The sequence below is a fragment of the Pelagibacterium lacus genome, assembly GCF_003345525.1.
GTDB lineage: Bacteria > Pseudomonadota > Alphaproteobacteria > Rhizobiales > Devosiaceae > Pelagibacterium > Pelagibacterium lacus.
This window is the reverse complement of the sequence record NZ_QQNH01000011.1, coordinates 1-55233: the sequence shown is the minus strand read 5'-3', so window position 1 is coordinate 55233 and position 55233 is coordinate 1. Positions and strand designations below refer to the sequence as shown.

General features: G+C 65.5%; 60 protein-coding genes and 2 tRNA genes (1 of these 62 only partly in view). 29 read left to right on the top strand and 33 right to left on the bottom strand.

From position 1 onward, the window contains the following. The 3 genes in view from DVH29_RS09620 to DVH29_RS09610 are tightly spaced (at most 28 nt apart) and all read right to left on the bottom strand, a layout consistent with a single transcriptional unit that may run on beyond the window. Nucleotides 1-671 carry the 5' portion of a carbon-nitrogen hydrolase family protein gene (locus tag DVH29_RS09620; protein WP_114645967.1) on the bottom strand. Its footprint begins 175 nt before the window's first position, so 671 of the gene's 846 nt are visible here — the first part of the coding sequence; it begins with the start codon at nt 669-671; its stop codon lies off the left edge, out of view. A 2-nt stretch (nt 672-673) separates the two neighbouring features. Further along, on the bottom strand, nt 674-934 hold the full coding sequence (gene grxC / locus DVH29_RS09615; RefSeq protein WP_114645966.1) for a glutaredoxin 3: 261 nt from the start codon (nt 932-934) through the stop codon (nt 674-676). 28 nt (nt 935-962) lie between these two features. Further along, nucleotides 963-1757 (bottom strand): ComF family protein, encoded by a 795-nt coding sequence (locus DVH29_RS09610; RefSeq protein ID WP_114645965.1) that lies wholly within the window; start codon nt 1755-1757, stop codon nt 963-965. A 48-nt stretch (nt 1758-1805) separates the two neighbouring features. Here DVH29_RS09610 and DVH29_RS09605 point away from each other — a divergent pair, with 48 nt between their 5' ends. Then, the gene (locus DVH29_RS09605) at nt 1806-2663 is read left to right on the top strand and encodes a methyltransferase domain-containing protein (RefSeq protein WP_114645964.1); all 858 of its coding nucleotides are present in this window, start codon (nt 1806-1808) and stop codon (nt 2661-2663) included. Nucleotides 2664-2707: 44 nt separating this feature from the next. On the opposite strand, the gene secA is transcribed toward DVH29_RS09605, so the two are convergent. Next, nucleotides 2708-5374, bottom strand: coding sequence for a preprotein translocase subunit SecA (secA, locus tag DVH29_RS09600; protein ID WP_114645963.1), 2667 nt, complete (start codon nt 5372-5374; stop codon nt 2708-2710). 268 nt (nt 5375-5642) lie between these two features. Here secA and DVH29_RS09595 point away from each other — a divergent pair, with 268 nt between their 5' ends. The 4 genes from DVH29_RS09595 to DVH29_RS09580 all read left to right on the top strand — a co-directional run bounded on the left by DVH29_RS09595 (nt 5643) and on the right by DVH29_RS09580 (nt 9091). Then, the gene (locus DVH29_RS09595; RefSeq protein ID WP_158541624.1) at nt 5643-6554 is read left to right on the top strand and encodes a peptidylprolyl isomerase; all 912 of its coding nucleotides are present in this window, start codon (nt 5643-5645) and stop codon (nt 6552-6554) included. 150 nt (nt 6555-6704) lie between these two features. Next, the gene (gene argJ, locus DVH29_RS09590; protein ID WP_114645961.1) at nt 6705-7937 is read left to right on the top strand and encodes a bifunctional glutamate N-acetyltransferase/amino-acid acetyltransferase ArgJ; all 1233 of its coding nucleotides are present in this window, start codon (nt 6705-6707) and stop codon (nt 7935-7937) included. 3 nt (nt 7938-7940) lie between these two features. Beyond that, nucleotides 7941-8696 (top strand): GNAT family N-acetyltransferase, encoded by a 756-nt coding sequence (locus tag DVH29_RS09585; RefSeq protein ID WP_114645960.1) that lies wholly within the window; start codon nt 7941-7943, stop codon nt 8694-8696. Beyond that, entirely contained in the window at nt 8693-9091 is a 399-nt protein-coding gene (locus tag DVH29_RS09580; protein ID WP_114645959.1) for a (deoxy)nucleoside triphosphate pyrophosphohydrolase, read from the top strand. The genes DVH29_RS09585 and DVH29_RS09580 overlap by 4 nt, the downstream gene beginning before the upstream one ends. Before the next feature lie 7 nt (nt 9092-9098). Here the strand turns inward: DVH29_RS09580 and DVH29_RS09575 are convergent, their stop codons facing one another. The 4 genes from DVH29_RS09575 to DVH29_RS09560 form a co-directional block, all read right to left on the bottom strand. After that, on the bottom strand, nt 9099-10106 hold the full coding sequence (locus DVH29_RS09575) for a L,D-transpeptidase family protein (protein ID WP_114645958.1): 1008 nt from the start codon (nt 10104-10106) through the stop codon (nt 9099-9101). A 133-nt stretch (nt 10107-10239) separates the two neighbouring features. Further along, the gene (locus DVH29_RS09570) at nt 10240-11196 is read right to left on the bottom strand and encodes an acetyl-CoA carboxylase carboxyltransferase subunit alpha (RefSeq protein WP_114645957.1); all 957 of its coding nucleotides are present in this window, start codon (nt 11194-11196) and stop codon (nt 10240-10242) included. Nucleotides 11197-11375: 179 nt separating this feature from the next. Further along, nucleotides 11376-12275, bottom strand: a complete 900-nt coding sequence (locus tag DVH29_RS09565; RefSeq protein WP_114645956.1) for a site-specific tyrosine recombinase XerD — start codon at nt 12273-12275, stop codon at nt 11376-11378. Continuing rightward, complete coding sequence (locus DVH29_RS09560) at nt 12272-12475, bottom strand: histidine kinase (protein ID WP_439331620.1); 204 nt, start codon at nt 12473-12475, stop codon at nt 12272-12274. The genes DVH29_RS09565 and DVH29_RS09560 overlap by 4 nt, the downstream gene beginning before the upstream one ends. 76 nt (nt 12476-12551) lie before the next feature. Between DVH29_RS09560 and DVH29_RS09555 the strand changes: the two genes are divergently transcribed. The 3 genes from DVH29_RS09555 to DVH29_RS09545 are packed head-to-tail and all read left to right on the top strand — an operon-like array spanning nt 12552 to nt 15541. After that, entirely contained in the window at nt 12552-13145 is a 594-nt protein-coding gene (locus DVH29_RS09555; protein ID WP_114645954.1) for a shikimate kinase, read from the top strand. Then, nucleotides 13142-14260, top strand: a complete 1119-nt coding sequence (aroB, locus tag DVH29_RS09550) for a 3-dehydroquinate synthase (RefSeq protein WP_114645953.1) — start codon at nt 13142-13144, stop codon at nt 14258-14260. The genes DVH29_RS09555 and aroB overlap by 4 nt, the downstream gene beginning before the upstream one ends. After that, complete coding sequence (locus DVH29_RS09545) at nt 14261-15541, top strand: HlyC/CorC family transporter (RefSeq protein WP_114645952.1); 1281 nt, start codon at nt 14261-14263, stop codon at nt 15539-15541. Here the strand turns inward: DVH29_RS09545 and DVH29_RS09540 are convergent. Then, complete coding sequence (locus tag DVH29_RS09540; RefSeq protein ID WP_114645951.1) at nt 15525-15788, bottom strand: BolA family protein; 264 nt, start codon at nt 15786-15788, stop codon at nt 15525-15527. The two genes, DVH29_RS09545 and DVH29_RS09540, sit on opposite strands and share 17 nt — an antisense overlap. Before the next feature lie 120 nt (nt 15789-15908). Between DVH29_RS09540 and DVH29_RS09535 the strand changes: the two genes are divergently transcribed. The 5 genes from DVH29_RS09535 (at nt 15909) to DVH29_RS09515 (ending at nt 21651) form a co-directional block, all read left to right on the top strand. Then, nucleotides 15909-16565 (top strand): J domain-containing protein, encoded by a 657-nt coding sequence (locus DVH29_RS09535; protein WP_114645950.1) that lies wholly within the window; start codon nt 15909-15911, stop codon nt 16563-16565. 155 nt (nt 16566-16720) lie between these two features. After that, on the top strand, nt 16721-17701 hold the full coding sequence (gene cobS, locus DVH29_RS09530) for a cobaltochelatase subunit CobS (RefSeq protein ID WP_114645949.1): 981 nt from the start codon (nt 16721-16723) through the stop codon (nt 17699-17701). A gap of 13 nt (nt 17702-17714) precedes the next feature. Next, complete coding sequence (cobT, locus tag DVH29_RS09525) at nt 17715-19598, top strand: cobaltochelatase subunit CobT (protein WP_114645948.1); 1884 nt, start codon at nt 17715-17717, stop codon at nt 19596-19598. Between the two features lie 113 nt (nt 19599-19711). Beyond that, nucleotides 19712-20611, top strand: coding sequence for an esterase-like activity of phytase family protein (locus DVH29_RS09520; RefSeq protein WP_114645947.1), 900 nt, complete (start codon nt 19712-19714; stop codon nt 20609-20611). Beyond that, nucleotides 20608-21651 carry a M42 family metallopeptidase gene (locus DVH29_RS09515; protein WP_114645946.1) on the top strand — a complete coding sequence of 348 codons (1044 nt, stop codon included), beginning with the start codon at nt 20608-20610 and terminating at the stop codon, nt 21649-21651. The genes DVH29_RS09520 and DVH29_RS09515 overlap by 4 nt, the downstream gene beginning before the upstream one ends. Nucleotides 21652-21678: 27 nt before the next feature. Here the strand turns inward: DVH29_RS09515 and DVH29_RS09510 are convergent, their stop codons facing one another. Both DVH29_RS09510 and rpmB read right to left on the bottom strand, forming a co-directional pair. Beyond that, nucleotides 21679-22320, bottom strand: a complete 642-nt coding sequence (locus DVH29_RS09510) for a VUT family protein (RefSeq protein ID WP_199562562.1) — start codon at nt 22318-22320, stop codon at nt 21679-21681. 196 nt (nt 22321-22516) lie between these two features. Continuing rightward, nucleotides 22517-22801 (bottom strand): 50S ribosomal protein L28, encoded by a 285-nt coding sequence (gene rpmB, locus DVH29_RS09505; RefSeq protein ID WP_114645945.1) that lies wholly within the window; start codon nt 22799-22801, stop codon nt 22517-22519. A gap of 310 nt (nt 22802-23111) precedes the next feature. Here rpmB and DVH29_RS09500 point away from each other — a divergent pair, with 310 nt between their 5' ends. Continuing rightward, complete coding sequence (locus DVH29_RS09500; protein WP_158541623.1) at nt 23112-23900, top strand: DUF3108 domain-containing protein; 789 nt, start codon at nt 23112-23114, stop codon at nt 23898-23900. 9 nt (nt 23901-23909) lie between these two features. On the opposite strand, the gene DVH29_RS09495 is transcribed toward DVH29_RS09500, so the two are convergent. Beyond that, the gene (locus tag DVH29_RS09495) at nt 23910-25142 is read right to left on the bottom strand and encodes an MFS transporter (RefSeq protein WP_114645943.1); all 1233 of its coding nucleotides are present in this window, start codon (nt 25140-25142) and stop codon (nt 23910-23912) included. Next, complete coding sequence (locus DVH29_RS09490) at nt 25142-25732, bottom strand: ArsR/SmtB family transcription factor (protein WP_114645942.1); 591 nt, start codon at nt 25730-25732, stop codon at nt 25142-25144. Before DVH29_RS09490 ends, DVH29_RS09495 begins: the two co-directional genes overlap by 1 nt. A 502-nt stretch (nt 25733-26234) precedes the next feature. Between DVH29_RS09490 and DVH29_RS09485 the strand changes: the two genes are divergently transcribed. The 4 genes from DVH29_RS09485 (at nt 26235) to DVH29_RS09470 (ending at nt 30851) form a co-directional block, all read left to right on the top strand. Further along, nucleotides 26235-29147: a helicase-related protein gene (locus DVH29_RS09485; protein ID WP_114645941.1), complete on the top strand. Its 2913-nt coding sequence runs from the start codon at nt 26235-26237 to the stop codon at nt 29145-29147. Between the two features lie 3 nt (nt 29148-29150). Continuing rightward, nucleotides 29151-29447: an RNA-binding S4 domain-containing protein gene (locus tag DVH29_RS09480; RefSeq protein ID WP_114645940.1), complete on the top strand. Its 297-nt coding sequence runs from the start codon at nt 29151-29153 to the stop codon at nt 29445-29447. A 115-nt stretch (nt 29448-29562) separates the two neighbouring features. After that, complete coding sequence (gene fdxA, locus DVH29_RS09475) at nt 29563-29901, top strand: ferredoxin FdxA (RefSeq protein ID WP_114645939.1); 339 nt, start codon at nt 29563-29565, stop codon at nt 29899-29901. Between the two features lie 389 nt (nt 29902-30290). After that, nucleotides 30291-30851 carry a CarD family transcriptional regulator gene (locus DVH29_RS09470; RefSeq protein WP_114645938.1) on the top strand — a complete coding sequence of 187 codons (561 nt, stop codon included), beginning with the start codon at nt 30291-30293 and terminating at the stop codon, nt 30849-30851. Nucleotides 30852-30915: 64 nt separating this feature from the next. On the opposite strand, the gene DVH29_RS09465 is transcribed toward DVH29_RS09470, so the two are convergent. The 3 genes from DVH29_RS09465 to DVH29_RS09455 all read right to left on the bottom strand — a co-directional run bounded on the left by DVH29_RS09465 (nt 30916) and on the right by DVH29_RS09455 (nt 33886). After that, complete coding sequence (locus DVH29_RS09465; RefSeq protein ID WP_114645937.1) at nt 30916-32388, bottom strand: M48 family metalloprotease; 1473 nt, start codon at nt 32386-32388, stop codon at nt 30916-30918. Then, nucleotides 32385-33170 (bottom strand): thermonuclease family protein, encoded by a 786-nt coding sequence (locus tag DVH29_RS09460; RefSeq protein ID WP_245944943.1) that lies wholly within the window; start codon nt 33168-33170, stop codon nt 32385-32387. Before DVH29_RS09460 ends, DVH29_RS09465 begins: the two co-directional genes overlap by 4 nt. A gap of 164 nt (nt 33171-33334) precedes the next feature. Then, a complete protein-coding gene (locus DVH29_RS09455; protein ID WP_114645935.1) occupies nt 33335-33886 on the bottom strand; it encodes a gamma-glutamylcyclotransferase in 552 nt (183 codons plus the stop codon). A 117-nt stretch (nt 33887-34003) separates the two neighbouring features. Between DVH29_RS09455 and DVH29_RS09450 the strand changes: the two genes are divergently transcribed. Next, nucleotides 34004-34972: a DUF2125 domain-containing protein gene (locus tag DVH29_RS09450; protein ID WP_114645934.1), complete on the top strand. Its 969-nt coding sequence runs from the start codon at nt 34004-34006 to the stop codon at nt 34970-34972. Nucleotides 34973-34984: 12 nt separating this feature from the next. Here DVH29_RS09450 and DVH29_RS09445 read toward each other — a convergent pair whose 3' ends face one another. From DVH29_RS09445 to DVH29_RS09435, 3 genes are all read right to left on the bottom strand, one after another. After that, on the bottom strand, nt 34985-35911 hold the full coding sequence (locus DVH29_RS09445; protein ID WP_114645933.1) for a prephenate/arogenate dehydrogenase family protein: 927 nt from the start codon (nt 35909-35911) through the stop codon (nt 34985-34987). Continuing rightward, nucleotides 35908-37002: a pyridoxal phosphate-dependent aminotransferase gene (locus tag DVH29_RS09440; protein WP_114645932.1), complete on the bottom strand. Its 1095-nt coding sequence runs from the start codon at nt 37000-37002 to the stop codon at nt 35908-35910. Before DVH29_RS09440 ends, DVH29_RS09445 begins: the two co-directional genes overlap by 4 nt. Nucleotides 37003-37080: 78 nt before the next feature. Beyond that, nucleotides 37081-37815, bottom strand: a complete 735-nt coding sequence (locus DVH29_RS09435; RefSeq protein ID WP_158541622.1) for a methyltransferase domain-containing protein — start codon at nt 37813-37815, stop codon at nt 37081-37083. Between the two features lie 123 nt (nt 37816-37938). Between DVH29_RS09435 and gloB the strand changes: the two genes are divergently transcribed. After that, nucleotides 37939-38706: a hydroxyacylglutathione hydrolase gene (gloB, locus tag DVH29_RS09430; RefSeq protein ID WP_114645981.1), complete on the top strand. Its 768-nt coding sequence runs from the start codon at nt 37939-37941 to the stop codon at nt 38704-38706. Here gloB and DVH29_RS16385 read toward each other — a convergent pair. From DVH29_RS16385 to ftsE, 6 genes are all read right to left on the bottom strand, one after another. Next, entirely contained in the window at nt 38703-38858 is a 156-nt protein-coding gene (locus DVH29_RS16385; protein WP_158541621.1) for a hypothetical protein, read from the bottom strand. The two genes, gloB and DVH29_RS16385, sit on opposite strands and share 4 nt — an antisense overlap. A gap of 31 nt (nt 38859-38889) precedes the next feature. Next, nucleotides 38890-38966 (bottom strand) — tRNA-Arg (locus DVH29_RS09425). 116 nt (nt 38967-39082) lie between these two features. Next, nucleotides 39083-39343, bottom strand: a complete 261-nt coding sequence (locus DVH29_RS09420; RefSeq protein ID WP_147276051.1) for a hypothetical protein — start codon at nt 39341-39343, stop codon at nt 39083-39085. A 249-nt stretch (nt 39344-39592) separates the two neighbouring features. Beyond that, nucleotides 39593-40402, bottom strand: coding sequence for a lysophospholipid acyltransferase family protein (locus DVH29_RS09415; RefSeq protein ID WP_114645929.1), 810 nt, complete (start codon nt 40400-40402; stop codon nt 39593-39595). 30 nt (nt 40403-40432) lie between these two features. Further along, nucleotides 40433-41353, bottom strand: coding sequence for a cell division protein FtsX (locus tag DVH29_RS09410; protein ID WP_114645928.1), 921 nt, complete (start codon nt 41351-41353; stop codon nt 40433-40435). Next, nucleotides 41346-42005, bottom strand: a complete 660-nt coding sequence (gene ftsE / locus DVH29_RS09405) for a cell division ATP-binding protein FtsE (RefSeq protein ID WP_114645927.1) — start codon at nt 42003-42005, stop codon at nt 41346-41348. The genes DVH29_RS09410 and ftsE overlap by 8 nt, the downstream gene beginning before the upstream one ends. 149 nt (nt 42006-42154) lie before the next feature. Here ftsE and DVH29_RS09400 point away from each other — a divergent pair, with 149 nt between their 5' ends. Beyond that, complete coding sequence (locus tag DVH29_RS09400) at nt 42155-43009, top strand: zinc-ribbon domain-containing protein (protein WP_158541620.1); 855 nt, start codon at nt 42155-42157, stop codon at nt 43007-43009. A 60-nt stretch (nt 43010-43069) separates the two neighbouring features. After that, a complete protein-coding gene (locus DVH29_RS09395; protein ID WP_114645925.1) occupies nt 43070-43474 on the top strand; it encodes a response regulator in 405 nt (134 codons plus the stop codon). Nucleotides 43475-43477: 3 nt separating this feature from the next. Here the strand turns inward: DVH29_RS09395 and lysA are convergent, their stop codons facing one another. Together lysA and argH are read right to left on the bottom strand one after the other, a co-directional pair. After that, nucleotides 43478-44743: a diaminopimelate decarboxylase gene (gene lysA / locus DVH29_RS09390; RefSeq protein WP_114645980.1), complete on the bottom strand. Its 1266-nt coding sequence runs from the start codon at nt 44741-44743 to the stop codon at nt 43478-43480. A 33-nt stretch (nt 44744-44776) separates the two neighbouring features. Further along, nucleotides 44777-46159, bottom strand: coding sequence for an argininosuccinate lyase (gene argH / locus DVH29_RS09385; protein WP_199562561.1), 1383 nt, complete (start codon nt 46157-46159; stop codon nt 44777-44779). Nucleotides 46160-46324: 165 nt separating this feature from the next. On the opposite strand from argH, the gene DVH29_RS09380 reads away from it, so the two are divergent. Further along, nucleotides 46325-46861, top strand: coding sequence for a TlpA disulfide reductase family protein (locus tag DVH29_RS09380; protein WP_245944942.1), 537 nt, complete (start codon nt 46325-46327; stop codon nt 46859-46861). 16 nt (nt 46862-46877) lie between these two features. Here DVH29_RS09380 and DVH29_RS09375 read toward each other — a convergent pair whose 3' ends face one another. From DVH29_RS09375 to gluQRS, 5 genes are all read right to left on the bottom strand, one after another. Further along, the gene (locus DVH29_RS09375; protein ID WP_114645923.1) at nt 46878-48074 is read right to left on the bottom strand and encodes a GNAT family N-acetyltransferase; all 1197 of its coding nucleotides are present in this window, start codon (nt 48072-48074) and stop codon (nt 46878-46880) included. A gap of 135 nt (nt 48075-48209) precedes the next feature. Continuing rightward, complete coding sequence (locus tag DVH29_RS09370) at nt 48210-48392, bottom strand: putative motility protein (protein ID WP_114645922.1); 183 nt, start codon at nt 48390-48392, stop codon at nt 48210-48212. Nucleotides 48393-48535: 143 nt separating this feature from the next. Beyond that, nucleotides 48536-49126: a cob(I)yrinic acid a,c-diamide adenosyltransferase gene (locus DVH29_RS09365; RefSeq protein WP_114645921.1), complete on the bottom strand. Its 591-nt coding sequence runs from the start codon at nt 49124-49126 to the stop codon at nt 48536-48538. A 13-nt stretch (nt 49127-49139) separates the two neighbouring features. Beyond that, nucleotides 49140-49400, bottom strand: coding sequence for a twin transmembrane helix small protein (locus DVH29_RS09360; RefSeq protein WP_439331619.1), 261 nt, complete (start codon nt 49398-49400; stop codon nt 49140-49142). A gap of 16 nt (nt 49401-49416) precedes the next feature. Next, a complete protein-coding gene (gene gluQRS, locus DVH29_RS09355) occupies nt 49417-50298 on the bottom strand; it encodes a tRNA glutamyl-Q(34) synthetase GluQRS (RefSeq protein ID WP_114645919.1) in 882 nt (293 codons plus the stop codon). Between gluQRS and DVH29_RS09350 the strand changes: the two genes are divergently transcribed. From DVH29_RS09350 to DVH29_RS09340, 3 genes are all read left to right on the top strand, one after another. Next, the gene (locus tag DVH29_RS09350; protein ID WP_114645918.1) at nt 50297-50992 is read left to right on the top strand and encodes a DNA-3-methyladenine glycosylase family protein; all 696 of its coding nucleotides are present in this window, start codon (nt 50297-50299) and stop codon (nt 50990-50992) included. The two genes, gluQRS and DVH29_RS09350, sit on opposite strands and share 2 nt — an antisense overlap. Nucleotides 50993-51009: 17 nt before the next feature. Next, nucleotides 51010-51675, top strand: coding sequence for an alpha/beta hydrolase (locus tag DVH29_RS09345; protein WP_114645917.1), 666 nt, complete (start codon nt 51010-51012; stop codon nt 51673-51675). Between the two features lie 137 nt (nt 51676-51812). Then, the gene (locus DVH29_RS09340) at nt 51813-52370 is read left to right on the top strand and encodes an HNH endonuclease (RefSeq protein WP_114645916.1); all 558 of its coding nucleotides are present in this window, start codon (nt 51813-51815) and stop codon (nt 52368-52370) included. On the opposite strand, the gene DVH29_RS09335 is transcribed toward DVH29_RS09340, so the two are convergent. Beyond that, a complete protein-coding gene (locus DVH29_RS09335) occupies nt 52367-52879 on the bottom strand; it encodes a disulfide bond formation protein B (protein ID WP_114645915.1) in 513 nt (170 codons plus the stop codon). The genes DVH29_RS09340 and DVH29_RS09335 overlap by 4 nt on opposite strands. Nucleotides 52880-53091: 212 nt before the next feature. On the opposite strand from DVH29_RS09335, the gene DVH29_RS09330 reads away from it, so the two are divergent. The 3 genes from DVH29_RS09330 to DVH29_RS09320 all read left to right on the top strand — a co-directional run bounded on the left by DVH29_RS09330 (nt 53092) and on the right by DVH29_RS09320 (nt 55094). Further along, a tRNA-Leu gene (locus DVH29_RS09330) sits at nt 53092-53178 on the top strand. Between the two features lie 26 nt (nt 53179-53204). Continuing rightward, on the top strand, nt 53205-53813 hold the full coding sequence (locus DVH29_RS09325) for a DedA family protein (protein WP_114645914.1): 609 nt from the start codon (nt 53205-53207) through the stop codon (nt 53811-53813). 90 nt (nt 53814-53903) lie between these two features. Next, nucleotides 53904-55094, top strand: coding sequence for a D-alanyl-D-alanine carboxypeptidase family protein (locus DVH29_RS09320; protein ID WP_147276050.1), 1191 nt, complete (start codon nt 53904-53906; stop codon nt 55092-55094). Nucleotides 55095-55233: the final 139 nt, after the last annotated feature.

Below are 55233 nucleotides of genomic sequence, written 5' to 3'. Positions count from 1 at the left end.
AGCGAATGGCCATAGGTGGCCCGGCCATTGGCGTGCTGCCCGCCCTGCGCCGCGGCGAGGATGAAACAGCCCGTCTCGATGGCCCGGGCGCGCAGGAGCACGTGCCAATGGGCCCGGCCCGTGGGCACGGTAAAGGCGGCCGGCACGGCGATCACATCGGCCCCCGCCTGGGCCAGTGCCCGGTAGAGCGCGCCGAAACGCATGTCGTAGCAGATGGAAAAGCCGAGCCGGAACGCTCCCGCGTCGGCGACGACCGCCTGCCCGCCCCCCGCATAGGTGGCGCTTTCGCGATAGGCATCGATGCCCGGCAGGTCGGCGTCGAAAAGATGGATCTTGTCATAGGTCGCAACGATAGCGCCGGCCGGATCGAACAGCACCGAGCGGTTGGCGAAGCGCCCGTCATCGAGCGCGACGGCCAGCGAGCCAATATGGAGATAGAGCCGGTTGGCGCGCGCCATGCCGGCCAGCCGCTCAAGGGCGGGATTGCCGTCCCACCCCCCGGCCCGCTGGCGCAGCCCGTCCCGGCTCTCAGCGAAGACGACGCTCATTTCCGGCGTGAGCACATAGCCCGCCCCGGCCTGCCGCGCCTCGGCCACCCGCATCTCGATTTCGGCCAGATTGGCCTCGGGTTCGAGGCCCGAAGTCATCTGCACCAGAGCGACGGACACCATGGTCAGGCCGCTCCCTCGAGCAGGGGATCGAGCTTGCCCTGGCGTTCAAGGGCCGCCAGATCGTCATAGCCGCCCACATGGGTTTCGCCGACGAAGATCTGCGGCACCGTGCGCCGGCCATGGGCGCGCTGGGTCATCGCCGCGCGCAGGGCCGGATCGAGCACGATGATCTCCTCGAAGGCAACGCCCTTGTCGCCGAGCAGCGCCTTGGCGGCGTGGCAATAAGGGCATGTCGGGGTCGTATAGATCTCGACCTTGGTCATCTGCTGGCTCCTGTACCGTTTGAGACAGTTATATTGTCATATCCGCGTCGAAAACAACGCGAGCAAAGCTCAGAACATCGATCGCCCCCGCGCCTTTACGCCTCAGCAGGCGGGCAATGGCCGAGACGGTGGCGCCGGTGGTCAGCACATCGTCGACGAGGACGATGCGCCGCCCCGCCAAACGATGCAGGCCACCCGGATCGACGCCGAACGCGCCCTCGACATTGCGGGCGCGCTGGCCGGCATTGAGCCCGACCTGCTGGATCGTATTGCGATGCCGTATCACCAGATCGGTAACCAGAGGCAGATTTGCAAGCCCTGCCAGCGCCCTGGCCAGTTCGGCCGACTGGTTGTAGCGCCGCCAGCGCTGCCGGCGCCGATGCAGGGGAACCGGCACCAGCACCGCATCGTGGCCGAGAAGATCACGCCCGGCATTGGCCATGAGGCGGGCGCAGAAGCGCGCCACTTCCGGCCGGTCGGAATATTTCATCATCGACACCAGCCGCCGGGCGAGGTCGGTATAGGCGACCGCCGAACGGGCCCGGTCATAGGGCGGTGGATGGGCGATGGCCGCCACCGACACCGCGCCCGCCCCCATATCGGCGGCAAAGGGCAGGCCGAGCACCGGGCAGAGCGGGGCGGAAATCGGCACCAACTGGCCCCAGCAGCCCACGCACAATCCATCGGCCGAGGCCACCGCCTCGTGGCAGGCAAGACAGACCGGCGGGAACACCACGTCGAGCGCCAATAGGCCCAGCGACGCTACGCGGGCGCGCAGGCCGGCCGACACAGCCGTTTTGACAAGGACGGGCTCACTCTCCATAAGGCGGGATCATTGCACGGCGCCGCCAGGGGCGCCATATGGACCGCCATGACCCAGCCGCCCCTCGTCTTCGATCGCCAAAGGCTCGCCATCAATCTCGCCCGGCGCGACGGCAATGCCGATTTCGTCACCCGGCTGGTGGTTGACGACCTCGCCGACCGCCTGGCCCCGATCACCCGCCGCTTCGGGACGGCGCTTGTCATGGGCCCGGACCCGCGCCTATTGCCCTCCACCATCCACTCGGCGGAAGGCCCGGTGGCGTTGACGCCGATGTCGACCCTGCTCGATATCAAAGGCTATCCGCGCGTCGATCCCGAGCACCTCGTCCTGCCCCGCACCGATCATGACCTGATCGTCTCGCTGCTCGACCTGCAGACGGTCAATGACGTGCCCGGCTTCCTCGAGCGCCTGCAGCGCCACCTGGCGCCGGACGGGCTGATGATCGCCGCAGCCATCGGCGGGCGGACGCTCACCGAATTGCGCGACGCCTTCCTCGCGGCCGATGTGGAAATCCTCGGCGGGGTCGCCCCGCGCGTCGCCCCCATGATCGATGTGCGCGATGCCGGCAGCCTGCTGCAACGCGCCGGTTTCGCCCTGCCGGTGACCGACCTCGAGACCCATACGGTGCGCTACGCGTCCCCACTCGCCCTGTTCGACGAACTGCGCGCCCTCGGCGTCACCAATCCGCTGACCGAACGGGACGGGCGCATGCTGACCCCACGGCATCTGATGCGCGCCGCCGAGATCTACGCACAGCGCTATGGCGATCCGGACGGTCGGGTGCGCGCCACGCTGGAAATCCTCTGGCTATCGGGCTGGGCGCCCGACCCCATCCAGCAAAAACCGCTGCGGCCGGGTTCGGCGAAAAAGAGCCTGCGCGACGTGTTGGGAGACAAGTCAAGCTGAAACGGCCGGACCCGATTTCCCGGGTCCGGCCGTTCGCTAGAGCGTCAGAACGCCCCGTGGCAATGCTTGAACTTCTTGCCCGATCCGCAGGGGCACGGATCGTTGCGGCGGGTATTGGCCATCTGCTCGGGGGTCAGTTCGCCCTGCGGGGCATCGGCCACCTCGTTCTCGCCGGTCACCGGATCGGCGTGGGAGGCACGCAGCTGGCTGGGATCGGGGGCCTGGGGCGGGGCCGGACGCAGTTCGAAATGGCTCATCTGGGTGATGACCAGCTCGCGCAGATTGGTCAGCAATTGCGAGAACAGCTCGAAGGCTTCCTGCTTGTATTCATTGAGCGGATCGCGCTGGGCGAGGCCGCGCCAGCCGACCACCTTGGAGAGATGGTCGAGGGTGATCAGGTGCTCGCGCCACAGCCCGTCGATCGACTGCAACACGATGCTGCGCTCGATCTGGCGCATGGTCTCGGCCCCCACGCGCGCCGTCTTGGCAGCGGCATATTCATCGGCCATGGTGGTGAGGCGCGTGCGCAATTCCTCCACATCCATGCCTTCCTCGTCCACCCAGGCGGCGAGCGGCGGCTCGATGCCCAGATAGGTCTTGCAGGCGGCGCCGAGCTGCTCGATGTTCCACTGTTCGGGGAAGGAGCGGTCCGGGCAGGATTTGGCGATGATCGAATCCACCACGTCATGGCGCATGTCGGCGATGGTTTCCGCGACGTTTTCCGCATCCATCAGTTCGAGACGCTGCTCGAAGATCACCTTGCGCTGATCGTTCATCACGTCGTCGTATTTGAGAATGTTCTTGCGGATATCGAAATTGTGCGCCTCGACGCGGGTCTGGGCCCGCTCGATGGCCTTGGTCACCATGCCGTCGGAAATCGATTCGCCATCCTTGAGCCCCAGCGAGGTCAGGATCTTTTCCATGCGCTCGGGGAAGAAGCGCCGCATGAGGTCATCCTGTAGCGAGACGAAGAATTTCGAACGGCCGGGGTCGCCCTGGCGTCCGGAACGGCCGCGCAGCTGATTGTCGATGCGGCGCGATTCGTGGCGCTCGGTGCCGATCACCATCAGGCCGCCGGCGGCCAACGCTTCCTGCTTCTTTTCAGCGATATCGGCCTTGATCTCGGCGATCTTTTTGTCTTTCGCCTCGCCTTCGAGCTCTTCGGTCTCCTTGGTGACGCGCATGTCCAGATTGCCGCCGAGCTGGATGTCGGTGCCGCGCCCGGCCATGTTGGTGGCGATGGTCACCGCGCCGGGCACGCCGGCGCTGGCGATGATCTCGGCCTCCTGCTCGTGATGGCGGGCGTTGAGCACCGCCACGTCCTTGATGCCCTTCTTCTTGAGGAAGTCCGCGATCATCTCGGAGCGTTCGATCGAGGTCGTGCCGACCAGGACCGGCTGGCGTTTTTTGCGGCACGCGACGATCTCGTCGGTGATCGCCTCGAACTTTTCCTCCACCGAGCGGTAGATCTGGTCGTTCTCGTCGATACGGGCGATGGGCAGGTTGGTGGGCACGGTCACCACGTCGAGCCCGTAAATGTCGGCGAATTCCGACGCTTCGGTGTCGGCGGTGCCGGTCATCCCGGCCAGCTTCTCGTAGAGGCGGAAATAATTCTGGAAGGTGATCGAGGCCAGCGTCTGGTTTTCCGGCTGGATCTTGGCGTTCTCCTTGGCCTCGAGCGCCTGGTGCAGCCCTTCGGAGAAGCGCCGGCCCGGCATCATGCGGCCGGTGAACTCGTCGATGATCACCACCTCGTCATTGCGGACGATATAGTCCTTGTCGCGCGAGAAGATCTTGTGCGCCTTGAGCGCCGAATTGAGGTGGTGGACGATGGAGACATTGTCGATGTCGTAGAGCGAGCCGGCCTTGATCACCCCGTCGCGGGTGAGGATCTCCTCGAGCTTTTCGATGCCTTCATCGGTGAAGCTCGCCGCGCGGTGCTTCTCGTCGATGGTATAGTCCTCCTCAGTGAGGAGGGGGATATAGGCGTCGATCGACTTGTAGAGCTCGGAGCGGTCCTGCGAGGGCCCCGAAATGATCAGCGGCGTGCGCGCCTCGTCGATCAGGATCGAGTCCACCTCGTCGACGATGGCGTAGTGATGCCCGCGCTGCACCATCTGGGCGCGGGAATATTTCATGTTGTCGCGCAGATAGTCGAAGCCGAATTCATTGTTGGTGCCATAGGTGATGTCGGCGTCATAGGCCGCCTTGCGCTCGGCATCGGACATGCCGTGGGCGATGGTGCCGACCCTGAGGCCCAGGAATTCGTAGATGCGTCCCATCCATGCCGCGTCGCGCCCGGCCAGGTAGTCGTTGACCGTCACCACATGCACGCCCTTGCCCTCGAGGGCGTTGAGATAGGCGGCCAGCGTCGAGACCAGCGTCTTGCCCTCGCCGGTGCGCATTTCGGTGATGGCGCGCCCGTTGAGCACCATGCCGCCGATGAGCTGCACATCGAAATGCCGCATGCCCAGGGTGCGCTTGGACGCCTCGCGCACGGTGGCGAAGGCCGGGACGATGAGATCGGCGAGCTTGGCGCCCTTGGCCAATTGGGCTTTGAAGTCCTCGGTCTTGGCCCGGAGTTGGTCGTCCGAGAGCTTTTCGTATTCCGCTTCCAGGGCGTTGATGGCATCGACATTGGCCTGATAGCGGCGGACGCGCCGATCATTGGCCGAGCCGAAAAACTTCTTGGCGAATGCAGCAAGAGCCATGGATTGTGTCCTTAGAACCTGTCATTGGGCGCAGGGGCTGGCGGAAGCCGGTCAACCGGTTGGGCCGGACCGAGCCGGGACAACCGGGCCGGCATCGGAGCCGCCAGGCGCGGGAAAACTGTCGGCAGGAGATGTAAGAGGGCCACCGAGGGTTGTCAACGTTGCCAAAATCCGCCAAACCTGCGCCAAAGTCCGGGCTTAAACGCTTCCGCTGACGATGGGTTCGGGCCGGGGGGACCCGATCGCACAACCAAGGAGAGACCTCGTCATGTCGTTCAAAATCGCCGCTCCGGCGGTCGAGTTCCTGCGCGCCGCGCTGTTGCCGGCCGTGCTGGCGGTATCGCTGGCAGCAACGCCCGCCCTGGCCCAGGCCCCCGAGGCGCCGGCAGCCAGCGAAGCCCCCGCCGCGCTCGACCCCGCCACGGTCATCGCCACGGTCGGCGCGTCCGAGATCACCGAGGGCGACCTGGTGCTCGCCGCCGAGGAACTGGCCGCCGAGCTGCAATCGGTGCCCGCCGACCAGCGCCGGGCCTTCCTGCTCACCGTGCTGATCGACATGAAGCTCATGGCCGGCGCGGCCCGCGAGGACGGGCTGGCCGAGAGCGCGGACTTCCAGAAGCGCCTCGCCTATCTCGAGGACCAGGCCCTGCGCCGCGAATTCTTCAACCAGATCGTCGAGACCCGGGTGACCGACGAAGCCATCGAGGCGGCCTATGACGAACTGGCCGCCGAGTATGTCGCCGAGCCGGAAGTGCGCGCCCGCCACATCCTGGTCGAGTCCGAGGAGGAAGCCAGCCGCATCCGGGCCGAGATCGAGGACGGCAAGAGCTTCGAGGACGCCGCCGCCGAATACGGCACCGACGGCACCCGCGCCACGGGCGGCGACCTGGGCTATTTCAGCTCCGGCATGATGGTCCCCGAATTCGAGGAAGCCGCTTTTGCCCTTGAGGTCGGCGCGCTGTCCCAGCCTGTGCAGTCCCAGTTCGGCTGGCACCTGATCAAGCTCGAAGACCGCCGCATGTCCGCAGCGCCCCCGCTCGAGCAGGTGCGCCAGCAAGTGGCCCAGCAGGTGCTCTATGAGAGCTATGAAGCGGCGATCGACGAGATCCGGGCCGATATCGAGATTTCCATCGAGGACGCCGATCTGGCCGCCGCCGTCGAGGCCCAGGGCGGCATCTGATCCCGGCTTAAAACCCGCCCCGCACACTGGAGAACCCCGGCCCCATCGCCGGGGTTTTTCATTGATGCCCGCGCACAGGAGTCCCTTGCGCGGCCATGGCATTTGAGGCACACGAAAGGTCCCGTTTTCTCCTGCCAAGGTCTCCCTTTCATGGCCCTGCCCGTCTCTCCCCTCGCTCCGCAGACCCATGCCGTGCCGCCTGCCATCGCGGGGGTGCGCTTTGCCACGGCCGAGGCGGGAATCCGCTATAAGGGCCGCACTGACGTTCTGCTAGCCGTCTTCGATCCGGGCACCGTGGTGGCCGGGGTCCTGACCCGCTCGCTCTGCCCCTCCGCCGCCGTCGACTGGTGCCGGGCCCAGCTTCCCGCCGGGAGCGCCCGCGCGCTGGTGGTCAACTCGGGCAATGCCAATGCCTTTACTGGCCTCAAGGGCATCGAAGCGGTCGGCCTGACCGCCGAGATCGCCGCCAAGGCGGTGGGCTGCCGGCCCGATGAGGTGTTTCTCGCCTCGACCGGGGTGATCGGGGAACCGCTCGACGCCAGAAAATTCGACGGCGTCCTGCAGCGCCTTGCCGGCGAACTCGCCGACGCGCCCTGGATGGGGCCGGCCCGGGCCATCATGACCACCGACACCTTCCCCAAGCTGGCCGAGGCGCGGCTCGATATCGACGGCACCGAAATCGCCATTGCCGGAATCGCCAAGGGCTCGGGCATGATCGCGCCGGACATGGCCACCATGCTGTCCTTCGTCTTCACCGACGCGCCCATCGCCGCCCCGGTGCTGCAGGCGCTGCTCGCCCGGCACAACCGCACCAGCTTCAACGCCATCACCGTGGATAGCGACACCTCGACATCGGACACGCTGCTGGCCTTCGCCACCGGCAAGGCCGCCATCGACCCGATCACCGACCTCGACGACCCGCGCGCCGAGGCCTTTGGCCAGGCGCTGGGCGACGTGCTGTTCGAACTCGCCATGCAGGTGGTGCGCGACGGCGAGGGCGCCACCAAGTTCGTGACGATCACCGTCCGAAGCGCCCAGAGCGACGAGAGCGCCGAAAAGATCGCCCGCGCCATTGCCGACAGCCCGCTGGTCAAGACCGCGATCGCCGGCGAAGACGCCAATTGGGGGCGCGTGGTGATGGCGGTGGGCAAGGCCGGCCAGCCCGCCGATCGCGACAGGCTCACCATCGCCTTCGGCGACATCACCGTCGCCCGCAATGGCGAGCGCGCGCCCGACTATTCCGAAGAGGCGGCCAGCGCTTACATGAAGGGCCAGGACCTCGCCATAACCGTCGACATGGGATTGGGGACCGGCGAGGCGAGCGTCTACACCTGTGACCTCACCCATGGCTATATCGACATCAATGGCAGCTATCGGAGCTGATCGGTGCTTTCGGTCGCCGAAATCGAGGACGCCGCGCTGATCAGCTGGCCGGCGCTGGATTCGCTTTCCGATGGCCGTTGGGTGGCCCGCTATACCAGGGGATTTTCCGGGCGGGCCAATTCCATCTGGTGCCTCGACCCCGCCGATGACGATAACGCTGCCCAGCGGATCGCCCGGCTGGCCGCGACCTATGCCGAGCATGACCTGCCGCCCCTGTTCCGCGTCACCCCGCTGACCGGCAGGAACACCCTGGCCGCCCTCGAGGCCGAGGCGTGGGAAAAGACCGATACCAGCCTGGTTCTCTCCACCCCGGTCGGGGAAACCGCCGGCTTCGACCCCGCCGCCCGGCTGTTCGACGCCACCGATCCGGCTTTCCTCGCCGCCCAGGCGGCCTTGCAGGGCTTTGCCAGCGCAACCCTCGAAACCTTCACCGCCATCCTCGGGGCCATCCGATCCCCGGCCTGCGGCATCGTGCTGTTTGCCGATGACGGCGCCCCCGCCGCCTCGCTCCTCTGCGTGCAGACCGGCGGTGTCGTGATGTTCTATGACGTGGTGACGGCCGCCAGCCGGCGCGGCGAAGGCTTGGGGCGGCGCATGATGGCCAGCGGGCTGAGCTGGGGCGCCGAAAACGGCGCCGCGCACGCCGCCTTGCAGGTGCAGGGCAGCAACAGCCCGGCCATCGGCCTCTATCTCGCCCTGGGCTTCACCTTCCGCTACCCCTATCACTATCGCCGCCCGACGAAGGTCCTGCCCCAATGAAGATTGTCCTCGTGGTTGCCTGCGCGCTGGTCGATGCCGACCGGCGCGTCCTCATCGCCCAGCGGCCGCAAGGCAAGCAACTGGCCGGGCTGTGGGAATTCCCCGGCGGCAAGATCGAGCCGGGGGAAACCCCCGAGGCGGCGCTGATCCGCGAGCTTTCCGAGGAGCTGGGGATCGAGACGCAATCGGCCTGCCTCGCCCCCTTGAGCTTTGCCAGCCATTCCTATGACGGCTGGCACCTGATGATGCCGCTCTATGTCTGCCGCAAATGGCAGGGCATCCCCGTCGCAAGGGAGCATGCGGCGCTCAAATGGGTGCGTCCGCAAGCCCTGCGCGACTACCCCATGCCCCCGGCCGACGAGCCGCTGATCGCGCCGCTCTGCGACCTGCTATAGGCTGTGTTCACGGCTGGGCCGGGGTCTCCACCGCCGCGGTCTGCTGGGTGCCCCCGCCGAACGGGCTGAAGATGGCATCGAAAAACCCGCCGATGGCTTCGCTCCGCGCCGTCATCTCCGCCTGGGCATTGATCCGGCGCTGCTCGGCCAGGGCCGAGGCCTGTTCCGCATCGGCCAGCCTTGTAATGGCGCTGGTCAGTGCCGCCTGATCGGTGGCCTGCCGGTCCATGAAGGCCGAGACGATCCGCTGGTCGGCGGTCACCGCCGGGCACTGCCCGGCCATGGACGCCGCGGCGCTGGCCGCCGAAGGCTGGCGGAACACATAGCGCCCGTCGCACACATCCCAGGCCGGCGGCATATTGGCGACCTCGAAGAAGTCGTGGCCTTCCTTGAGATTGTTCCAGAACCCGATATGCGGGCTCGACTGATGCGCGGCGAGGTTCTGCGGCGTCATGCGGAAGGGGAAGATCTGCACTTCGAAGGACCGGTTGCCGCCGGTGAACGCCTCGCGCGCCAAGGCGTAGATCTCGGCGATCTGGTCGTCTTCCATGGCATAGCAGCCGGCCGACGAGCAGGCCCCATGCACCATCAGATGGCTACCGGAACGCCCATGCGCCCGGTCGAACTTGTTGGGAAAGCCCAGATTGAAGGCCAGGTAATAGTTGGAGTTGGGATTCATCAGCCCCGGGGTGATGGTATAGAACCCCTCGGGCGCCTGCCGGTCGCCCTCATAGAATTTGGGACCGAGCTCGCCCGACCAGGTGCAGATCTCGTAGGAATTGAACAGCTTGTAGCGACCGTCGCTGGTCTGCTTCCAGACTTCGAGCACCGATTCCTGCTTGAAGATGCGCACCATCATGGCGGCGCCGGGCGACGAGCCCATGCTGGCAAGCCGCACCTTGGCGCTGTTCGAGAGCGGGACGAGATGGCGCCCATCGCCCTCCAGCGGAGAACACGAGGCGAGAATGCCTGCAAAAACAAGCGCAAAGACGGCGACGAAAACCCTGCGGAGCATAGATGCCCTGACCCTAAATTGCCCAAAACCTCCCAAACCGCCCCACTCTTGGCATGGCAGGGTTAATGTCCGGTAAGGTCTTGCCGGCAATCGTCACAAATTTAATGCGTTTTGCAATGAATTTTCTGCGAGGTCAGGCGAGATTGGTGCCGATGGCGAGGAATTTTTCCCGTCGCAGCTCCCGGATCTCGAGCGGGCCCAGGCCATCATACTGGCCGAGGAAGGCGACGATCTCGGCCTTGGTGTCGGCCATCACCTTCTCGGGATGGCGATGGGCGCCGCCCACCGGCTCCTCGATGATGCCGTCGATGACCTTGAGGCCCAGGAGATCCTGCGCCGTGATCTTCTGCGCCGCCGCCATGTCCTGGGCCTTGCCGGCGTCGCGGAACAGGATCGACGCCCCGGCCTCGGGGGAAATCACCGAATAGACCGAATGCTCCAGCATCAAGACCTTGTTGGTCGCCGCGATGGCGATCGCCCCGCCCGAGCCGCCTTCCCCGATGATGATCGAGAGATTGGGCACGCCGATCTCGAGGCATTTCTCCGTCGAGCGGGCGATGGCTTCCGCCTGGCCGCGCTCCTCGGCGCCGATGCCGGGATAGGCGCCGGCGGTATCGACGAAGGAGATTACCGGCAGGCCGAAGCGGTCGGCCATGTCCATGATCCGCACCGCCTTGCGATAGCCCTCGGGCCGCGCCATGCCGAAATTATGCTTGAGCCGGCTTTCGGTGTCATTGCCCTTCTCCTGGCCGAGAATGGCGACCGGAATGCCGTCGATGCGCCCGAAGCCGGCCTGCACCGCCGGGTCTTCCGCATATTTGCGATCCCCGGCCAGCGGCGTCCATTCGGTGACCAGAGACCTCAGATAGTTGGAGAAATGCGGGCGCTGCGGATGGCGCGCGACCTGCGTCTTCTGCCAGGGGGTGAGCTTTTTATAGACGTCCCTCAGCGCTTCCTCGGCCCGCTGCTGCAGGCGGGTCACCTCGTCGCCGATGGAGACCGCTTCGTCGGTCTGGGCGAGGGATCTGAGCTCGGCGATCTTGCCTTCGAGTTCGGCGACCGGCTTTTCGAAATCAAGATATGACTGCATGCACTCCGCCCGATCCGGACGACCTTCTCTTCTGGTGTTGAGCCCCGCCGCATGCACAAGATGCAGCCCCGCTGTCAGTAACGGCCAAACAGGCTGCGGATTCAAGCCCCGCGGACGTGTTCGCGCCCCGCCTCTATGGGTCCAAAGTGGCGGGAAAGTGTCGTTTGCCCCTGCCCTTGTCAAGAACTCCCTTCGGCCAGCGGGTGGTGGGTTTCGAGCAGACGGCGCAAATGCGCGTCCAGAACATGGGTATAGATCTGGGTCGTCGAGATGTCCGCATGGCCCAAAAGCATCTGCACCACCCGCAGATCGGCGCCGTTTTCGAGCAGGTGGCTGGCAAAGGCGTGGCGCAGCACATGCGGGGAGACCTTGGCCGCCGGCAGCCCGGCCCGCGCCGCCAGAGCCTTGAGATCACGCGCGAAAACCTGGCGGGCCAGAAAGCCCTCCGCCCCGGCGGCCGGAAAGACATAGCGTCCCTTTTCCCCGGCATCGATCCAGGCGAAAAGCGCATCGCGCGCCTTGTCCCCCATGGGCACCATGCGCTCCTTGCTGCCCTTGCCCCGAATGGTGAGATAGCCCGCCTCGCGCACCACCGCCCGGGTCTCGAGCGCGACCAATTCGCTCACCCGCATGCCGGTGGCATAGAGAAGCTCGAGCAGCACATGCAGGCGGATTTCCTTTTCCCCGCCGCCCGCCGCCTCGGCCTCGGCCAGATCGAGCAGCCGGTCGACCTCGGCGACCGAGAGCACGCGGGGCAGGCCACGCCCCGGCTTGGGAGCCGAGACGATGCGGGTCGGGTCCTCCCCGGCGATGGCTTCGCCCACCAGAAAGCGGTGGAACTGCCGGACCGCGCTCAGCCGCCGCGCCGCCGAACTGGCGGCAAGACCAGCTTCTTTGAGCGAAGCCACATAGGCCGCGACGTCCTCACGCCGCGCGGCGGTGGCCAGCCGGCCCTCCCGGGCGAGAAAGCCGAAATAGTCGAGAAGATCGCCGCGATAGGCCTCGATGGTGTTGGCCGCCGCCCCGCGCTCGGCGCTCATCATCTCGAGAAAGGCCTCGATCAGATGGCCCTCCTTCATGCGCGTGCATCCGGCAGCAGGTCGCGGGCGGGAATACGCACCGTCACCTCGCGCTCGGTCGGCTGAACCATCACCGACAGCGCGAACATGCCGGCAAAGGCGAGCCCGGCGAAAAAGGCGATGGCGACGAGCAGCCGGAACAGGGTGGGCATGGGTCGATAGTCTCCCGATTGCCCCTGTTTTTCCAGATTTGCCCGCATGGGGCAAGTCCGGTGCGCTTGACACGGATCGCGTCAGAGGCTTGAACCGGTCGCACGCGACCACCGGGACCAGAGCATGGGGCAGAACCCGCAATTGAGCGACCAGACGATCGACACGGCCCGGCTTCTCGATCGCCTGGGCGGGCGGCCGATCGTCCTGGTCGGCATGATGGGGGCGGGCAAGACCACGGTCGGCCGGCGTCTCGCCAGCCGGCTGGGCCTCGGCTTCGTGGATTCGGACGCCGAGATCGAGACCGCCGCCGGCATGCCGATCCCCGAAATATTCGCCGCTCGCGGCGAAGCCGAATTCCGCGCCGGCGAAGCGCGGGTCATCGCCCGGCTGCTGCGCGAGCACAGGGGCGTCATCGCCACCGGCGGCGGCGCCTTCATCAACGGCGAAACCCGCGCCAACATCAAGGACATGGCCATCTCGGTCTGGATCAAGGCCGATTTCGACATCCTGTTCGCCCGCGTCTCCAAGCGCCCGACCCGCCCGCTGCTGCAGACCGCCGATCCCAAGGGCACGCTCAAGGCCCTGATCGATTCCCGCTATCCCATCTACGGCCTCGCCGACATCACCATCGCCTCGCGCGACGTTCCCCATGAGGTGGTCGTCGCCGACATCCTCATCGCCCTCGACCACCATCTTGCGAGCCCCGACGCCCCATGAGCCTGCAACATCCGCCTCTCCACACCGTCCATGTCCCGCTGGGGGAGCGCGCCTATGACATCGTGATCGCCCCCGACGCCATCGACAGCGCCGGCGAGCATCTCGCCGAGATGTTTCCCGGCGCGCGGTTCGGCATCGTCACCGACGAGAACGTCGCCGCCGCGCAATTGCCCCGGCTGCTGCGATCCCTCGACGCCAAGGGGCTGATGCATACAGAAATCGTGGTCCCGGCCGGAGAGGCCAGCAAGTCCTGGGATAGGCTCCACACCGTCGCCGAGGCCGTATTGGCGGCGCGGCTCGAGCGCAACGACCTGCTGATCGCGCTGGGGGGCGGCGTCATCGGGGATCTGGCGGGCTTTGCCGCCGCCATCGCCCGGCGCGGCATGGATTTCGTGCAGGTCCCGACCTCGCTTCTGGCCCAGGTCGATTCCTCGGTGGGGGGCAAGACGGGCATCAATTCCCCCCACGGCAAGAACCTCCTGGGCGCCTTCCACCAGCCGCGCCTCGTGCTGGCCGACCTCTCGGCGCTCGAAACGCTGTCGCCGCGCCATTTCGCCGCCGGCTATGCCGAGGTGGTGAAATACGGGCTGATCGACGACGAGGATTTCTTCTTCTGGCTGGAGGCCAATTTCAACGAGATCGCCCATGGCGGCCCGGCCCGCGCCGAGGCGATCGCCCGCGCCTGCGCCGCCAAGGCGCGCGTGGTGACCGCCGACGAAAGGGAAACCGGCGACCGGGCCCTGCTCAATCTCGGCCACACCTTCGGCCATGCGCTGGAAAAGGTCACCGGCTATTCCGACCGCCTGCTGCACGGAGAGGGCGTGGCGATCGGCATGGCGCTGGCCCACCGCTTTTCCGCCCGTCTCGGCCTGGCCCCCTCGCAGGACACCGGACGCATCGAGGCGCACTTGAAAAACGCCGGCCTGCCGACGACATTGGCCGATATTCCCGGAGACCTCGCCCCCACCGAAACGCTGATGGACGCCATTGCCCAGGACAAGAAGGTCTCGCGCGGCAAGCTCACTTTCATCCTGACCCGCGGCATCGGCAAGGCGTTCATCGAAAGAAATGTGGACCCGGCCGCGGTCTCGGCATTTCTCGAGGACATGCGCTAAATGGACGCTTCCCTATGGTTGCCGCTTATGGCCATCGTCGCGCTTCTGGCGATGAGCTTTTTCTTTTCCGGGTCCGAGACCGCTCTGACGGCGGCCTCGCGAGCCCGCATGCACCAACTCGCAAGGGCGGGCAATGAACGTGCAAGCCTCGTCGAAAAGCTGACGGTGGAAAAGGAAAGGCTGATCGGCGCTCTCCTTTTGGGAAACAACATCGTCAACATCCTGGCCTCCACGCTCGCGGCCTCGGTGCTGATCCAGATTTTCGGCGAGGCGGGGATCGTCTATGCAACGCTTGCCATGACGGCGGCGGTGGTGATCTTTTCCGAAGTGCTGCCAAAAACCCTCGCCCTGCTCCGCCCCGACGGTTTTGCCCTGGCGGTCGCGCCCATCATCCGCCTGGTGGTGATCGTCTTCGCCCCGCTCACGCTCACCGTTCAGGCGATCGTCAATTTCATCCTGCGCCTGTTCCGTCTCGATCCCGACAAGGTCAAGGATATTTCCGGCCATGAGGAATTGCGCGGTACTGTGGATTTCCTTCACTCCGAGGGCGGGGTGGTCAAGGACGACCGCGACATGCTCGGGGGCATTCTCGACCTGCGCGAGCTGGAAGTCTCCGACGTGATGGTGCACCGCACCCGCATGCTGGCTCTGGATGCGGAGACGCCCACCGACGCGCTGATCGCCGCCATCCTCGACAGTCCCTTCACCCGCGTGCCGCTCTACAAGGGCCAGCAGGACAATATCGTCGGCATCGTCCACGCCAAGGACCTGTTGCGGGCCATCCAGAAGGCGGGGGGCGATTTCAGCCTGGTCGACCCGGAAAAGATCGCCCTCAAGCCCTGGTTCGTACCCGACACCACCCCGGCCCAGACCCAGCTCAACGCCTTTCTCAAGCGCAAGCTGCACTTCGCCATCGTCATCGACGAATATGGCGAGATGCAGGGCCTGATCACGCTCGAGGACATTCTGGAGGAAATCGTCGGCGATATCGCCGACGAGCACGACACGGTGATCGCCGGGGTTCGCAAACAGGCCGACGGTGCCTATATCATCGACGGGCAGCTCCCCATTCGCGACCTCAACAGGGCCCTGGACTGGCACCTGCCCGACGAGGAAGCGACCACCGTCGCCGGGCTGGTCATCCACGAAGCCAAGCTGATCCCCGATGCGGGCCAGCAATTCACCTTTCACGACCTGCGCTTCAAGGTGTTGCGCAAGGCGCACAACCGGATCACCCAGCTTCGCGTCTCGCCGGCCGAGCCGCCTATTGCGAAGCCATGACCTTGATGGCGAGGGCGTGCAGGCCGGCGGAGAACTGATCGGCGAGGGCCGCGTTGACGGCCCGGTGCTGTTCGACGCGGGAGAGGCCATCGAGGCGCGGGCTGGCGATCGTCACGCGGAAATGGGTATTGCCCCCTTCCCGCCATCCTGCGTGCCCATGATGGCGCTCGGAATCGTCGATCACCTCCAGCGTAGTCGGCGCGAACACTTCGGTGAGGGTAGCCTCGATCTGATCGCGGACACTCATCTGTCAACCGCTCCTATGGGCAAATAAGACAATTTGAACCGGGCGAACCGGCTGCAAACGGTATATGATCACGCGCTTTGATTGCGCAAGGCCACGACGAAAAGGTCACTATCCAGTTCGATGACGATAAATACCAAGTCCAAGATCTTCGATTCCGTCCGCATCAAACCCCGTCGCGGGACCGCCGAGGATGGCGAGACGCAGCCCCATCCGGCCTGCGAATGGGAGGGGTGCGACAATCCCGGACAGCACAAGGCCCCCAAGGGCGCGCGGGCGGCGGGCCAGTTCCACAATTTCTGCCTCGAGCATGTGCGCCATTACAACAAGGCCTATAATTATTTCGCCGGCATGAACGACGAAGAGATCGCCAACCATGCCACGAAAATGAACGCCCCCGGCGCCAAGGAGACCTGGGCATTCGGCTCGAACCGGTTCGGCAAGTCCAATCCGCAGCCCAAGCGGTTCAAGAGCCGCGACTATACCGGGCGCAAGTTCCACGACCCCAACCATCTGTTCGCCCGGCTGCGCTCGCGCGCCAATGGCGGCGCCGGGGGAGAACCCCGCGAGCGCGAGATCACTCTGACCGGGCAGGACAGGACCGCGTTCGAAGTGCTGGGCTTTGACGGCCGCCGCGCATCGGCGGAGATCAAATCGTCCTATAAGGCGCTGGTCAAGCTCCACCACCCCGACGCCAATGGCGGCGACAAGGGCTCGGAAGACCGGCTGCGCAACATCATTTCCGCCTACAACCATCTCAAGCAGCGCGGCTTTGTCTAGGGTTTGATTGTCGCGCGCCGCTTGCGTTCCCCCCGGCTCTGGGTTTATGGCAGACCTGTTGCTATAAGCGCTCCGACTTTTTCCCTTCAGACGCGACGAGACCGCGCCTTCAGCATCGGAAAAACGCGCCCGATGCCGCTCGTAACGAGGCCAATATGACTGAGTTCTCCCACCTGCCCGACACCCAATATTCCGTCCGCGATCTTTTCGGGATCGACAGCGACATGATGGTCAAGGGATATAAGGACCGCACCGACCACGTGCCCGAGATCGATCCGGACTATCTGTTCGATCGCAACACCACCCTCGCCATTCTCGCCGGCTTCGCCTTCAACCGCCGCGTCATGGTGCAAGGCTATCACGGCACCGGCAAGTCGACCCATATCGAGCAGGTCGCGGCGCGGCTGAACTGGCCGCTGGTCCGCGTCAACCTCGACAGCCACGTCTCGCGTATCGACCTCGTGGGCAAGGACGCCATCGTTTTGAAGGACGGCAAGCAGGTCACCGAGTTCCGCGACGGCATCCTGCCCTGGGCGGTGCAGAACAATGTCGCCCTGGTGTTCGACGAATACGATGCCGGTCGTCCGGACGTGATGTTCGTCATCCAGCGCGTGCTCGAGGTTTCCGGCCGCCTGACCCTGCTCGACCAGAACCGCGTCATCCGCCCGCACCCGGCCTTCCGCCTGTTCTCCACCACCAATACCATCGGGCTGGGCGACACCTCGGGGCTTTATCACGGCACCCAGCAGATCAACCAGGGCCAGATGGACCGCTGGTCGATCGTCGTGACGCTCAACTACCTGCCGCACGAAAAGGAAGTCGGCATCGTCCTCGCCAAGGCCAAGAGCTACAACCAGACCGAAGAGGGCCGCAAGCTGGTCTCCAACATGGTCCGCGTCGCCGATCTCACCCGCTCGGCCTTCATCAATGGCGATCTCTCCACCGTGATGAGCCCGCGCGCCGTGATCACCTGGGCCGAGAATGCCGAGATCTTCGGCGATATCGGCTTTGCCTTCCGGCTGACCTTCCTGAACAAATGCGATGAGCTCGAGCGTCCGGTGGTCGCCGAATTCTACCAGCGCGTGTTCGGGGTGGACCTGCCCGAATCCGCCGCCAACCTGGCGATTTCGGCGTAAGACCTGCCTGACCATGGCCCAGCCCCCGCGCAGCAAAGCCAACAAGCCCGACCCCACCGGCCCCTTCAAGGCGGCGGTGGGCGCGGCCATGCGCACCATTGCGGGCCGCACCGACCTCGAGGTGAGCTTCACCGCCGACCGCCCCATCCTTACAAGCGACAAGGCCCGGCTCGCCGCCCTGCCCCGCCTGCCGACCCGCCGCGACATCGCGGTGGCCCGCGGCCAGGGAGACGCCATGGCCATGCGCCTGGCCAGCCACGACGCCGAGACCCATCGCAGGATGGCGCCCCGCGACCCCGACGCCAAGGCAGCCTTCGACGCGCTGGAACAGGCCCGCGTGGAATCGCTGGGCTGCATGCGCATGGCCGGGATGAGCGGCAATATCGCCGAGATGATCGAGGACCGGCTGTTCCGGGCCAATTACGCCAATGTGACCGACATCGCCGACGCGCCCCTGGCCGAGGCGCTGGGGCTGATGATGCGCGAAAAGGTCGCCGGCATCCCCGTCCCGCCCTCGGGCACGCCGCTGGTCGATCTCTGGCGCGAGAAGATCGCGCAAAAGCTCGGCACCTCGCTCGAAGAACTCGCCCAGCACCTGGACGATCAGACGGAATATTCGCGCCGGGCCCGCTCGATCCTGCGCGATCTCGACCTTCTGGCCGAATCCGATCCCGACGACCTCGATCCCGACTCCTCGGATTCTTCCGAGCAGGACGCCCAGAACAACCAGGCGATGAACGGGGACGAGGAGCAGCAGGAGGGCGACGCCGACAATGCCGACATGGAGGGAACCGAGGAATCCCCCGGCGAGCATGAGGAAACCGGCGACGTCGAGGGACTGGAGGCCGACACCGCCGACAGCGACGAGGAAGCCCAGGCCGATGCGGGCGAGGATTCCCCCGCGCCTCCGCCCCAGGGCGAGGCCGAGCACCGGCTCTCCAACCAACCGACCTACAAGATCTTCACCGACAAGTTCGACGAGATCGTCTCGGCCGCAGATCTCTGCCCGCCCGAAGAGCTCGACCAGTTGCGGCAATTGCTCGACAAGCAGCTCGAACACCTGGCCGGCGCCGTGGCGCGGCTGGCCAACAAATTGCAGCGCCGCCTCCTGGCGCAGCAGAATCGCGGCTGGGATTTCGACCTCGAGGAAGGCATTCTCGATACCGCCCGCCTCACCCGCGTGGTGACCGATCCGCTGCAGGCGCTCTCGTTCAAGGAGGAGCGCGACGCCGAATTCCGCGACACGGTGGTGACGCTGCTCATCGACAATTCCGGTTCGATGCGCGGACGCCCCATCACCATCGCGGCGATCTGCGGCGACATCCTCGCGCGCACGCTGGAGCGCTGCGGGGTGAAGGTGGAAATCCTCGGCTTCACCACCCGCGCCTGGAAGGGCGGCAAGAGCCGCGAAGCCTGGCTCGACGCCGGACGCCCGCCCAATCCGGGCCGGGTCAACGACATCCGCCATATCATCTACAAGAGCGCCGACGAGCCCTGGCGGCACGCCAAGCGCAATCTCGGGCTGATGATGCGCGAGGGCCTGCTCAAGGAGAACATCGACGGCGAGGCCCTGCAATGGGCGCATAAGCGCATCGTCAACCGGCCGGAGAACCGGCGCATCCTGATGGTGATCTCGGATGGCGCGCCGGTCGACGATTCCACCCAGAGCGTCAATCCGGGCAATTATCTCGAAGCCCATCTGCGCGCCGTGATCGAGGACATCGAAACCCGCTCGCCGGTGCAATTGGTGGCCATCGGCATCGGCCATGACGTGACGCGGTATTATCGCCGCGCGGTGACCATTCTGGACGCTGACGAGTTGGCCGGCGCCATGACCGACAACCTCGCCGACCTGTTCGACGAGGAACTTCCCGGTGCGGCCCGGAGGCGGCGCTGATCCGGCGCGGCACGCTCCTGGGCCTGGGCCTGCTGCTTGCGGCCGGGTCCGTTTCCGCCCAATCGCTATCGGCCGAATCGATCATCGTCACGGCGCGGCCCATCGAGCGCTTCATGGGCGTCTCCCCCGGCGGGACGATCGACGGCCTCGTCTATCACGGCGGCCTGCAACTGGCCTCCGGCCATCCCGGGTTCGGCGGCCTTTCCGGTCTGAGCTTTGCCAGCGACACCCGCCTCGTCATGGTCACCGATGAAGGCCATTTCGTTTCCGGCGACCTGATGCTGGACGAGGGGCGCCCGGCGGCGCTCGACAATGTCGAGATCGATGCCATCCTCAATTCGAGCGGCCAGCCCCTGCCGCGCAAATTCGCCCGCGATTCCGAATCGATCGACGTAGTGTTCCGCAACGGACGGCCCGACGCCGTGCGGGTCGGCTTCGAGAACCTGACCCGGGTGGCCGAATTCTCCCTTGTCGATGGCCGCCCCGAGGGCCCGGCGACCGAGATCGCCATTCCCGACTGGCTGTCCCGGCTGCGCACCAACGAAACCATCGAATCCCTGTGCATGGCGCCGCCCGCCTCCCCGGTGGCCGGCTCCACACTCCTGATCACCGAGGGGCATTCGCTGGAGCCCGGCAGCTGGGCCGCGACGCTTCTGGGCGTTCGCGATCGCGGCGACCTGCACCTCGCACAACAGGGCCGGGTCAACCCCACCGATTGCGCCTTCCTCGCCAATGGCGACCTTCTGGTCGTGGAACGGTCCTTCATGTTCCTCACCTTTACCGTGCAGATCAGGCTGATCCCGGCCGAGGAGGTCCGCCCTGGCGCCATGATGACCGGCGAGGTGATCCTGCGCGCCTCGGGCGGGGATGTGGACAATTTCGAAGGCATCGCCACCCGCATCTTGCCCGATGGCAGCGAACGCATCACCATCGTTTCCGACGACAATTTCCTGGGCCTGCAGCGCACGCTGCTGCTCGAATTCTCCCTTCCCCAAGACGAGGCCGACCGATGAATATCGAACTGCTCCGCCAGTTGTGCGAAACCCCCGGCGTGCCGGGCCGCGAGCACCGGGTGCGCAAACTGATCGAAACCGAGATCGCCGGGCTGTTCGATGAGGTGACCACCGATTCCATGGGCTCGCTGCTCTGCGTGCGCCGCTCGCGCACCCAGGCGGACAAGCCCCTCAAGGTCATGCTGCTGTGCCATATGGACGAGATCGGTTTCCTCGTCACCCATGTGAGCGAGAAGGGCTGGATCCATATCGACAATGTGGGCGGCTTCGACCCGCGCACCCTGTTCGCCCGGCGCGTCAAGGTCTGCACCCGCGACGGCGACTATCCCGGCGTGATGAATGCCGGCGGCCGCCCCTTGCACATTTCCTCGCCCGAGGACCGCAAGAAGGTGCCGCCGGTCAAGGAATTCTTCGTCGATATCGGGCTGGGAGCCGAAACGCGCTCCAAGGTGCATGTGGGCGATTTCATCGTCATGGACGAGCCGCTGGTGGAAATGGGCGACCGCATCGTCTCCAAGGCGCTGGACAACCGCATGGCGTGCTGGCTGGGGATCGAGACGATCCGGGCTCTCGAGCGGAGCGGCGTCGACCACGCCTGCGAAATCCATGTCGCCTTCACCACCCAGGAGGAAGTGGGATGCCGCGGCGCCAAGGCAGCGTCCTTTGCGGTGCGGCCCGATATCGGCATCGGCGTGGACACCACCCTTGCCTGCGACACCCCGGGCGTGCCCGAGAACGAGACGGTGACCATGCTCGGAAAGGGCGTGGGCCTGCACATCAAGGACAGCTCGTTCATCGCCGATCTCGATCTGGTCGATGAGTTCGAGGCCGTGGCCGTGAGGGAGAAGATCCCTTTCCAGCGCACCATCCTCACGGCCGGCGGCTCGGACAGCTCGGCCGCCCAGCAGGCTGCCGCCGGCGCCCGGGCCATCGGCATCGCGGTCGGCACCCGCTATATCCATACGGTGGCCGAGATGATCGACAAGACCGACCTTCTGGCGGCGCGCGACCTCCTCGTCGCCTATCTCAAGGACAAATGAAAAGGGCGCCGAGGCGCCCTTTCCCGTTCAGGCCGTAGCCCCGGCGAAGCGGTCGGGGATGCGGTTGAGCAGGGCGCGGTAGGGTGCCAGCAGCACGAAGGCCATCAGCAACTTGACGGTGAAGTCCCCCAGGGCCAGCGAGACCCAGAGCGGCACCTCGAGCGGGAAGAGCGACAACAGCGGCACCGGAAAGGCCAGCGAGGAATCGGGCAGGCCCAGCGCGGCGTCGATGAAGGCAAAGCGCGCCGAAAAAGCGATGCCGAAGAACAAAAGCGTATCGATCACCGACCCGGCCATCGAAGCGAAGAGCGGGGCCTTCCACCAGCGCTGCGCCCGCAACCGGCTGAAGATCGCCGTATCGAGCAATTGGGCAAAGAGAAACGCGGCGCCCGAAGCCATGGCGATGCGCGGGGTGGCGAGAATGACGCTCATCCCCACCGCGATGGCGAAGCCCACCAGCACGACCTTGCGCGCCGCCATGGGCCCGAAACGGCGATTGGTGAGGTCGTTGACGAGGAAAGCCACCGGATAGGTGAAGGCGCCCCAGGTGAGGATCTCGGCCAGATCGAGCGCGCCGACCTGCCCCTCCACGGGAAATTGAACCAGATAGTTCGAGGCGGTAACCACCACCGCCATGGCCAGGACGGCCCACAAGAAGCGAACGCTCATCTGCGTTCTCCTTTCCCCAAGCGGCAAATGACCGCCGGACTGCTGATCGGGGGCCCTAGGCCCCGGCTGGTATGGCTGCGTTTCCGGCAGGTGGCCGGTGCATTCCATGAAAACGCCGCGTCGAGCCTCGCCCGACGCGGCGCGAAATCTCTCCGGCCTGTTTTCGGCCGGAACCTCTGCTGATCGCGCGAGCGGTTTAGCTGGCGAGGGCGGCGCGGATTTCCTTCTTGATGCCGAGGGCGCGATCGGAAAGTTCCACGTCCTTGGCCTTCATGAGGAAAGCATCGAGGCCACCGCGGTGCTCGACCGTGCGCAGGGCAGCGGCGGAAACACGCAGCTTGACCGGGCGATCGAGCGCTTCGGAAAGCAGCGTCACGTCGCAGAGGTTGGGCAGAAAGCGGCGGCGGGTCCGGTTGAGCGCGTGGCTCACATTGTTGCCGGTCATCACGCCCTTGCCGGTGAGTTCACAACGCCGTGCCATTTGTCTAATCCTGTCAATCGCAATGCCGGACACCAGGGCATGTTCCCTTGGTCCGGTCTGGGTTTTCGTTATCATCGGGTCGCGTTGCCGAGCCGGAAAAGCGGAACCCACCTTTCCGCAGCACCGCGCCGCTGGAAGAAAGTTTGGCCGGGGATATAGAGAAACCAGCCCTGTCCGTCAAGCGCCCGCAGCCATTTTGACCGGTGAAGCGCTGGACAGCGGGACTCCCAGCAGGCAACCTGTCCGAATGTCTGATTCGGTGCTCGGCGGATCGGCAGTGCGGCAACCCCAGCAATCGAGTTCTTCACGCGTGAAACGCTTTTCCCCCTTCCGCCTCGCCCTTTCGCTTTCCCTCGTCCTGGGCCTTGCCGGGCCGGCCACGGCGCAACAGGATGGTTCGATCGCCACCTATGTGGTCTCGGTCGGCGGCATCAATGTGGCCAATGTCTCGATCCGCCTGGCGACGGAAGGTGCGTCCTATCAGCTCGACCTCGCCGCCGATGTGGCCGGGCTGGCCCAAGTGCTCGCACAGGGCTCGGGCGCGGTCAATTCCGGCGGGGCGATCACCAATAGCGGCCTGCGCTCGAACCGCTTCTATCTCGAAACCCGCGCCCAGGCGGAGCGCTTCGCGCTATCCACCGCCTATGCGGGCGGCAATGCCACCGGCTGGGACGTGACCCCGCCGCTCGAAGACAATCCCGACCGCGTACCGGTGACGGCGGGGCATCGCTCCGGGGTGAACGACCCTCTTGCCGCCTTCATCTTCCGTGGGTCCTCGCTTGACGGCTCGCTGTGCAACCGCACCCTCAACATCTTCACCGGCATCGAGCGCTTCGACATGGCGCTCTCCTATGTCGAGATGCAGGAAGCGACCTCGAGCCGCACCGCCTATCAGGGCCCGGTGGTCCTGTGCGCCATGCGCTACCGCCCGATCTCGGGCCATTTCACCTCCTCGGACATCACCAACTATCTGGCCAATTCCAACCGCATGCTGGCCTGGTACATGCCGCTGGGCCAGTCGGGCTTCTTCATCCCCTATCGCGTGCTGATGGGATCGAGCTTTGGCGATATCTCCATGGTGCTGGTCGGGTTGGAATAGGCTGCGGCCTCAGCCGTCCACCACGCCCGGCCGCCGCGAAAATCCCCGAAAGCTCTTGAGCGTCAACGGCGCCAGCGTGATGGCGAGATAGACCAGGCCGAAGCCGAGCAGGGTCGCGTCCAGCCCGACGCCGGCGATCAACGCGCCGCCCAGAAGGCCGCCGAATGGCATCAGCGCCCAGGCCGAGGCAGTGACCAGCGACGACACCCGCCCGATCAGATGTTCGGGGATGCGCTCCAGAATCACCGCCGAAACGATCGGGTTGATGAACCCGGATGAAAATCCGCCCACCGCCAGGACAGCCAGCACCGCCTCCAGCGGCACGTCGAAGGCGAACACCGCGTAGCGCGGCAGGCCGATCATGAGGAAGGCGCCGACATAGACCGGCAGCCGGGGCAGTCTTTCGCCAAAGGCGGCGGCGAGGATCGAGCCGAGCACGGAAAAGCCGGAAAAGACCGCGAACACCAGTCCCAATACGGCCACGCCCTGCCCGCTGCTGGCGGCCCAGACCGGCACGAGCACGGCTCCATAGGCCTGATCCAAGAGGTTGGTCATAGCGATCATCGCGGCGATGGAAACCAGCAGGGCGTCGCCGCGCAAAAAGTCGAACCCCTCGCGCAACTGGCGGCCATAGCCCGCGGCGGGCTCCCGGGCCTCTCGCCGGTTCCGGGACAGGCCCGAAAGCCCAAGGGCGATGGTGAGCGCCGACAATCCGAAGGTGATGGCGGTAAAGACCAGGGCCGGAGCGGCGCCAAGGGCCGCGACCAGCGCCCCGGCCAGCGCCGCGCCCATCATGCCGGCGAGCCGGTCGATGGTCCCCATCACTCCGGTGGTCCGCTCAAGCGACAGGCCACCGGCCCGCGCCACCGCGGGAATCATCGCCTGCTTGGCCGCATCGGCCGGCCCACGCAGCGTTCCCAGCACCACGACGAGCGCGATCAGCGCCGGCATGCTCAAGACCCCGGACGCGTGCAGCAGCGGCACCATGGCTATGGCGGCCAGCGACCCCAGATCGCCCAGCAGCGAAATGCGCCTCGGGCCGATCCTGTCGATCAGCGGCCCGCCCAGCGCCTTGGCCAGCACATAGGGCGCCATCTCGGCGAAGGCGACCGCGCCGGTCAGCACCGGGTCCCCGGTCAGCGTCAGCACCAGCCAGGGAATGGCGATCATCGACAGCCGCGTGCCGGACAGCGAAAAGGTCTGCGCCGTGGCCAGGGCCAGAAACGCGTATCGGCCGCCCATCACGCCTCTCCCTTGCCCGGCGGGACATGGGGGAACCCATGCAGATGCACGGTGAACGGCCGCCAGCCCTCGGGCAGCGGCGCGCCGGGCTCCGGCGCCTCCTCCTTGGCGGCCCAGAGGATGGCGTGCAGGCGATCCATCAGCTCCTTTGCCGCCTGCGGCGAAAGGGGAATGGTGAAATCGGAAAAGGTCTGTGCCTTGCGCCAATCGAGCGGCAGGGCGGAAAAATGCTCGTGCGCCCGCTGCATGGCCGCCGCGTGATGGCTGATCACCGCCTGCATCATGGCCATGGAGGCGTCGTACGCCTCCCCCTCGGCTTCCGCCGGCTCGATGAGGGTCGATTCGTGCCGGGCCTTCCACCAGCGCTCCCGCCGATTGCCGCGTTCGGCATCGGTCTCGATAAAGCCATGATGGGCAAGCTGGCGCAGATGATAGCTCGTAGCCCCTGAATTGAGCCCCAGCCGGGCGGCGAGCCCGGTCGCCGTCTGCGGCCCCTCGAGCCGCAGGATGCCCAGCATTTTCAGCCGATCCGGATGGGTCAGCGCCTTCAGCGCCTGCGGCCCGGGAACGATCTTGGAAATTTCACGCATGGGGAGACCTCGCAACAAGGGAGTACTTTTACAATCACAAAGAATATTTTGCAAATCTTTCTTTGTAATTTAGCAGGCAGGCGCCCCTGTCCCGTTTTGATCCAGTCGAGAAGTTTTTCGTAAAAATGTTGTCCGGCAGCCCCGGCGCGCCGGCACCTCAAGCCTTTGCACGACAAAAAATTCGGCGCCGCAGGCGTTTACGTGCGGTTAGGAAATGGCCCGAAACGGTCCCCGTTAACCAGCCGGAAACCAGTGTGAACGCTTTTCGGCCCAATTGCGGCAACCGCGCCGGCTACCCGCCCCCACTTGTGGCTGGAGAACACCGATACCCCCACATGCTGTAGGGAACAAAGCGCGATCGTGATTCGATCCGCGATTCGGTTTGCATTTGTTCTTTTTTCGTTCGATGTGTTAAATTCCCGGCGGGCCAGGCCATTGCCAATCCCGGATTGATACACCACCTTGGCGTCACCCCGTCCCTTTGCCGAATCTTCCACCACCGATGACCTTCATTCCCTCCCAGGCCGTCAAAGCGGTGCTTGGGCCGACCAATACAGGCAAGACCCATTACGCCATCGAGCGTATGCTCGCCTATCGCTCCGGGGTGATCGGGCTGCCCTTGCGCCTTCTCGCCCGCGAGGTCTACACCCGCGTCGTCGAGCGCGCCGGGGAATCGGCGGTAGCGCTGGTGACGGGAGAGGAGCGGATCGTCCCCAAATCCGCGCGCTACTGGGTCGCCACGGTCGAGGCCATGCCCATGGACCTCGCCCCCGACTTCGTCGCCGTCGACGAGGTCCAGACCGCCACCGATTTCGACCGCGGGCATGTCTTCACCCACCGCATCCTCCACGCCCGCGGCCGCTCGGAAACCCTGCTGCTGGGCGCCCAGACCATGGAGCCGGTGATCCGCAGGCTGCTGCCCCATGCGGACATCCAGTTCCGACCGCGCTTTTCAAAACTCACCTGGGCCGGCTCGAAGAAAATCTCCCGCCTGCCGCGCCGTTCGGCCATCGTGGCGTTCTCGGCCTCCGAGGTCTATGCCATCGCCGAATTGCTGCGCCGCGAGCGGGGCGGCGCCGCCGTGGTGATGGGCGGGCTCTCCCCGCGCACCCGCAATGCCCAGGTCGAACTGTTCCAAAACGGCGATGTCGATTTCCTCGTTGCCACCGACGCCATCGGCATGGGGCTCAATCTCGACGTCACCCATGTGGCCTTCGCGTCCGACAGCAAATATGACGGCCACCAGTTCCGCCCCCTGACCCCAGCCGAAATCGGCCAGATCGCCGGCCGGGCCGGACGGCATATGCGCGACGGCACCTTCGGGGTGACCGGGGGCACCGAAGCCTTCGACGACGACCTGATCGAGCGGCTGGAAGCCCATGATTTCGAGCCGGTCAAGCAACTCCAGTGGCGCAATGCCGAGCTCGACTTCGCCTCCCTCGACGCCCTGCATGCCAGCCTCGAGATCCTGCCCGACCATCCGCAGCTGACCCGGGTGCCCGTGGCCACCGACCAGCGGGCCCTCGAATGGCTGATGCGCCGCGAGGAAGGCCACCTCGCCCGCACCCGCGAACAGGTGGAACTGGCCTGGGCCTGCTGCCAGATTCCCGATTATCGCGACATTTCGCCCGCCGCCCACGGCGAAATCGTGGCCCGGGTGTTTTCCGGCCTCGTCTTATCGGGAAAGATCGATGCCGACTGGATTGCCGAGCAGGTCAGGTTCTGCGACAATACCACCGGCGACATCGACACGCTGTCCAACCGAATCCGCCAGATTCGGACCTGGACTTTCATTTCTAACCGCAGGAATTGGCTGGAAGACCCCACACACTGGCAGGAAACGACCCGAGCGATCGAGGACGCCCTCTCCGACGCATTGCATGAACGGCTTATCGCCCGCTTTGTGGATCGACGGACCAGTGTGTTGATGCGTCATCTTAGAGACAAGCAGATGGTATCACCGCAAATCACCGAAAAAGGCGAGCTCACGATCGAAGGCCATGTGATCGGCACGATCCAAGGATTCCGGTTCACGCTTTCACGCGTCGACGGCGAAGCCGATTCGAAAAACCTGCGCACGGTCGCCTCCTCCGTGGTTGCCCCGGAAATCGTCAAGCGGGCCGACCGGCTGGCGGGGGCTCCCAATGAGGAGTTCGTCCTCGCCTCGGACGGGGTCATCCGCTGGCGCGGCGAAGTGGTGGCCGAACTGGCCGAGGGCGCCTCGCTCTACGCGCCCCGCGTCATCATCCTGGCCGATGAAAGCCTCACCGGCCCCGACCTCGAAAAGGTCGAGGACCGGCTGTCCCTGTGGCTGCGCCATACGATCAACACCCAGCTCGAACAGCTCATAGCCCTGCTCGAGCCGGCCGAACTCGAAGGCACGGCGCGCGGCATCGCCTTCCAGCTCGCCGAAAACCTCGGGATCCTGCCCCGCGCGGCGATCGCCGAGGAGGTCAAGGGCCTCGACCAGGACACCCGCGGCAAGCTGCGCAAGCTGGGCGTGAAGTTCGGCGCCTACCACATCTACCTGCCGCTGACCCTCAAGCCCGCCCCGCGCGAACTGGCCCTTATCCTGTGGGGGCTCAAGCATGGCGGCGTGCGCCAGCCGGGCATCGCCGAACTGCCCCAGATCATCCTTTCAGGCCGCACCTCCTTTCCCATCGACACCAGCTTCGACAAGCGGCTCTATGAAGTCGCCGGCTTCAAGGTGGCCGGGGAGCGCATCGTGCGCGTCGACATTCTCGAACGGCTGGCCGACATCATCCGCCCGCTGATCGCCTATGACGCCAATCGTCCGGTCGATACCCCGCCGCCCGACGGGGCGGCGGAAGCCAATGGCTTCCGGGTAACGGTGGAAATGACCTCGCTGCTGGGCTGCGCCGGCGAGGACTTCGCCTCGGTGCTCCGGTCCCTCGGCTATCGCCTGCGCCGCACCCCCAAGCCGGCTGCCGAGATCGCGCCACCCGCAGAAGTCGCGGCGGAGGCCCAGGAGGCCGATGGCGCGGCCCCTGCCGACGAAGAAACCGCCATTGTCCAGGCCGCACCCGAGGCCGTCACGCCTCCCGAGGGGGCGCAAGCAGCATCTGCACCGGAACCGGCAGTTGAGGCCGTGTCCGGCGCGGCTGCGGTGGAAGCGGCGCCCACCGGGGAGGTCGCGCCGGCAGAGCCCGAATATGACGAGGTCTGGTTTCCCGCCGGCCGCCGTCCGGAGCGCAATCGCGGTCCGCGCCGCGAGACTAATCGCCCTCCTCGCCCCGAAGGCCAGCAGCGGTTCAAGGGCAAGGGCAAGCCGCAGGGCAAACCCCAGCGCGAGGAACAGCGCTCCCCTGAGCGGCCCCGGCCCGAACGCCGCGAGAAGCCGATCGACCCCGATTCCCCCTTTGCCGCGCTCGCCGCGCTCAAGGCCCGGAAATAGGGCGTGCCCGTCGAGACGCCGACCCGTCAGCGTCTCGACAAATGGCTTTGGCATGCCCGGGTGACCAAGACCCGCACCCTGGCGCAGAAACTGGTCGAATCCGGCGCGGTCCGCGTCAACGGCAATCGGGTGCTGGCCAGCGATCATCGGGTCGGGCCTGGGGACGGCCTCACCATCCAGTTGCACAACCGGTTGCGCGTCTATCGCATCGCCGCGATCGTGGAACGGCGCGGTTCGGCGACCGTCGCGGCGGCACTTTACGAGGATATTTCGCCGAACCTCGCCAAGCCGGAATCCTGATCGGTTTTGACGCATGGAGTTGGCATGCCCATGCCTTGAAAGCCGGGGCAAAAGGGTTTAGCAAGCATTCGCTTGGCCATTATCCTCACATCTGCCAGCCTCACGGGAATGCCTCATGACTTATGTCGTCACCGACAATTGCATCAAGTGCAAATATACCGACTGCGTCGAAGTCTGTCCGGTCGACTGTTTCTATGAGGGTGAGAACATGCTGGTGATCCACCCCGACGAATGCATCGACTGCGGAGTGTGCGAACCCGAATGCCCGGCCGAGGCGATCAAGCCCGACACCGAGTCCGGCCTCGACAAGTGGCTGGAGATCAATGCCAAATACGCCAATGTCTGGCCCAACCTGACCGAGAAGCGCGACGAATTGCCCGAGGCCCAGGAAATGGACGGCGTCGAGGGCAAGTTCGAGAAATACTTCTCCGAAGAACCCGGCGAAGGCGACTGACCTCGTCCCCGATTGGCAAATCGGTTGGGGTCGCAAGAGGGCCGTCAACCGGCCGGGCTTGAATTTTCCGCCCCCGATTCCCATATCCGAGCTTGCGTGAACCAGCCGTCGTGCGGGTGTGGCGGCGCCTTGATTCGCAGCTTTTGATTTTGTCATTAAACTGTGGTATAGTTCCCACAACCAGTTGTATCAGCCCTCACGCTAACCAGTGCCCCGTGGGCATTTTTTTTGTGATCCACCAGAAATCCAGCCAAACTGACCGGAATAGCGGAGCCGGCCGGGAGAGCTTTACGACTGACAGACCGATCCTCCGGGATCGTCCGAAATATCGGCGAGGGGCATCTGCCGCAACGAATGCCTCCGCCACGGCGTCAACAGGAGTAGCCACTATGGCAACCAAAAAGACCACGCAGCGTGCGGGGTTCAAGACCGGCGAATACATCGTTTATCCGGCCCACGGTGTCGGCCTCATCCAATCGATCGAGGAACAGGAAATTGCCGGACTGACTCTCGAACTGTTCGTCATCGCTTTCGAGCAGGACAAGCTGACGCTTCGCGTGCCCGTCGCCAAGATCAAATCCGTGGGCATGCGCAAGCTTGCCGAGCCTGAGGAAGTCGCCAAGGCGCTCGAGACGGTCACCGGCCGGGCTCGCGTCAAGCGCACCATGTGGTCACGCCGCGCCCAGGAATATGAGGCCAAGATCAATTCGGGCGACCTGATCTCCATCTCCGAAGTGGTGCGCGATCTCTATCGCTCCGACGACCAGCCGGAACAGTCCTATTCCGAGCGCCAGCTTTTCGAGCAGGCCATGGACCGCATGAGCCGCGAGATCGGCGCGGTGAACAAGCTGACCCTCACCGAAGCGGCCAAGCTGATCACCAAGAACCTCGCCAAGAGCCCGCGCCGCGGCAAGACCGACGCGGCCGATGCCGAGGAAGCCGCGGCCTGATCGCCGATTAAAGACCTGACATTATGAAAAGGCCGGTCCCCGCGACCGGCCTTTTTGTGCCCGGTCAGGCGACGCTGACCACCTTGTAGGGCATGCCCGCATCCACCGGATCGCCGGGCAGCAGATTGTTGAGCACGAGGAACAGCTCGCGCCCGCGATTGAGCTGGGGCATGCGCTGGGAGAGCGTATCGGCATTGTCGCCCGCCCCCGCCGTCACCAGCCCCAGCCGTACGGTGCGCACGGCGGCCAGATCGGATTGCTGCGTCCGCCGCAGGCTCGAGAGAGTCTGTTCGGCGGCGCTGCGGAAGGCCGCGCTGTCGTCCTTGCCGGCAAAGATGAAGCGGAACACATTGCCCTCGACCCGCGCCACCGAGACGTTGAAATGCCACTGGTCCGTATGGGCGATGCCGGTCGCGGTCTCGATGCCGTTTACTGTGCGCAGGGTGATGGTTTCGGGCCGCAGGCCGGCAATCCAGCCCGAGGCGAGATAATCGGCCAGCGGCGTCGAGGGGGCCACCGAAGCGCTGTCGAAGCGCAGCGCCGCCCCATCCCCGGCCACCGCGACCACCGCCTGATTGGACATCTGCAGTGAATAGGTATTGGGCACCGTGAAGGTGAGCCTGTGCTGCGGGCTGATATAACGCTGGCCCACAATGGCGCCCTGTCGGGTGGAATCGCCGAAATCGATGCCGTCGATGGTGCTGAGATAGCCCTGCCGATCGGTGACGCCCTGTCCAGGCTGGCCGTAATTGCGCGCTTCCTCGATCGCCTTCTGGATGCGGTTGGGGGTCGAGGGGTGCGAGGAGAGAAAATCGCTGCCGGTTTCGCTGGCGCTCACGAATTGCGCGAACCGCCCCATGGCGGTGAGAAACCGCGCCGCCGCATGCGGATCATAACCAGCCCGCGCCGCGATCTTGATCCCCTCCCGGTCGGCTTCGAGTTCCTGGTTCTGCGAGAAGGCGGCCAGCGACTGCGCCGACCGCTCGGCGGTGGCGTTGGCGTCGATGACGCCGCCCAGCACGGTGGTGATCACCCGGTCCACGATTTCGGACTGGCGCACCTTGGCCGAGCGTTCCCGCGCATGGCGCAGGGTGACGTGGGCGATCTCATGGCTGATCACGGCGGCGAGTTCGCTCATGTCATTGGCCAGCGCCAGAATGCCCCGCGTCACATAGATGAACCCGCCGGGCAAGGCGAAGGCATTGACTTCCGAGGAATCGAGGATGGTGATGGTGAACTGGGTGGCGGGCTGGCCGGCGGCGGCCAGGAGCTTGGACACCATGCGCGCCAGCATCAGTTCGGTCTTGCGGTGCTCGTAGACGCCGCCGAAACTGGCGATGATCCGCGGATGCTCGCGCAACCCGATCACCCGATCCTCGGGATCGGTGCCCGCCGGCACGGCCGGGGCGGAGCCCGAGGTCTGCCGCGTGGATACGTTCGACCCTCCGATCAGGCCCGAACAGCCGGCGATTCCGGCCACGAGCACAAGGCTCGTGCCGGCGAGGAAGGCGCGGCGGGTAAGCGGTCTTTCGGTCATGGCCTTGCCAATAGCTCGATTTGTTCGGGATGGGTAACAGCCATTCGCGGCCCGTCAAGTGTATCGACCCATCCGCGCACCCGGATCACGGTATTTTCAAAACCGAGCGGGTCGATTCCGGCGCTCTCGAACACCCGCAGGCCCTGGCTTTCGACCACCAGGGTGAAATCGGTGCGCCAATCGCGCCCGAAATTGAGAAAGACCCGCCCGCCGACGCGATCGGCGTTGAGCACCCGTCCCTCGACCAGTTCATACCCTCCATCGGGAATGGTTTGCGGCCGGGCGGCATCGCGAATGGCGTAATAGGGATCGCGCCAGATGCCCAGCCGATCGGCCCGCGCCTGCGCCTCGGCGGCGAGAAGGTGATCGAGGCAGGACCGATTGTCCGCAAAGGAATAGACCCGGGCCAGCCCGGCCCGAAGCATTTCCTCTTGCACCCATAGAGGCTCGCCATCGGCTTCGACCATGAGATGGGCCAGGGCCCTGCCATGCCGGTCCCGCCGTTCCCCGCCATAGTAAAGCGTGACGGCTTCGCCCAGCACCAAATCGGTGATCAGGGCCTTGGCATCGTCCCCGAGTGGCCAGGCTTCGAACCCTTCGCGGCCCAGCGGCAGCTTGGGCGCCTGGATACCGACCAGGCGCACGGTGAGCCCGGTATCGAGATCAACCGTATCGCCATCGGAAATCGACACGACCCGGCCGGAAGGTCCCGCCTCGAGAGTTTCGCAGGATTGAGCGAAGGCGGGATGGGCGCCCGCAAGCGCGACAAGCAATGACGTCACGAACAACCGTTTGAGCAAATCTGGCCTCAATAGCGCGACCGGAACCCGGCACCCACCAAAACCGACGCACTCCCCCCGAAATGCCCCGGAATCGATCTGCCGCAAGTGTGCACGCAATTGCGGCAAAAATCATCAGCCAATTGGCCGCAACGCCATGGCCCGGGTCAGGCCACCGCCCGGCGCGCCGCGATCATCTGCGCCAGCATCTCCACCTGTTTGTCGATGATCCCCATCTGCCGCAAATGGCTGGCGGTGTTGGCCACGTAATCGCTGTTGGGACCGGCCTCTCCCACGGCGCCCTCGACCAGGGCCAGTTGCTCCTCGAGACCAAGCCGCCCGGCATATTGCGCATGCGTGGCATCGGCCACGAAGGTCAGCGCCATCACCGTCAGGCCCGAAACCAGCCGGATCGGCCGCATCGCCTCGACATAGACGCCGGTCACCTGCTCGCGCTCCCGCAGATATTCACGCACCGCGCCCCAGGCCTCCGGCGCAACCTCGAACCCCATGCCGGCGCAGGAGCCGCCGCGTTCGAGCCCGAACACCAGCCCGGGCCGCTCCAGCGTGCCGCGATAGCGATGAGAATAGATGCACAGGCGACGGTGCACGCCCCGCGCCAAGGCCCGCTCGGCCCGGACATAGTCGAAGCCTGGCCGCCAGATCAGCGAACCATAGCCGAAGACCCAGGCTGGCGCGGCGTCGGACAACAAGCTCATGATGCTCTTTCTTGCCACGGGGGCGCCGGACCGGCAAGGCCCATGCAAAAGGGGTTTGCCGGCCCCCGACGCAGATTGTCCCATGACGGATGCATCCGAACCCGGTAAGAGACCGGTATGAAGCGCTTCGTCATCATGATCATTGCCGTCGTCGCCGTTGCCATCCTCTGGATGGCCGGCTGGTTCTATGTCGCCGGGATCGTCCGCGACGAAATCGGGGCTCTGGCCCTGGCCGATGGGGTCTCCCAGCCTCGCCTCACCTGCGAAAGGCTGAATGTCGGCGGCGCGCCCTTCTCCTTTTCCCCCCACTGCGCCGAGGCCCGGATCACATCCGGTGATATTTCGGTGTCGGTCCCCGAGATTTCGGGCACGGCGCTGTTCTATCGTCCCTTCCATATCCAGGTCTTCACCACCGGGCCGGCCTATGTGACCGATGCCTTCACCGGCGCTTCCCAGAAGCTCGACTGGTCGAACCTGCATGCCAGCCTGCGCATCGAGGACGGCACCATCGGCCGCTTTTCGGTGCTGGCCGACGATCTGGTCTATTCCGACACGCTGATGGGCGACGAGCAATTGGCGACCGCGGCGCATGGGGAAATCCATCTGATCGATTCGACCCCGGGCGATGCGGCGCCGGGCACCGGGCAGGTCTATGATTTCTATTCCAGCTTCGAGGACCTGGACAGCGCGCGGCTGGACCTTTCGAACGCCACCCTCAGCGTCGATGGCCGCCTGACCGGTGTTCCCGATCCGGCACTGTGGGGCGATCCCGATCTCATCGCCTTCTGGCAGGCCTATGGCGGGCAACTGGCCCTGCGCGGGCTCGATCTCGAGGCGGGGGAACTGGCCTTCAACGCCACGGGCGAGGCCAGCCTCGATTCGTCCGGCCTGCTGAACGCCAATGCGGACATCACCTCGCGGGGGGTGACCGGGCGCATCGCCCGGATCATCGGCGACCCCGCCGTCGCCCAGATCGTCCTGGGCGGCCCCGACGCCGAGGGGGTTTCGCGCCAGCAGCTCACGGTAAACGAGGGCCAGATGGTGGTCGGCATCATGCCGATCATGACCGTTCCGCCGCTGTTCTGAGGGGCCTGCCGACTATTCCGCGTCGGGCTTGGCGGCACCATGCTGGCGCCCGAAATCGGGCGCGGCGGTCTCCTGCCCGGCCGCGATGATCGAGCGGCGGATGGCCCGTGTGCGGGTGAACAGGGCTTCGAGCGCCTCCCCATCCCCCATGCGGACGGCGCGCTGCAGCACCGAGAGGTCTTCGAGGAACCGTCCCAGCATTTCGAGCACCGCATCGCGATTGGTGAGGAAGACGTCGCGCCACATGACCGGGTCCGACGCGGCGATGCGTGTGAAGTCGCGAAAGCCCGAGGCCGAGAACTTGATGACTTCCGATTGCGTGTGGGCTTCGAGATCGGCCACCGTGCCCACGATGTTGTAGGCCACCAGATGCGGCACATGGCTGGTGATAGCGAGGACCAGATCGTGATGCCCGGCCTCCATGATCTCCACATTGCTCCCCAGGCCGCGCCAGAAGGCGGAAAGGGTCTCGACGGCCTCCGGATCGGTGCCTTCGGTGGGGGTCAGCACGCACCAGCGGTTCTGGAAAAGATCGGCGAAACCGGCCGAAGGCCCCGAATGTTCGGTGCCCGCAAGGGGATGGCCGGGCACTAAATGCACGTTGTCGGGCATATGCGGCGCGATGGAGGCGATCACGTGCGCCTTGACCGACCCCACGTCGGAAACGATCGCCCCCGGCTTGAGGGCACCGGCAATCTGCCGGGCGATGGTTTCATAGGTCCCGACCGGCGAGCAGAGGATGACGAGATCTGCACCCTCGACCGCTTCGGCCGCATCGGTCGTATAGATATCGCCCAGGCCGAGCGCCCGCGCCTCCGCGAGCGTTTCCTCCCGGCGGGTGGCGATGGCGATGGTCCGGGCCAGCCCCGCCGCCCGCGCGCCGCGCGCGATGGACGAGCCGATCAGCCCGATGCCGATAAGGGCGAGTTTTTCAATCATTTGCCGTCCATGAAGTCTTTGAGCGCCGCAGCGGCGGCAAGCATCGCATCCTCGCTGCCGATGGAGATCCGCAGGCCGTCGGCGATGCCGTATCCGCCCATTTCCCGCACCACGATTCCCCGGTCGAGCAGATAGGCATTGGCCTCGCCCGCCGTCTGGCCGGGCGTATCGGGAAAGAGGACAAGGACGAAATTGCCCTGGCTCGGCAAGACCCGCAGCCGGTTGGTCCCCAATTGCCCGGTCAGCCATTCGCGCCAGCGGGCATTGTGCTCGCGCAGGGCGTGGGTGAAGGCGAGGTCGCGCGTCGCCGCCTCCGCCGCGGCCTGGCCCGGCACCGAGACGTTGAAGGGGCCGCGAATGCGATTGACCGCATCGACCAGATGGCCGGGGCCGTACAGCCAGCCGATCCGCGCCGCCGCCAGCCCGACCTTGGAGAAGGTCCGCACCATCACCACGTTCTCGGCCCGCTCGGCAAGGGAAATGCCCACGCCGTAATCCTCCGCCGTCACATATTCGGCATAGGCGCTGTCGATGACGAGGAGCACCTGTGGCGGCAGGCCCGCATGCAGGCGGTCGAGCTCTTCGGCGCTGAGATAGGAGCCGGTGGGATTGTTGGGGTTGGCGAGAAACACCACCCGGGTCTTTTCGGTCACCGCCGCGAGGAGCGCGTCGACATCGGCCCGGTAATCGGTTTCCGGCGCGATGACCGGGACGCCGCCCGCCGCCTGGGTCACGATCGGATAGACCATGAAGCCATATTGGCTCATCACCGCCTCGTCGCCATCCCCGATATAGGTCTGGGCGAGAAGGTGCAGCACCTCGTCCGACCCCGCGCCGACGACGATGCGCTCGGGATCGATGGAATGGATCTCTCCCAGCGCTTCCCGCAGCGCCCGCGAGGAGCCTTCGGGATAGATCGCCAGGCGCTCGGCCACCGCCCGATAGGCCTCGACGGCCCTGGGGCTGGCCCCCAGCGGCGATTCATTGGCGGAGAGCTTGAGGACCTTGTCTTTTCCCGGCGCGCTGGACCGCCCCGGAACATAGGGAGCGATGGTCATGATCCCCGGTTGCGGAACGGGTCTGTCGGTCATTTTCGGGCCATTTGTCTGGAGACGGTCGGTTCGGGCCGTAGCAATAGCGAAACCGGACCGGCAAAGCAATTGCCCCGATCAGGGAACCAGCCGCGCCGTCTGCGGATTGAGCTCCGGGCTGGCCAGCACCCGTTCGACGCGCCGGCGCCGCGCCACCGCCGGGAACTGCTCCTTGCGGGCCCGGACGCACATCACCCCGGCCAGGGTCGGCCCGAACAGCCGCCCGGCCCGCTCGAACAGCCGCGCCGATCGCAGCACCATGGCCGAATTGGACGGCGGCAGGTAAAGGCAATCGCGCCATTCCTCGGGGGTAAAGGAATGCTCGCGCAACAACTGGTCGAGCTGGCTCCTGGAATAGGGCTGGCCGAAACCGAAGGGATTGTTGTCAAGCCCGGCCCACAGCCCCCGCCGCCGCGGCACCACCAGGACGAGGGAGGCGTTCGGCGCGCAGACGCGCCACAATTCGCGCATCTGGTCCTCCGCATCGACCACATGCTCGAACTCGTGGATGGCGACCACGAGATCGACGGCGGAATCGGTGAGCGGCATTTCGAGAGGATCGCAGAGCACGGTGCGCGACGGCCCTTCCCGCGGCCAGCTCGAAGCCCCCTGCCGGGCCGGCATGAAGGCGAGCACCCGCTCGGCGCCCTTGAGCGCACCCCTCAGATAAGGCGTGGCAAAGCCCAGCCCGAGAATGCGCAATCCCGTAACGTCGCCGGCCAACTGGCTGACCTGCTCGCGCAGCAATTGCCGCGTCAGTCGCCCGAGGGGCGACTTGTAGAACCGGATCAGTCCATCGACGTCTGGTGTCATCGCCACCCCGCATTGTGTGCTGCAATAGTCCTGCATGTGGGCGCTTTGTGGCGCAAGGTCAAACCTTGCGCGCATGCCCCGCACCCCTTACGCTGCACACAACAGTTGCAAGGACTGCCCATCATGCCGCTCGAGATCGCCGTCTTTCCCGCCCGCTCGGACAATTTCGGCTATCTGGTGCGCGATGTCGCCTCCGGCCGGGTGGCGTCGATCGACGCCCCCGATGCCGGAGCCATCATCGCCGAACTGGAAAAACGCGGCTGGGTGCTGACCGATCTGCTGATCACCCATCACCACGCCGACCACACGGACGGCATAGGACCGCTCAAGGCCGCCTATGGCGCCCATGCGATCGGCCCCAAGGGCGATGCCGGCAAGATCGAAGGGCTCGATACGCTGGTTGACGGCGGTGACGCGGTGATGCTGGGCGAAACCCGCTTCGCGGTCATCGGCGTGCCCGGGCATACGCTGGGCCATATCGCCTTCCACGCCCCGGCCGACAAAGTGCTGTTTTCGGCCGATGCGCTTTTTTCTCTCGGCGTGGGCCGCATGTTCGAAGGCGACTACGAAACCATGTGGGCCGGGCTCAAGCGCCTCAAGGCGCTGGACCCGCAAACGCTGGTCTATTGCGGCCATGAATATACGCTGGCCAATGCCAGGTTCGCGCTTTCCATCGATCCCGACAACCCTTCGCTCAAGGCCCGCGCCGACGAGGCAAGGCGGCAGATCGACCGGGGCGAAGCGACCATTCCGGCCCGCCTCGCCGACGAACTGGCCGCCAATCCGTTCCTGCGCGCCGACGACCTCGGCATGGCAAGGCGCATGGGGCTAGAGGGCGCCCCCGCCTCGCAGGTGTTCGGGGCGCTTCGCAAGGCCAAGGACAGTTTTTAAAGCCGTTGCCGCAGCTCGTCGATGCGCTGGATCTGCGCCTCGAGCTCGGATTTGAGCGCCAGCCGCTCGACCTGTCCGTAGCGATTGCCGGCCAGGGCGCGCTCCAGTTCTTCGACGGCGCGTGTCAGTTTGGCGAGGGCGGCAGCGGACATAGCGGCGCTTTCGGACGAGGGCAAGGAAAGATGGTGATCCCGACTGGATTCGAACCAGTGACCCTCAGATTAGGAATCTGATGCTCTATCCTGCTGAGCTACGGGACCACACGCCGCGCGCCCACGATCATCGACCGGGAACGGGTGCGCAGCGATAGAGTGCTCTAACAAATCGCTTTGGCAAAGGAAACCGATTTGCGAGCCTCCCGGCGCGCAGGATGAATTCAGGCGGCGTCGCGCCCGGCGATGACATGGCCGCCTTCAAGGTCCCAGGCGAGCGTCATAAGGGCCAGCGGATCGGCTGGCGAAGGCATGGACAGCATTTGGGCGCCCTGGGCATTGAAGCGGCGGAACCGCTCGCGCGACAGATGATCCCCGATCAGGTCCTGGGCCGTTCCCGCCCAGCGGATCACGCCTCTTTCCGCCAGCGCATAGAGCCGCGCCGCGGCCATGGCGGCCCGGTCGCCCTCCACTCGGGTCATCATGTATTGCCGTCCCGAGCGCCCGGCCCACATCGACCCGCCGTCGAAATTATCGCCGTTTGTTTCCCAAGCCATCATGACAATCCCCATGATCGATCAGACCGAGTGACACGCAACAAAGAGAACAAAATTAGAACAAACTCAAATTCCCGTCAAGCGAAACCGCAGAGAGCCGCGCTTGCACCCGCAAGAAATATCAACATGTTGTGTTTTAATTTAGGCATGCCGCTAGATATCGGGCAGCGACAGGGATCAGCCGGCGGCCTGCTCCGCTGCTTCCAACTCGTTGAGACGGGCCCGAAGACGCGGCGATATGGGCCGGGCCAGCCCCTTGCGGGCATCTTCGAGGACCATGGCGTCGGTCTCCGCCTCTATGCGGGCGATGAGCGTTTCGAGAAAGACGTCCGGAGCGAGGCCGGGCAGGATGGGCTCGAGGAATTTCGCCCGCGCCGTTCCCGGCCAGAGAATGAGGCTGTTGCGTCCCCAATAAAGACCCGATGTGAGCGCCACCGGAACCACCGGCACGTCGAGCGCCGCATACATGCGGGCGATGCCCGAGCGATAGGCGGGCACGTCGAGGGGCGCGCGGCGCGTGCCTTCGGGAAAGATGATCACGCGGCAGCCCCGCGCGAGCGCACCCCGCGCATGCTCCATCATCTCGGGCAGCGCGTCCTTGCCCTTCTTGCGGTCCACCGGGATGGTGTTGATCCACCGGGCGGCCCACCCGAACAGCGGGATGTCGAGCAATTCCTTCTTGGCGATGAAGGCGGGGTCGCCCACATGGGGCAGGATGGCGAAGATATCCCAGTCCGACTGGTGCTTGGACCCGATGATGCAGCCGCCGGCGGGAATGTTCTCGGCCCCGGTCACTTTCGTGCGGATGCCCACGATCCAGCGCAGGAAGAACAGATTGGCCGAATTCCAGTACTGCGCGATGCGCCAGCCGGCCGGCCGCCAGCCCGGCGTCAGCTTGGCCATCAGCCCCACAAGGATGGCGAGCGGAATGGTGTGCAGGAAGAACACGGCATAAAATACCGCCGAGCGGAGTGCCTGAACGATCATTGCTGGACGCCTCCCGGCGATTTCGCCCTGTCAGGAAATTTGCGTGAGGAACCGGCGCACGGTCAAGCGCGAGGTGATCGCGGTGAGCCCGGCAATGACGAGGACCACCCCGACAATGCCGAGCAGGCCGGAGATGCCCAGGGCGAACTGGCCGAACAGCACGCCGAGCTGGGCGCTCGACTGCTGCGGCACCACCGTGCTCATCGCCGTGCCGGCGAAGATGAAGAAAATCACCGCCGCCAGCCCGCCGGCCAGCCCGCCCTTGAGGCCCAGCAGCAGGAAGCGCCCCTGGAATTCACCGGCGATGAAGCGGTTGGACGCCCCGATGAAATGCAGCACGTCGACGATCTCGCGATTGGTCGACATGGTCCCGCGCGTCGCAAAGACGATGGCCAGCGCCGTCGCCACGAGGATCAGTCCCAGCACCAGAATGCCCGAGATCACGATGGTGCCGGCCATGGTATTGAGCTGCATGCGCCAGGCGGCGTGGGTTTCCAGCGACGCCCCGGGAATGGCGGAAATATCGGTTTCGAGCCGGGCGATGTCGGCGGCGTTGGGATCGGACAATTGCACGACGACCAGACGCGGAATGGTGAGGTCGGAGAGGTCGAGCCCGGCGCCGAGCCACGGCTCGAGCAACGCCTCGCTCTCCGCGATGGTCAGTACCCGGGCGCTGGCGACACCGGGCACCGCCTCGCTGAGCGACACCGCCAGGCGCAGATTGGATTCGATCACCTCGCCGTCCAGCGGGCGGATCTGGATGGTCAATTCGCGTCCCACATCCGCCGACCAGCCCATGGCCGATTTCTGCACCAGCAGCACGCCGCCAAAGGTGACGCAGGAGAGAAACGTCATGATGCCGATCAGCAGCATCAGCGTGCGGCCGGCCACCGAATGCGCCGGCACGATCGGGTTGGGTCGCGGAAAGCGCAGCTTGAGCCCCTCACTCATGGATGGTCAGCTCCCCGTCGTTCAAGAGCATGCGCGGATAGTCGAACTTGTCGAGAAGATTGACCTCGTGCGTGGCCAGGATGATGGTCGTGCCCATCCTGTTGAGCTGTTCGAAAAGATGCAGCAGGCGCTCGGAGAGCTCCGGATCCACATTGCCGGTCGGCTCGTCGGCAAGAAGGATGTCGGGCTTGGCGATCACCGCGCGGGCGATGGCGGCGCGCTGCTTTTCCCCGCCCGAGAGCACGGCCGGATGGGCGTCCATGCGATCCCCCAACCCCACCCAGTCCAGCAGCTCCTCGACATTGGAGCGGTAGCTGGGCTCGGCCTGGCCGCGCACCCGGAAGGGCAGCGCGACGTTCTCGAACGTGGTCAGATGATCGAGCAGGCGGAATTCCTGAAAGACGATGCCGATATGGCGCCGCATCTGCAGGAGCCGGTCGCGGTCGAGCGCGGAAACATCCTCGCCGAACATCGAGACCGAACCGCGGGTCGGCTTGAGCGAGAGCAGCAGCAGGCGCAGGAGCGAAGTCTTGCCCGAACCCGAGGGGCCGGTGAGGAAGTGGAAGGAGCCCGGGGAAATCGCAAAGGTCAGATCCTTGAGAATTTCCGGGCCGTGCCCGTATCGCAGGCCCACATTTTCGAACGCGATCAAACCTGCCCCTTTCGCGAATCACTTGCCCTTTTGAGTGTAGCAGCCATCACGCTGGAATGGCGGTTCTGGGGCGACGTTTCAAGAGTTTTAACCCCCGTTTCCTAGTGTTCGGGCATCGGTATCCAACTGAGCCTTTAAAGAGCCGCCGCGTGATCATCACCTGCCCCCATTGCCGGACGCGCTATCGCGTGGCCGCGGACGCCCTCAGCGCCGCCGGCCGGCAGGTCCAGTGCGCCGCATGCTCCGAGCTCTGGTACGCCACCCCCGGCTTTCCCCCCGCGCCCCACGCCGATCCCGAGCCGAGCGAGGACGAACTGGCCTTCCGGGCCGATGCCGACACCCTGTTCACCCAGGCCGACGAGGACCTGCTCGACGCCGCGTTCAGCCGCGCCGATCCCGCCCCCCGGCGGGCGGAAGCGCCCGCCCCGCCCCAGGACCTCCTCGCCGGAAAATCCGCCGACCCCTTCCTCCCCGAGCCGCGCGAACAGGCGCGGGCGCGCACCGAAGCCCTTGCCCGGCGCCGCCGCGGCATGATCGCCGCCCTGCCCATGGCGCGGGTCCGCCGCATCTTCCGCATCGCCACCGTGCTGCTCCTCCTTGCGGCCTCGATCTCGGCCATCGTGTGGCGCACTGAGATCGTGCGCGCCACCCCGCAGCTCGACGGGCTCTATCGTCTTGTGGGACTTGGAACAAATGTCGTCGGTCTCGATTTTATCGACGTTAACACTCTGGGAACTACACGCGACGGAATCAGCGTCCTCATCGTGACCGCTAAGATCTCGAACATCACGAATCGCATAGTTTTCGTGCCGTCGGTGCTCGTCAGCCTCATCGGGGCCGGCGACCGGGTGATGTATGAGTGGACGGTGACCCCCTCCACCCGCGAGATTCTTCCAGGCGACATCCTGGACATCGACGCGCAACTGACGGCCCCGCCCCAGGGCGTGGAACGGGTAAGACTGAGCTTCGTGGACGGCCAGAACCGTCCCCAAGGCCAAAGCTGAGACCACAACACCGCGCTGCACGCCCCCTCGGCGCGCAGCCCAGCAGGAACAGGAAACGCCATGGCCCGCATTCTCGTGGCAGAAGACGATGACAATGTCCGCAGCTTCGTGGTGCGCGCGCTGCAGATGAGCGGGCACGAGGTGCTGGAAGCCTCCGATGGCGGACTGGCGCTCGAAATCGCCCAGGAGCACGATGGCCATTTCGACCTGCTGGTGTCGGACATCAAGATGCCGGTGATGGACGGCATCGCCCTGTCGCTGACGGTCGGGGCGCGCTGGCCCGAGCTCACCATCGTGCTGATGACCGGCTTTGCCGATCAGCGCGAACGGGCGCACGGGCTGGACGCGCTGATCTATGATGTGATCAACAAGCCCTTCTCGCTCGCCCAGTTGATCGAGAAGATCGACGACGCGCTTGCCGGGCGCCCCGCCGAGATCATTCCCCTCGCCCGCTCGGCGCTGTGAGCCTCAGAGCCAGTCGGGAACGCTGTCGAGCCCGATGAGTTCGTCCAGCGTCTGGCGCGGCCGCACCGCGTGCCATTTGTTCCCGTCGACCAGCACTTCGGCCACCAGGGGCCGCGTATTGTAGGTCGAGCTCATGACCGCGCCATAGGCGCCTGCCGTCATCACCGCCAGCATGTCGCCCTCGCCGACCACGGGGATCTGCCGGTCGAGGCCGAGATAGTCGCCGGTCTCGCAGACCGGCCCCACGATATCGGCCCGGATCGCGGCGGCACCGGGCTCGGCCTCGCGAAGCGGCAGGATGTCGTGATGGGCTTCGTAAAGGGTCGGGCGAAGCAGATCGTTCATGGCCGCGTCGACGATGACGAAGGCCTTCTTTTCGGTCTGCTTGACATATTCGACGCGCGTCACCAGCACGCCCGCATTGCCGGCGATCAGCCGGCCCGGCTCAACGATCATCCTGCAGCCGATATCGGCGAAATGGCGGCGCACCAGGGCGGCATATTCGGTCGGATCGGGCGGCGGGGTGTTGTCGAGGTTATAGGGAATGCCCAGCCCGCCCCCGATATCGACATGCTCGATGGGGTGTCCGGCGGCCCGGAGGCGCCCGACCAGTTCGACCATCAGCGCGAAGGCGTTGTCGAAGGGTTCGAGATCGACGATCTGGCTGCCGATATGCATATCGACCCCCACCGCCCGCAGATTGGCGCATTCGGCGATGCGTGCGTAGACCGCCTCGGCCCGCGCGAACGGGATGCCGAACTTGTTCTCGGACTTGCCGGTGGAAATCTTCGCATGGGTCCGGGCATCGACATCGGGATTGACCCGCACCGAGACCGGCGCGACGCGGCCCATCTCGGCGGCGACCAGGTTGAGGCGTTCGAGCTCGGGTTCGGACTCCACGTTAAAGCACAATATGCCCGCTTCCAGCCCGCGGCGCATCTCCTCGCGCGACTTGCCGACCCCGGAGAAGATGATCTTTTCCGCCGGTATCCCGGCCTTCAGCGCGCGCTCGAGCTCGCCGAGCGAGACCACGTCCGCCCCGATCCCCTCGCGGGCCACGAGGGCCAGCATGGCCTGATTGGAATTGGCCTTCATGGCATAGGCCACCAGCATGTCGAGCCCGGCAAAGGCTTCGGCCACCACACGGATATGGCGTGTAAAGGTCGCCGCCGAATAGCAGTAGAACGGCGTGCCGATCTCTCCCGCGATGGCCGCCAGATCAACGTCCTCGGCCAACAGCGACCCGTCCCGATACTGAAAATGATGCACCATTGTCCTGGTCCCGTCCCGATTTCCGTGTTGTTAAGCCGTCAGCCGCTCGCGCCAGAGCCTTGCCTGCTCGCGGACATTGGCCGGCGCCGTGCCCCCGAAGCTGGTGCGCGACTTGACGGAATTGTCGACCCCCAGCACCTTGAACACCTGGCTGGTGATGCGCTCGTCGATCGCCTTGAAATCCTCGATGGTCAGCCCCTCGAGCCCGCAGCCCCTGGCTTCCGCCGCCGCCACGGCGCGGCCGGTGATATGGTGCGCATCGCGGAACGGAACGTTCGCCGCCCGCACCAGCCAGTCGGCAAGATCGGTCGCGGTCGAAAAACCTGCCCCCGCCGCTGCGGCCATCCTGTCGCGATTGACCGTCAGGTCGTCCATCATGCCGGTCATCGCCGCGAGGGAGAGAGAGAAATTGTCGAGGGCGTCGAAGGCCACTTCCTTGTCTTCCTGCATGTCCTTGGAATAGGCCAGCGGCAAACCCTTCATCACCATCAGGAGCGAGGAGAAGGCGCCGTAGATGCGCGCCACCTTGGCCCGGATCAGTTCCGCCGCGTCGGGGTTGCGCTTCTGCGGCATGATGGAGGAGCCGGTCGAGAACTTGTCGGACAGCCGGACGAAATTGAACTGCGCCGAGGACCACACCACCAGTTCCTCGGACAGCCGCGACAGATGCATGGCGCAGATCGAGGCGGCGGCCAGCGTTTCGAGGATGAAATCGCGGTCCGAGACCGCATCGAGCGAATTTGCCATGGGCCGGTCGAAGCCGAGCGTCTCGGCCGTCATTGCGCGGTCGATGGGAAAGCTGGTGCCGGCCAGCGCCGCGGCGCCCAGCGGGCTTTCGTTCAAGCGCCGCCGCGCATCGAGCATCCGCCCTCTGTCGCGTTCGAGCATCTCGACATAGGCCAGCATGTGATGGCCGAAGGTCACCGGCTGGGCGCTTTGCAAATGGGTGAAACCGGGCATGACCGTATCGGCCTCGGCCTCGGCCTTGTCGACCAGCACCCCCTGCAGCGTTGCGATCTGGGCGACCAGCATGTCGATGCAATCGCGCACATAGAGCCGGAAATCGGTGGCCACCTGGTCGTTGCGCGAGCGCGCCGTGTGCAGCCGCCCGGCCGGCTCTCCGATCAGTTCCCTGAGCCGGCTTTCGACATTCATATGAATGTCCTCAAGCGCTCGCGAGAAGGTGAACGTCCCCTTGTCGATTTCGCCGCGCACGGTCTCTAGACCCGCGACGATTGCGTCCCTATCGTCCCGCGTCAGAATGCCGACTGTCTCGAGCATGGTCGCATGCGCTATGGAGCCGGCGATGTCTTGTTTGTAGAGGCGTTTGTCGAAACCGATCGAAGCGTTGATCTCTTCCATGATGGCGTCGGGTCCGGACGCGAACCGGCCTCCCCACATGCGATTGCTCATCGATGCCCCTTGAAATGCTGTGCGAGTGATAACGTGATGGACCAGAACGAACCGAACCCAGGCGAAAAGCGCAAAACGCCCCGCGGACTCTTCGCCGGTGCCGGACTTTTCGCAGCGGCGGTAGGTATAGCGACGGCCGTTTGGGTTAGCAATGGCGGGCTGGGCATGGCGTCGACCTGCGCCGTGCGGCCCGAAATCGCCCAGACCATCGATGACGCCGCGCGCGGGGAACTGGCGGCGCTGATGCCCTCGCAGCAATGGCGCAATTATTCCGACCTCGCCTTCCAGGATGCCGACGGCAATCCGATCACCCTGGCCGATTTCTCGGGCAAGAAGCTGCTGGTCAATTTCTGGGCCACATGGTGCGCGCCCTGCCGCGAGGAAATGCCCTTCCTCGATGCGCTGGAGGCCAAATATGGCGGCGAGGATTTCGAGGTGGTGGCCATCAGCCTCGACATGGGCTCGGACGGACCGGTCGCTGCCGGCCTGTTCCTTGAGGAAATCGGCGCCGACAATCTCAAGCTGTTCGCCGATCCGAGCTACAAGCTGTTCGAACGCCTGCGCAACGACGCCGTGACCCTCGGGCTCCCCGCCACCGTGCTGGTCGGCGAGGACGGGTGCGAGCTCGGCGTGCTGCAGGGGCCGGCCCATTGGAACAGCCCGGACGGCCACCGCGTGATCGAGACGCTGCTGGAAATCTGACCCCGAGCGGGGCGCGTCAGCCGCGCCCCAGCGCCTTCTTGAAGGTGTCCTTGGTGGCCCTGTAGCGCTCGAGCACCGCGGCCAGCATCGTTGTCGCCGGTCCGCGCGGGCCGATCACCAGCGTCCCCATCTCCCGCGACTGCCCCCACAGCCCCTCGACGGCGTGGCCGTCCACCGTCGTCGCCGCATCCATGGCGCGATGCTCGGTCTGATCGAAAAAGGCTTCGACGACCTTGTATTCGAGGGCCATGCCGGGCCCGTATTTGCGGTAGCGCTCGTCAAAGGCGCATTTGGGCGTGAACAGCGTCGCCCCGGCCGAGATATTGATCGAAACCGCGATGGGCTCGCCGTCGAGCAGCAGGGAATCGATGGTCGCCAGTCCCGACGCCTCGCCGGTGCCCCCGAACGCGGCCCGGGCGAACTGGGTATCGGTCCGCGACGAGAGGAGCGCCGTTCCCTTGTGCCCCTTCCAGCCCGAGGCCTCGATGCGCAGGAAATCCTCGACCCGCCGGGCGACCATTTCCGCATCGCTCACGCGTTCGAATTCCAGCCGGCCCAGTTTCTCAAGCCGCCGCAGATTGCGCTCGATATCCCGGGCCCGCTTCCGGCCGATCACCTCGGCCACATGGGAGGCGAAATCCCCCGCCTCATGGGTCAGGAACGGCCGGCTATAGGGGGTGGCCAGCGAGAGCTCCAACCCGAGCCGCTTGCCGATGGAGCGCGCCAGCACAGCGAAAGGTCCGCTGCCGACCACATGGGGAAACAGCCAGTGCCGGGGCAGTCCCTTGCCATCGCTCATGACGCCGAGCAGGGCCAGCATCGCCACCTGGGCCTGATCGCGCGCGATGAGGGGGATGCCGCCCACCTGATAGAGATTGAGCGCCGGCCGGCCAATGCTCCAGCCGCCCAAGCCGATGGTCCGGAACGGCAGGAAACCGATCAATTCCCCGGTCCCGCGCCGGAACAGCGCGAGGGCGCGAAAGCCCTTTTCCCCGCCATAGGCATCGAGCCCGGCCAGAACCATCTGGCGGCCGAGCCAGGGATTGTCTTCCAGCGCATTGATCGCCAGGCCGTCCCATTGCACCGGGTCGAGCGCCCGGACGCCTTGCGCATCGAGCAGTTCGACGCGGCACGGCAACGGCATCTCGGCATCCGGACGCGCCGCCAGCACTCCGAGCAGGCTTATCGCGACATCGGCGAATTCGAACATCATGCGACAGCTTCCCCAATTCTCATGCTGTCGGCCAGTTGGGCCGGTTTGACGATGCCACAATCGGCCAGCGATGAAACCCGGCACCTTGAACTATGTTTAACGAGGTAGGGCGAAATCGATAGGATTGCAGACACCTCAGGCCCGCTTGTCGATCTGGAGGCCCATGCCCTGGGGTGCGGGAGCATTGCGTACGGCGTCGGCCAGCATGGAAACGAGGTCCATCTCCATTTCATGCTGCTTGCGGGTCATGGCGATCTGGGCCGAATGGAGGGTCTGGGCCTGTTTGAGGGCAAGCGCCGTCACCGCAATATCGCTCATCGCATGGTCCTTCCGCCTTGGGGCATCGGGCCAAACCATAGGCCGATGGTCTCAACAAAAGCTTGGGGCCCCGCAGCGGATGCCAGAGTGTTGATGTGTCGTGCGGTGGAACGGAAAAGTCTGCAACTTTTTCTCGTCGCACTCTAGGATCGCTTGCTGCCGGTGTTCTTGCCTGGTTCCCAGAGCACGTCCTTCGTGCCGTTTTCATTGGCCACCCGACCAAGAACGAACAACAGGTCCGACAGGCGGTTGAGATAGCGCACCGTTTCCCGGTTGATATCGGGTTCCGCCCGGCCCAGCGTGACGGAGACCCGCTCGGCGCGGCGGGTGATGGTCCGCGCGAGGTGCAGCGCCGCCGCGAGCGGCGTCCCGCCCGGCAGCACGAAGGATTTGAGCGGCTCGAGCGCGGCATTGAAGGTGTCGATCTGGGTTTCGAGCCAGGCCACCTGTGTGGCTGTGGTCCGCAGCGGCGTATAGGCCCGCCCTTCGTCGGCCCCCGGGGTTGCGAGGTCGGAGCCGAGATCGAACAGATCGTTCTGCACCCGCGCCAGGGCGTGGTCGACCCGCGCCATGGAGTGGGTGTGCAGCCGGACCAGCCCGATGGCGGCATTGGCCTCTTCGACCGTGCCATAGGCTTCGATGCGGACATCGTCCTTGTGGCGGCGCGGACCGTCGACCAGCCCCGTGGTGCCGTCATCGCCAGTCCTGGTATAGATCTTGTTGATCTTGATCATTGACCGGGCCTGCCTAGCGGTGCGGACCGAAGAGAAACAGCGCGGCCATGAGCAGCGCCACGGCAATGGCCTGCATGATCACGCGGGCCCGCATCAGCTTCTGGCTGGTATTGCCCGATCCGCCCCTGAACATGTTGAAAAGCCCCATGCCCAGGATGATCGCCGTCGCCCCGATGGCGATGATGATCAGGATATTGGTCGCCGCCTGCATTCGAATACTTCCCGATTGGGATCGGCGCACGCCGCGCCGACCGAAGTCCTCTACAAAGCTCATGCGCCATTTCCAGGCGTCATGTAAAGCGCGGGCTCGCCTCCTCAAAGCCGAGATGATGCCGCACCGCAGCGGCCGACCAGCCCTTTTCCCGCAGATCGCCGAGGCTTTCCGAGCGGCGCGACTTGGACAGCTTGTCCGCGTCCCGATCGAGCACCAGGCGGTGATGGGTGTAGAGCGGTGGCGGCAGGCCGAGCAACCCCTGCAGCAGCACGTGGATGTCGGTGGCCGCGTAGAGATCCATGCCCCGCGTCACATGGCCGACGCCTTGCAGCGCGTCGTCCACCACCACCGAAAGGTGATAGCTGGTGGGGATGTCCTTGCGCACCAGGACCACATCGCCCCAGCGGGCCGGATCGGCCGCACGGCTGGCCGGCCGGCTGTCGGGATCGGGCATGGCTTCGCGGATGGCCGGATGGGCGGCGACGCGCAGCGCCGCCTCTATGTCGAGCCGCCACTGCGCCCGCTCCCCAGCGGCAAAACGCCGCTCCCGCTCCTCGGGGGCGAGGTGCCGGCAGGTACCCGGATAGAGCGGCGCCCCATCGGGATCGGTTCCGCTGCCCCCGGCGGCCCTGATCTGGGCCCGGGTGCAAAAGCAGGGATAGACCAGATCCCGCGCCTTGAGCCGCGCGAAGGCCCCTTGGTAGTCGTCGAAATGATGGGACTGGAAACGCACCGGTTGCGGCCAGTCCAGCCCGAGCCAACGCAGGTCGTCGAAAATCGCCTCGACGAATTCGGGTCGACACCGCCCGATATCGATGTCCTCGATGCGCAGGAGCATGGTCCCGCCCATGGCCCGGGCCCAATGATCGGTATAGAGCGCCGAATAGGCATGCCCGAGATGCAATCGACCGTTGGGGCTTGGCGCAAAGCGGAAAATCGGTAGAGATGGTAGTGACATGACCCGCCCCGATATCTCAAGCCAGGCTCCTAGCACGGGCGCGTCCGCCGCTCCACCCCGGCTCGACTCCGCCCAGGCGCTGGACCTCCATCTCAAAGCCTTGGGCCGCCTCGATGAACGCCTCGCCCGGGCTATTGTCCGGGCTGGCGAGATCGCCCCGCGCATTTCGCCCAAAGGGTTCGAGGGCATGGCGCGGATCGTCTGTGGCCAGCAGCTTTCGGTCGCCTCGGCCCGCGCCATCTGGAGCCGGGTCGAAGCCCTGGGAGCGATTACGCCGGAGGCCTATCTGGCCTTTGACGAGGCGACGCTGCGCAGGACCGGCCTGTCGCGCGGCAAATACGAGACCATTCGCGGCGTCGCCCTGGCGGTCGCTGACCGGACGCTCGACTTTTCAGCCCTCGACGCGCTGGACGCCGAAGCCGCCATCGCCAGCCTGACCCGGCTCAAGGGCATCGGTCCCTGGACGGCGGAAATCTACCTGCTGTTCTGCGCCGGGCACCCGGACGTCTTTCCCGCCGGGGACCTGGCCCTGCAGAAGGCCGTCGCCCACGCCTTCGACCTTCCCGAACGGCCCCTGCCCAAGGAACTGATCGCCCTCGCCGCGCACTGGACGCCGCACCGGGGCGCGGCCGCCATCATGTTCTGGCGCTATTTTTCAGCTATGAAGAATTCCGACGCCTGGGACGCCCTCTGATTTTTTAAGGATTTTCAATGACCGAACCCGTCAAACTCTCCGGCCCCATGCTGCCCGCGGCTTCAGGCCACGCCAAAAGCCTCGTGGTGCTGCTGCATGGCTATGGGTCGGACGGGCGCGACCTCATCGCCCTGGGCCAGTTCTGGCGCGACAGCTTCCCCGACACCGCCTTCATCGCCCCCAACGCGCCGGAAGTGTGCGGCGGCAATCCGTTCGGCTACCAGTGGTTCCCGCTCGACCTGGAACGCGACCGCGACCTGTCACGGCTGGTGGGCGCGGCAACTGCCGCACCGGTCATCACCGCCTTCCTCGAGGACCTATGGGCCCAGACCGGGCTCGGGCCGGCGGACACGGTGCTGGCCGGCTTCTCCCAGGGCGCCATGATGGCGCTGCATACCGGGCTGCGGCTGCCGACCGCGCTCAAGGGAATCATCGCCTTTTCCGGCCTGCTCGTCTCGCCGGAAAAACTGGCCGGCGAACTGCAATCGAAACCCCCGGTCCTGCTCGTCCACGGGGATATGGACGAGGTGGTTCCGGTGATCGGCAGCGAAGCGGCCCAGCCGGTTCTCATCGACCTGGGCATCGATGCGCGCCTGTTCGTTTCCGAGGGAACGGGCCATGCGATCGGCCAGGACGGGCTCGAGGCGGCGAGCCGGTTTCTCCGCGAGCGGCTACAGGGTTAGCCCCGATTATCAACAAAGTTCTTCACAGCTCTGTCACAAGAGGAATACACTATGGCCAAGGAATCGCCGGAGCGCTTCCGGCATGGTCCTGGCCAAGGAAGCGCGACGGGGAGCGAGTACCTGCCCCGGAGGATCCTGTGACCGTCCACGTGTCACCCCAAGCCTGTCCTGCCCTGGTGCTGAACGCCGACTACCGTCCGCTCAGCTACTATCCCCTGTCGCTGTGGAGCTGGCAGGATGCGATCAAGGCGGTCTGCCTCGAACGGGTTCATATCGTCTCCGAATATGACGCGGTGGTCCGAAGTCCCAGCTTCGAGATGCGCATTCCCAGCGTCATCTCGCTCAAGGACTATGTTCATCCCGCCAAATACCCCGCCTTCACCCGCTTCAACGTTTTCCTCCGGGACCGCTTCCAGTGCCAGTATTGCGGATCGCGGCACGACCTGACCTTCGACCACGTCATCCCGCGCTCGCGCGGCGGGCGCACCACTTGGGACAACGTCGTCGCCGCCTGCTCGCCCTGCAATCTGCGCAAGGCCAATCGCATGCCCCGCGATATCGGCATGATCCCGCACCAGACGCCCTATCAGCCGACCGTGCACGACTTGCACAATAACGGCCGCGCCTTTCCGCCCAACTATCTGCACGAAAGCTGGATCGACTACCTCTATTGGGACATCGAGCTCGAGCCTTAGGCCTGGGCGCGCCGCAGCTGGCCGACGATACCGGCGACCAGCAGTACCACGATGGCGGCCGAGATCAGCGCGTTGAACCCGGCCAGGGAAATCCCCAGCAATTCCCATTGGATAGCGTCGCACGGGACGACGCGGGCATTGCTCATATCCCCCAGCATGTCGAGGCTGACCGCTTCGTCCCCCACCCCGGTGCAGCTCTGCGGGCCCGGCCAGAAGCCCCATTCGACCCCGGCGTGATAAACGCCAACCCCGGCGCCCCAGGCAAAAAGCGCCGCCACGGCGCCCAGAAGCGCGAGGCGAACCCACAGCGGCAGCCGGTCCCACGCCACCACGGCGAGCGCCAGCAAAGGCAGGCCGATATAGTAGGGCCAGCGCTGGGTGAGGCACAATTCGCAAGGGTAGAGCCCGCCGATATACTGGAAAGCCAGCGCGCCCAGGATGGCCGCAAGGCCGAGGACGAAGGCGATGCTGGCCTGGCGGCGGCTGGTGGAAAAGGCGGTCGGGATCATGGGAGGCTCTCTGGACAAGGGACAATCGGCCGGACGGCAAGCAGACTTTGCGCATCGCGGCGGCATTTGCAATCACCATCACGCCGGATTTACGGCAGCGCCCCATCCGGCCGAACTCCATGAAAAAACGACAGGATTAGGCCCGTGGCGGTCAATTGGGAGATTGACGCGGGCCCGGCTTTCCCTATAGTCCGCCACCATACCGACCTGCTGCGGGCGTGGCGGAACTGGTAGACGCGCTAGACTCAAAATCTGGTTCTGGAAACAGAGTGTCGGTTCGATTCCGACCGCCCGCACCACCCGATGCTCAAGGACCAGCCGCGGCATGAGTGAATGGATCATCGAGACCATAACCCATTCTGGTTATGTGGGAATTTTCCTGCTGATGGTCCTCGAAAACCTGTTTCCCCCCATCCCGTCAGAACTGATCATGCCCTTTGCCGGCTATGCGGCGGCGCAGGGGCAGCTCAGTTTCTGGGGGGTGATGGGAGCCGGAATCGCCGGTTCGGTGGCCGGAACCTCGGCCTGGTACGCCGTGGCCCGCCTGCTGGGCATCGAAAGATTCCGCAGGCTTTGCAACTGGTTAGGCCGAGTCGCCACGATCAGCGAAGCCGATATCGACATGGCGGTCCACTGGTTCGACCGCTATGGGGTCTGGGCGGTGCTGGCCGGGCGCCTCATCCCGGCGATCCGCACCCTGATCTCGGTTCCGGCCGGACTCGCGGCCATGCCGGTGTGGAAATTCCTCGCCGTCACCACGGTCGGAACCACGCTGTGGACGGGATTCCTCACCGGTACCGGATTGATTCTGCACGAGAATTACCACCATGTCGAGGAGTGGGTCGACCCGGTCTCCACCGCGGTGGTGGTGCTGGTGGTGGTGGTCTATATCTACCGCTTCGTCACCTGGAAGCCGATCCGCGACATCGGCTGAGCGTTTTGCGGGCGGGCATTGTTTGGCCAAAATTGGCCTGTTAAGCAGGTTGTGCCGCGCCTAGCGGCCTGACAATGGAGCTTTTCACACGTGTTGTTGGCGCGCCGTCCCCTGTCCCTGCTGCTTCTGGTCCTCGCTCTTCTGGCGGCGGCCCCGATTCAGGCCATGCCGCAGCTGCTGATCGACATGCGCACCAATGAGGTGCTGCACGCGCGGGACGCGGACGTCCCCTGGCACCCCGCCTCGCTCACCAAGCTGATGACGGCGCTGATCGCCTTCGAGGCCATCGAGACGGGACAGGCCTCGCTCTCGACCCCGGTGATCACCTCGGCCAATGCGCTGTCGGTCGCTCCCTCGAAACTGGGCCTGCCGGAAGGCACGGCTATCTCGCTCGAGGACGCGCTCTATTTCCTCATCGTCAAATCGGCCAACGACATCGCCGTGGCCATCGGGGAGACCATCGCCGGGAGCGAGCCGGCCTTCGTCGCCATGATGAACGCCCGCGCCCAGATGATGGGGCTCGACGGCACCTATTTCGTCAACCCGCACGGCCTGCACGAGCCGGCCCAGGTGACCACCGCCCGCGACATGGCGATGATCGCGCTGACCATCAGGGCCCGCTTCCCGCAATATGACACCATGTTCTCCACCCGCACGGTGGAGGCCGGCCAGTCGCGCTCGCACGCCAACAATGAATTGCTGACCGGCTTTGCCGGCACCGACGGGATGAAGACCGGCTATGTCTGCGCGTCCGGGCTCAACATCGTCGCCACCGCGACCCGGTCCGGCCGGCAACTGATGGCGGTGGTGCTGGGTGCCAACTCCTCGCGCGAGCGCGGCGAGATGACCGCCCAGATGCTGTTTTCCGGCTTTGCCGGCGGCTATCGCGGCATGGGGATGACGGTGACCCAGATCGCCAACCGCCCCGGGCTGATCGCGGTCGACATGCGCGCCGACATCTGCGGCGCCAATGCCGCCAATTACCGCGCCGAACGCATCGCCGAATTCCCGCTGGGGCTGGAAGGGCAGATGAGCTATCTCACCGACACCATCGTGCCGCCCACCCACCGGGCCACCATTCTGGGCCGGTTGGCCAGCAATGTCCCCCTGCCCCGCCCGCGCCCGGCCATGGCCGGCGGACCGGTGCCCATGATGGCCGCCGGCAGCGCGGCGGGCGAGATCGCCTATGGCGATTCGTCCATCGTCTCGCTGACCCCCAACCAGCCGCCGGCGTCCGTGCCCGGCGTGCCGCTGCCGCGCCCCCGCCCGCTGGGACTGTAAGCACTTCAAGTTTGTCGCGCTGCCGAACCGCAAAAGTGGTGTCCACTTTTGCTGGCAGCACTCTAGGCTGAATCGACATTCATCGCATCCACAGCATTGCTGCGGCGAGTTGCAAGAAGCTTAGGAAGTGGGTCGCGCG

Coding starts and splice junctions, on each gene's coding strand:
- grxC (WP_114645966.1), bottom strand. CDS start 934: ATGACCAAGGTCGAGATCTATACGACCCCGACATGCCCTTATTGCCAC.
- DVH29_RS09610 (WP_114645965.1), bottom strand. CDS start 1,757: ATGGAGAGTGAGCCCGTCCTTGTCAAAACGGCTGTGTCGGCCGGCCTG.
- DVH29_RS09605 (WP_114645964.1), top strand. CDS start 1,806: ATGACCCAGCCGCCCCTCGTCTTCGATCGCCAAAGGCTCGCCATCAAT.
- secA (WP_114645963.1), bottom strand. CDS start 5,374: ATGGCTCTTGCTGCATTCGCCAAGAAGTTTTTCGGCTCGGCCAATGAT.
- DVH29_RS09595 (WP_158541624.1), top strand. CDS start 5,643: ATGTCGTTCAAAATCGCCGCTCCGGCGGTCGAGTTCCTGCGCGCCGCG.
- argJ (WP_114645961.1), top strand. CDS start 6,705: ATGGCCCTGCCCGTCTCTCCCCTCGCTCCGCAGACCCATGCCGTGCCG.
- DVH29_RS09580 (WP_114645959.1), top strand. CDS start 8,693: ATGAAGATTGTCCTCGTGGTTGCCTGCGCGCTGGTCGATGCCGACCGG.
- DVH29_RS09575 (WP_114645958.1), bottom strand. CDS start 10,106: ATGCTCCGCAGGGTTTTCGTCGCCGTCTTTGCGCTTGTTTTTGCAGGC.
- DVH29_RS09570 (WP_114645957.1), bottom strand. CDS start 11,196: ATGCAGTCATATCTTGATTTCGAAAAGCCGGTCGCCGAACTCGAAGGC.
- DVH29_RS09565 (WP_114645956.1), bottom strand. CDS start 12,275: ATGAAGGAGGGCCATCTGATCGAGGCCTTTCTCGAGATGATGAGCGCC.
- DVH29_RS09560 (WP_439331620.1), bottom strand. CDS start 12,475: ATGCGGGCAAATCTGGAAAAACAGGGGCAATCGGGAGACTATCGACCC.
- DVH29_RS09555 (WP_114645954.1), top strand. CDS start 12,552: ATGGGGCAGAACCCGCAATTGAGCGACCAGACGATCGACACGGCCCGG.
- aroB (WP_114645953.1), top strand. CDS start 13,142: ATGAGCCTGCAACATCCGCCTCTCCACACCGTCCATGTCCCGCTGGGG.
- DVH29_RS09545 (WP_114645952.1), top strand. CDS start 14,261: ATGGACGCTTCCCTATGGTTGCCGCTTATGGCCATCGTCGCGCTTCTG.
- DVH29_RS09540 (WP_114645951.1), bottom strand. CDS start 15,788: ATGAGTGTCCGCGATCAGATCGAGGCTACCCTCACCGAAGTGTTCGCG.
- DVH29_RS09535 (WP_114645950.1), top strand. CDS start 15,909: ATGACGATAAATACCAAGTCCAAGATCTTCGATTCCGTCCGCATCAAA.
- cobS (WP_114645949.1), top strand. CDS start 16,721: ATGACTGAGTTCTCCCACCTGCCCGACACCCAATATTCCGTCCGCGAT.
- cobT (WP_114645948.1), top strand. CDS start 17,715: ATGGCCCAGCCCCCGCGCAGCAAAGCCAACAAGCCCGACCCCACCGGC.
- DVH29_RS09520 (WP_114645947.1), top strand. CDS start 19,712: ATGGGCGTCTCCCCCGGCGGGACGATCGACGGCCTCGTCTATCACGGC.
- DVH29_RS09515 (WP_114645946.1), top strand. CDS start 20,608: ATGAATATCGAACTGCTCCGCCAGTTGTGCGAAACCCCCGGCGTGCCG.
- DVH29_RS09510 (WP_199562562.1), bottom strand. CDS start 22,320: ATGAGCGTTCGCTTCTTGTGGGCCGTCCTGGCCATGGCGGTGGTGGTT.
- rpmB (WP_114645945.1), bottom strand. CDS start 22,801: ATGGCACGGCGTTGTGAACTCACCGGCAAGGGCGTGATGACCGGCAAC.
- DVH29_RS09495 (WP_114645943.1), bottom strand. CDS start 25,142: ATGGGCGGCCGATACGCGTTTCTGGCCCTGGCCACGGCGCAGACCTTT.
- DVH29_RS09490 (WP_114645942.1), bottom strand. CDS start 25,732: ATGCGTGAAATTTCCAAGATCGTTCCCGGGCCGCAGGCGCTGAAGGCG.
- DVH29_RS09485 (WP_114645941.1), top strand. CDS start 26,235: ATGACCTTCATTCCCTCCCAGGCCGTCAAAGCGGTGCTTGGGCCGACC.
- fdxA (WP_114645939.1), top strand. CDS start 29,563: ATGACTTATGTCGTCACCGACAATTGCATCAAGTGCAAATATACCGAC.
- DVH29_RS09470 (WP_114645938.1), top strand. CDS start 30,291: ATGGCAACCAAAAAGACCACGCAGCGTGCGGGGTTCAAGACCGGCGAA.
- DVH29_RS09465 (WP_114645937.1), bottom strand. CDS start 32,388: ATGACCGAAAGACCGCTTACCCGCCGCGCCTTCCTCGCCGGCACGAGC.
- DVH29_RS09455 (WP_114645935.1), bottom strand. CDS start 33,886: ATGAGCTTGTTGTCCGACGCCGCGCCAGCCTGGGTCTTCGGCTATGGT.
- DVH29_RS09450 (WP_114645934.1), top strand. CDS start 34,004: ATGAAGCGCTTCGTCATCATGATCATTGCCGTCGTCGCCGTTGCCATC.
- DVH29_RS09445 (WP_114645933.1), bottom strand. CDS start 35,911: ATGATTGAAAAACTCGCCCTTATCGGCATCGGGCTGATCGGCTCGTCC.
- DVH29_RS09440 (WP_114645932.1), bottom strand. CDS start 37,002: ATGACCGACAGACCCGTTCCGCAACCGGGGATCATGACCATCGCTCCC.
- DVH29_RS09435 (WP_158541622.1), bottom strand. CDS start 37,815: ATGACACCAGACGTCGATGGACTGATCCGGTTCTACAAGTCGCCCCTC.
- gloB (WP_114645981.1), top strand. CDS start 37,939: ATGCCGCTCGAGATCGCCGTCTTTCCCGCCCGCTCGGACAATTTCGGC.
- DVH29_RS16385 (WP_158541621.1), bottom strand. CDS start 38,858: ATGTCCGCTGCCGCCCTCGCCAAACTGACACGCGCCGTCGAAGAACTG.
- DVH29_RS09420 (WP_147276051.1), bottom strand. CDS start 39,343: ATGATGACCCGAGTGGAGGGCGACCGGGCCGCCATGGCCGCGGCGCGG.
- DVH29_RS09415 (WP_114645929.1), bottom strand. CDS start 40,402: ATGATCGTTCAGGCACTCCGCTCGGCGGTATTTTATGCCGTGTTCTTC.
- DVH29_RS09410 (WP_114645928.1), bottom strand. CDS start 41,353: ATGAGTGAGGGGCTCAAGCTGCGCTTTCCGCGACCCAACCCGATCGTG.
- DVH29_RS09395 (WP_114645925.1), top strand. CDS start 43,070: ATGGCCCGCATTCTCGTGGCAGAAGACGATGACAATGTCCGCAGCTTC.
- argH (WP_199562561.1), bottom strand. CDS start 46,159: ATGAGCAATCGCATGTGGGGAGGCCGGTTCGCGTCCGGACCCGACGCC.
- DVH29_RS09380 (WP_245944942.1), top strand. CDS start 46,325: ATGGCGTCGACCTGCGCCGTGCGGCCCGAAATCGCCCAGACCATCGAT.
- DVH29_RS09375 (WP_114645923.1), bottom strand. CDS start 48,074: ATGATGTTCGAATTCGCCGATGTCGCGATAAGCCTGCTCGGAGTGCTG.
- DVH29_RS09370 (WP_114645922.1), bottom strand. CDS start 48,392: ATGAGCGATATTGCGGTGACGGCGCTTGCCCTCAAACAGGCCCAGACC.
- DVH29_RS09365 (WP_114645921.1), bottom strand. CDS start 49,126: ATGATCAAGATCAACAAGATCTATACCAGGACTGGCGATGACGGCACC.
- DVH29_RS09360 (WP_439331619.1), bottom strand. CDS start 49,400: ATGAGCTTTGTAGAGGACTTCGGTCGGCGCGGCGTGCGCCGATCCCAA.
- DVH29_RS09350 (WP_114645918.1), top strand. CDS start 50,297: ATGACCCGCCCCGATATCTCAAGCCAGGCTCCTAGCACGGGCGCGTCC.
- gluQRS (WP_114645919.1), bottom strand. CDS start 50,298: ATGTCACTACCATCTCTACCGATTTTCCGCTTTGCGCCAAGCCCCAAC.
- DVH29_RS09345 (WP_114645917.1), top strand. CDS start 51,010: ATGACCGAACCCGTCAAACTCTCCGGCCCCATGCTGCCCGCGGCTTCA.
- DVH29_RS09335 (WP_114645915.1), bottom strand. CDS start 52,879: ATGATCCCGACCGCCTTTTCCACCAGCCGCCGCCAGGCCAGCATCGCC.
- DVH29_RS09325 (WP_114645914.1), top strand. CDS start 53,205: ATGAGTGAATGGATCATCGAGACCATAACCCATTCTGGTTATGTGGGA.